The organism is Kitasatospora sp. NPDC056184, assembly GCF_042268405.1.
Lineage (GTDB): Bacteria > Actinomycetota > Actinomycetes > Streptomycetales > Streptomycetaceae > Kitasatospora.
In genome coordinates this window covers 112,418-157,567 of sequence record NZ_JBHJUI010000005.1, presented here as the reverse complement: position 1 = coordinate 157,567, position 45,150 = coordinate 112,418, and the positions used below count along the sequence as shown (strand labels likewise).

Here is a 45,150-nt window from a genome sequence, read left to right as displayed (position 1 = left end):
CAGCCGTACCCGAGCGCCCAGCCCCGCCCCGGGCAGCCGGACCCGACCATCCAGCCCGTCGACGGGGAGGTGCTCCGTGCGCGGTAGCCCGCTGCACCAGCAGCCCGCGACCGACCCGGCGGCGCTGCCCTGGGCGACGCCGCTGCCCGGCCCGGTCCACCCGGTGGCCCCCGGCCGGGTCGTCCCGGCCGACCAGCCGCCGGCGGCACCGCAGCCGAACGGCGCCCACGCCGCCCCGGCCCACGCGCAGCCGCAGCACCACGCGCAGCCGCAGCCCCAGGGGCCCAGCGTCGTCCCCTCCCAGCTGCCCTCGCTCGACCTGCGCGGCGCCGGCACCCGCCCGGCCGTCGACCCGCAGGTCGCGCGCGAGATCAAGCGCCAGGTCGCCGCCGAACTGCACCAGCAGATCACCCGGCTGACCGCCGGTTCCGGCACCGAGCCGGACCGCGCCACCCGCCGCCAGCGCGGCCGCGCGCTGATCGAGGAGGCCGTCGCCCGCTGGTCCGACGCCTACGCGCAGACCCACGGCATCCCGCCGACCCGCGACCAGGACCGCGCGCTCTCCGAGGCCGTCTTCGACCTGCTGTTCCGGGCCGGCCGCCTCCAGCCCTACCTCGACGACCCGGAGATCGAGAACATCCTGATCAACGGCTGCGACGACGTCTGGGTCTCCCGGGTCCACCAGCCGCTGCGCCAGGTCCCGCCGGTCGCCGACAGCGACGCCGAACTCGTCGAGCTGCTCCAGGACCTCGCCCGCCAGCACGGCGGCGGCGAGCGCACCCTGTCCACCGCCAGCCCGACCCTCGCCCTGCGCCTGGAGGGCGGCATGCGCCTCCAGGCGCTCACCGAGGTCACCCCCCGCCCGTACGTGGCGATCCGCCGGCACCGGGTGGCCTCGGCAACCCTGCCCGAGATGGTCCGGCTCGGCACCCTGGACACCACCCTCGCCGCGTTCCTGGCCTCGGCCATCCGGGCCCGGAAGAACGTGATGATCACCGGCACCCAGGGCGTCGGCAAGACCAGCCTGCTGCGCGCGATGGCCGCCGAGATCCCGCCGGACGAGCGGATCGGCACCCTGGAGTCGGAGTTCGAGCTCTGGCTGCACACCCTCGGCCACCTGCGCCAGGTCGTCCCGATGGAGGCCCGCGAGGGCAACGGCGAACGGGTGGACGGGCGTTCGGCGGGCGAACTGACCATCGGCGACCTCATCCCGGCCGCGCTGCGGATGACGCTCTCGCGGATCATCGTCGGCGAGGTCCGCTCCGGCGAGGTCGTCCCGATGCTGCGCGTCATGACCAACGGCGAGGGCGGCTCGATGTGCACCCTCCACGCGCGCGGCCCGCACATGGTCGTCGACCGCATCGCGGAACTCTGCCTGGAGTACGGCTCGCACATGACCGACGCGCTCGCCTACCGGCTCACCGCCAACGCGGTCGACCTCATCGTGCACGTGGCGATGGTCGACGAGACGGCCGTCGGCGGCCGCCGGCACCGCTTCGTCTCGCACGTCCTGGAGGTCGCCGGCCTCGGGGAGAGCGGCCGGCCCGCGCTGAACACCGTGTTCGGGCCGCGCCCCGACCTCGGCGAGCCGCGCGCCGTCCCGCACACCCCGCCGCAGTGCCTGGACGACCTGCGCCGGGCCGGCTTCGACGCCGCGCTGCTCGGCTCCCGGTACGGCAGTTGGGCCGCGCCGCTGCAGCTCCGGATCGGCGGTGGCGCCCGATGATGCCGCTCTTCGTGCTCTGCGGACTGGCCGTCGCGGCCGGCCTGGTCGCCCTGGTGGTCTGGGCGCGCGGCAGCGACCCGGCGGAGGAACCGGAGGCGCGGGAGCCCAGTCCGCTGGCCTCCCGGCTGCACGTGTTCTGGTACGGCGCGCCCGGCACCGCCTCGCACCGGGTCGCCCGGCTGCGCCGCGTGCAGCTGCCGCTCGCGATGATCGGGGCGCCGCTCGGCTGGCTGTTCACCGGCATCCCGCTGAGCGTGCTGCTGGTGCCGCTGGCGGTGTTCGGCCTGCCCTGGCTGTTCGACGCCACCCGCTCGGACACCGACCGGATCGAGCGGCTGGAGGCGCTCTCCGAGTGGACCCAGCGGATCGCCGACGTGCTGCTGCTGGGCGTCGGCCTCAACCAGGCCATCGTGACCAGCCGGCGCACCGCGCCCGCCGCGATCGAGGCCGAGGTCGGCGAGCTGGCCGCCCGGTTGCAGGCCCGCTGGCGGCCGGAGGAGGCGCTGCGCCTGTTCGCCGACAACATGGCCGACGCCACCGCGGACAAGGTGCTGGCCGCGCTGCTGCTGCGGGCCGGGGACAGCGGTCCGGGCCTGGCCCGGGCGCTGGCCGACATGGCCGAGTCGGTGCGCGAGGAGGTCCGCCAGCGGCGCACCATCGAGGCCGACCGGGCCAAGCACCGCACCACCATCCGCTGGCTGGTCGGCATCATCCTGTTCGTCGTGGTGGTGGGCTCGTTCAACACCGAGTACACCCGCCCGTACAGCAGCGTGCTCGGGCAGATCGTGCTCGGCGTGGTCTGCGGCCTGTTCGTCGGGGTGATCGCCTGGATGCGGGCGCTGGCCTCGTACCCGCCGGTGCCGCGGCTGCTGGAGGCGGACCGGCGCAGCCGGACCGGCCGGGGGCTGTGGCGCCGGCGCGGCGAGGGCGGTACGGCCGCCGCGCCGGGGGCGGACGGAGGGCCCGAGCCCGGCGCGGCGGCCGGGGCCGAGGGCGGCGTGCGACTGTTCGGGGAGGCGCGATGATCTCCCCCTGGTCCGTGCTGGCCGGTGCCGTGGCGGCCGGCGGCGTCGCCATGCTGATCGCCGAACTCCGGCCCGCGCCGCCCGACCTGGGCCAGGCACTGGACCGGCTGCACCGGACCCCGGAGGAGCGCCCGCTCGACCCGGACGAGCGGCCGCGCTGGTTCGACCGGCTCGGCGAGCGCTCCATCGGCCTGCGCGGGGTACGCGTCCCCGAGCGGGAACTCGCCCTGATCGGCCGTACCCCGGCCCGGTTCATGGTGCACAAGCTGCTGTTCGCCCTGCTCGGGCTGGTGCTGCCGCCGTACCTGATGGTGGCGGCCCTGCTGATGGACCTGAGCCTGCCGTTCGCGCTGCCGCTGGTGGCCGGGCCGCTGCTGGCCGCGCTGCTCTGGTTCGTCCCGGACGCGATCGTGCGCGGGGAGGCCAAGGAGGCGCGGGTCGAGTATCTGCACGGCATCGCCGCCTACCTGGAGCTGGTCGCGATGGAGCGGGCCGCCGACCTCGGCCCGGCCGAGGCGCTGCGCCGGGCCGCCGCGGTCGGGCGGGGCGCGGTGTTCCGCCGGATCCGCGACGCGCTGGACCGGGCCGCCACCGACCGGCTGCCGCCGTGGGCCGGGCTGGACGCGCTGGCCGTGGAGCTGGGCCTCACCCCGCTCCAGGACCTCGCCGACATCATGCGGATCTCCGGCACCGACGGGGCCGCCGTCTACGACACGCTGCGGGCCCGGGCCAAGGGCCTGCGCGGCGAGCTGATGGCCGAGGACCTGGCCCGGGCCAACGCCGACAGCGAGCGGATGGTCGCGCCGGGCTCCGCCCTGACGATGCTGATGACCGTCCTGATCATCTTCCCCGCGCTCTACAAGATGCTCAACTGAACCGCCCCCTCCGCGGAGGTCAGCGCCTCCGTCACCACACCTCACCCCTGGGAGAACCCGATGAACCACCAGCTCAAGTCACTGGTCGGACGATTGGCGGGCACGATGCTGCTGCCCTTCCAGTTCGCCCTGATGCTGTTCCACTTCCGGATGGGCCGCGCCAAGGCCGCCCGGGCGCGCGGCGACAAGGGCGCCATCAGCATCGAGCTCGCGCTGGCCGTCATCGCACTGGTGTTCATCGCGGGCCTGGTGACGGTCGCCCTGGTCAACCTGAAGGACAACGTCGTCAAGAAGGTCGAGGAGGACCCGAACTACCCGCACGGCGGTGCGGCCACCTGATGACCCGCCGTCGTCGCCTCCGCCGTTCCGACCGGGGGTCGATGAGCCTGAGCCTGGCCATCGTCTTCCCGGTCGTCCTGATCCTGGTGCTGGCCGTCGCCCAGACCGGGCTGTGGTGGTACCAGCGCCAACTCGCGCTCAGCGCTGCCCGCGAGGGTGTGGACGCGGGGCGGGCCCAGGGGAAGCGGAGCGACGAGGAGAAGAACGAGGCGGCGCGCCGGCAGGCGGACGACTTCCTCAACCGGCAGGGCAACCGGGAGCACCGGGTCCTCACGGACGGCAGCTCACCGGTGCTGATCCGGGTGACCGTCGAGGTGAAGGCGCCGGTGATCGTGCCGTTCATCACGCCTCCGACCGTCACCCAGTTCGCCGAGGCGCCGCGCGAGCGCTTCGTCGCGCCGGCGGAGGTGGGGCCGTGAACGCCCGGGTGCGGTGCCGGTCCGCGCGCCCGGCCGGGTGGGTGCGGCGGCTCGCCGTCCGCCTCCCCGGCCGGTCGGCGCGCGGACGCGACGGCGGCAGCGCCGCCATCGAGGCGGCGATCGTCGCGCCCGCCGTGGTCGCGCTGATCCTGGTCGCGGTCGCGGCGGGCCGGGTGCAGACCGCCGCCGGCACGGTGGAGGCGGCGGCCCGCTCCGCCGCCCGGACGGCGTCGATGGCGCGCAGCGTGGACGGGATGGACGGCGCGGCGAAGAAGGCCGCCGAGGACGCCATGCGGCAGCAGGGCGTGCACTGCCGGAGCAGCGAGGTGGAGGTCGTGCACGGTGAACTGGTCAGCCACGGGGTGACCCTGGCGACGGTCGAGGTGGCGGTGCGGTGCGAGGTCGGTCTGGGCGATCTGGTCGGCGGGCCGGACGTGCCGCTGACGAAGACGCTCACCGGGCGGTTCGTCTCGGTCGTCGACCGGTACCGGGGTCAGTGAGGCGTGGACGGGGCGAGGATGTGTCAGGTCGTGGGTCGGGTGGTGACGGGGTTGTGAGGACGAGCGGGCCGGACGGGGATTGGAGAGCCGTCGGGCGGGGGAGACGCATGCGGAGGGCGCCCGGGGGAGGGCGGACGGACCGGTGGGGAGGGAACGCCATGGCACGCGGACGCGCGGTGCGGCGGTTCCGCCGCGCCCGGCTCGGCGGGCCGCTCGGCGGACGCACCGACCGGGGCGCGGTGTCGATCTTCGTCGCCATCTGCGCGGGCGGCCTGGTGCTGGTCATCGCGCTGGTCGTCGACGCCGGCGGCAAGCTGCGGCTCGCGGAACGGGTCGACAGCTACGCGCAGGAGGCCGCCCGGGTGGGCGGTCAGCAGCTCGACGAGGCGGCCCTGTTGCAGGGCCAGGGGTACAAGGTGCAGCGGGCGTACGTCGAGGAGGCGGCCAACAGCTACCTCCGGCTGTACGGCCTGAGCACCGACAGGGTGGAGTTCCTGGACGACGGCGCCACCGTCGAGATCACGGTGCGGGCCGAGTACCACCCCGTCCTGCTGGGCGACCTCGGGAAGCGGAAGGTCACGGGCAAGGGGCGCGCCACCCTCGTCCACGGAGTCAAGGAAGCGGAGACCGACTGATGGCCGCGCCACGCGTCAAGGACCAGACCCGTGCCGGGCGTCCGGCCCGGGGTGTGCCCACCACCACCCCCGCGTCCGGCCGACGGCCGGCGCCGCGCCCGCCCCGTCGGGCGGGCGGCGGCGGACGCGGCCGGGGCGGCGGCGTGCTAGCCGCGCTCGCGGCCCTGATCACCCTGCTCGGCCTGCTCCTCGGCCTCCCGGCGCTGCTGCTGTACGGCACCGGGGCGGTGGCCGACATGGGCCCGCTCGCCCCCGACGGCCTCGGCGCGCTGCTGACCAGCCCCGACGACGGGCGGCTGTTCCTGTGGCTGCTGGTGGTGGTCGGCTGGGTCGGCTGGGCCTGCTTCGCGCTCTCCGTGCTGCTGGAGATCCCGGCGCAGCTGCGCGGCCGGGTGGCCCGGCGGGTCCCGGCCTTCGGCTGGAGCCAGCGGGCCGCGGCCGGCCTGGTCGGCGCGGTGATCGCGCTGCTGCCGGTGGCCGGCGGGGCCTTCGCCGCCACCGCCGAGCACCCGCAGGCGGCCACCGCCGCGACGGCCCAGGTCACGGCCGGTGTGCAGCACGCGCTGCCGGCCGCCGCGCAGGCCGCGCCGTCGCTCGCGCCCGCCGCCGAGCCGCAGGCCGGCTACACGGTGCGGGACAGCCGGCCCGCCGACAGCCTCTGGTCCATCGCCGAGCGCCAACTGGGCTCCGGCGAGCGCTGGGTGGAGATCGCCAAGCTCAACGACGGCCGGGTGATGGACGATTCGGGCACCCGCTTCGACGCGGACCGGCCGATCCACCCCGGCTGGAACCTGCTGATGCCGGCCGACGCCAAGCCCGACGCCGCGCCCGCCCCTGCTCCGGCCCCGGCCCCGGCTCCGGCCGGGACGCCGCAGGCCGGCACGCCCGGCGCGTCCGGCGCGTCCGGCGCGTCCGGCGGTGCGGCCCAGGGCGGCGGCACCGTCACCGTCAAGGAGGGCGACAGCCTCTCGGCCATCGCCGAGCGGTCGATGGGGGACGCCGAGGCCTGGCCGCAGCTGTTCGAGGCCAACAAGGGCGCCCAGGCGCCGGACGGCGAACGGCTCACCGACCCGGACGTCGTCGCGCCGGGCATGGTGCTCACCCTGCCCGGGGCGGCCGCGCCCGCCCCGGCCCCCGCCGCCGACCAGGCCCCCGCGCCGGCCGCCGAGCCCGCGCCCGCCCCGACCCCGCCGCCGCCCGCGCCGGGCACCCAGGCCCCCTCGGCGCCCGCTGCCGAGACGCCCGCGCCGGCCCAGGCGCCCGCCGCCGGACAGCCGTCCGCGCCCGCCGCGCAGGCCGACGCCCAGGCGCCCGCCGCCCACGCCGAGCAGGCCCCGGACGACGACTACACCGTGGCCCTCGCCGCCTCCACCGTCGGCGTCCTGCTCGCCGCGATCATGGTCGGCACCGTCGCCCGCAAGCGCGGCGGCCAGCTGCGCGCCCGCCGTCCCCGGCACCGCATCGCCCTGCCCGCCGCCCCGGCCGCCGCCTTCGAGGCCGAGCTGAAGGCCCGCCAGGACGACGCCGGCCTCGACCTGCTCGACCGCGCCCTGCGCAGCATGGCCCGCAACACCGTGCGCGGCGGCAAGCGGCTGCCCGCGATCGTCGCCGCCCGGATCACCCCCGGCCGCACGATCGAGCTCCACCTCTCCGGGGCCGCCGCCCCCATCGCGCCGTTCCGCGTCGCCCACGCGCCCAACATCTGGTGGTGCGCCGCCGACTCCGAGGGCCTGCTCTCGCCGGCCCAGGCCCGCAAGACCGCCGCCCCCTACCCGGCGCTGGTCACCCTCGGCTCCGCCGCCGACGGCTCGGTGGTCCTCGCCGACCTGGAGACCGTCCGGCTGCTGCACCTCTCCGGCCACCCGGACGACGCCCGCGACGTGCTGCGCACCCTCGCCCTCGAACTCGCCCACAGCCCGCTCGCCGACCGCCTCCACCTGCACCTGGTCGACCTCGCCGAGGAGGTGCCGATCAGCGGCCCCGCCGCCGAGCGGATCCACCGCCACACCACCCTGGAGGCCGCGCTCGCCGCCCTCGGCCCGCGCACCGCCAAGGCCCGCGCGACGCTGGTGGCCGCCGAGTCCGCCAGCCCCCGGGACGCCCGCAGCCGCGGCCTGGCCGACGAGTCCTGGGTGCCCGAGATCGTGCTCTGCGCCCACCAGCCCGGCGGGGAGGTCCCGGCCGAACTGGGCAGGCTGCTCGACGCCCGCCCGCGCACCTGCGTCGCCGTGGTCACCCGCGCCCCCGAGCGCGGCACCGGCCCGGTCGCCCGCTGGACCCTCCCGGCCACCGGCCAGGCCACCATCCCCGGTCTGCACCTCACCCTGGAACTCCAGCGGCTGACCACCGGCCAGTACGAGCAGGTGGCCGAGCTGCTGCGGAGCGCCGACGACACCACCCAGCACCCCGCCCCCGCCTGGACCCTGGACGGCGAGGAGCTGGAGCCGGCCGACCTGCCGGTGCCCGTCCCGGTGCTCGCGGGCGTCGGCGCGGCCGCCGGCCCGGGCCCGGACGGCCCGGCGGGCTTCTCGTTCGCCGCGCTGGACGCCGCCTTCGGCGGGCCGGACGACGCGGACGACGCGGACGCGGACGCCGACGGCGGCCCCGGGGCCGCCGGGCCGCGCCTGCTGGCCCGGGTGATCGGCACCGGCGCCAGCCCGTTCGCCGGCACCGACCCGGCCTCGCCGCTCCCGGGCGCCGCCGGACCGGCCGCGCTGCCCGCCCCGCGCCACCTCATCAACGGGCTCGGCCGCCAGGCCGGCGCCTCCGCCGTGCCGGCCGGCCCGGCCGCCGCGTTCCCGGTCGCGCCGGTGACGGGGGAGCCCGCGGCGGACGGGTCCGGGGGCTTCGACGGGGACGAGACGACGCAGAACCTCGGCCTGCCGGGTCCCGCCGCGCTGATCGAGCCCGTCGCGCCCGCCGCCCCCGTCGCGCCCACCGAGCCGGTCGAGCCCGTCCAGCCGGTGGCGCCCGTGGTCCCGGGGGCCACGGCGGCCCCGGCCGTCCCCGCTCCGGCGCCCGCCCTCGACGCGGCGCCCGTTCCGGTGGCCATCCCCGCGCCCGCCCCGGTCCCGGAGCCCGAGCGGGTCCCCGAACCGGTGCCGACGCACGACCCGGCCCCGGCCCCCACCGCCGCCCACCCGCGCGTCCCGGCCCGCCCCGAGCCCGGACCCGCCGCCACCGCACCCGTCGCTCGGACCACCTCCGGCCGCAGCGACAGCGACGACCTGCTCGCCATCCTCCGCTCCCCGGAGGCGCACGCCACCCGCAGCACCCCCCGGATCCGCCTGCTCGGCCCGGTCGACGTCGCGGGCACCGGCGGCAGCGCCGAACCCGGCACGGTCGACCGGCTCACCGAACTCGCCGCCTACCTGGCCCTGCGCCCCGGCGCCGACCACACCGCCCTCGACCACGACCTGCACCCGGGCGCGGCCCACCTCGACCCGCACCCCACCGCCGCCGACGCCCGCAGCCCGCTGACCGACAAGCTCGCCGACCTGGCCGCCTGGCTGGGCACCGCCCCGGACGGCCGGCCGTTCCTGCCCACCGACGCGGCCGACGGCTACACCTTCGCGCCCGCCGTCACCTGCGACTGGGACGAGTTCCGCAGCCTCTACCGGCGCGGCATGCGCAGCACCAGCGCCACCGCCGACGCGGCCCTCGCCCACGCCCTCGCCCTGGTCCGCGGCGCCCCGTTCGCCGAGGCCCCGCCCGCCGCCTACGGCTGGGCGGAGGGCGAACGGCAGGACATGATCGCCGCGATCGTCGACACCGCCCACGAACTCGCCGCCCGCCGCCTCCAGTACGGCGACCACCGCAGCGCCGAGGCCGCCGTCTTCCGCGGCCTCGCCGTCGCCCCGGACGTCGAACTGCTGCACCGCGACCTGTTCTACGCCTACGCCTCCGCCGGCGCCCGCGACCAACTCCTGCGCGCCGTCAACCGCCTGGACGCCCTCAGCCGCCGCACCGGCCGCGACCTGGACGCCGACACCGTCGCCCTCCTCCGCGACCTCCTCGCCGGCTCCTGACCCACCCCTCTGGCCCGGAGCGGGAAGTCGGCCCACCCGACTCCCCACTCCGGGCCGCTCCATCTCCGCCCCGCGGGGCCGGAGCAGGAAGTCGGCCTGATCGACTTCCCACTCCGCCGGCCCTCGCGGCGAATCCTCTTCGCAGGCTCCGGGCCTGCCCGCCGTGTGGCCTCGGGTGAAGCGGGAAGTCGGCCCGGTCGACGTCCCACTCCGCCGGTCCGGTGGTGAATCGTTTCTGTGGCTCTCCTGCCCGTTGCCGATGCCCGGTTGTCGTGCGATTCCGGGGTTCTCGGGTGGGCCGGGCTGGCGCAGGAAGTCGGCCGACTCGACTTCCTGCGCCAACCGGCCGGTCGGTGCCGCTTGCTCGCGGACTCCCGGCCCGCCCTTCCTGCGGCCCTGCGCCGCCGACCGGGCTGGAGTGGGAAGTCGGCTTGGCCGACTTTCTGCGCTCGCCAGTCCGGTGATGAATCGTTCCTGCTGGTTGCCGGGCTGGTCTGACGTCCTGGCTGTCGCGTGACTCCGGGCCTGTCGGGTGGGGAGGGTGGCGCAGGAGGTCGGTCCGGTCGACTTCCTGCGCCCATGGTTTGGTCGCGCACCTCTCGTGGGCGTCTGGTCTCGCCGGGGCGGCGGCGGTTGGTTGGCCCCCCGGTGGCGCGGCCCTTCGCCCGGCGGTCCGGCTGGGAGTGGAGGGGTGGCTGGATCGGCTCCGGCTGTCGCAGGCCTCGCCGCCGTCCGGCTTCCGCCGGGGCTGCGGTCCGGTGGTGTCGGTGGGGAGTGGGAAGTCGATTCGGTCGACTTTCTGCTCCTGTCGGCCCGGTGATGAATCGTTTCTGCTGAGCGGTGGCGTGTTCTGGCGCCTCGACCGTTGCCCGGTAGGTCTGTCCGCCGGGGTCGTGTTTCGGGGGCTCCGACTCGGTGCGGAGTGGGAAGTCGGGGTGGCCGACTTCCTGGGCGGGCGGCGCTTGGTGGGCTGTCCGGCGGAGCGGGCGAGGCGGGTTGCCCGGAGCGTGGGGCCGGGGGCGTGTCAACGTCGACCCGGCCTGGATCGGGTGTGGCGGGATCTCGTAGGGTGGCGCACACGGGTGTGGTGGCAGGCGCCACGCGGGGTAGAGGCAGCAGACGCCGCTGAGCGGCGGGGCGGGGCGGTGACCTGGAGATGGCGGAGACGAGGACGGTCCCCGGAGGTCCCGAGCCCGTATCGGACACGGGGACCCGGGACGCCGTACCGCCGCCGTCCGCGCGCAACGCCTACGAGGAGCACCCGCCCGGGCCGGCCGCCCTGTACGAGCCCCCCGCCCCCGCCCCCGGACCGGTGCCCGGACCGCCCGCGCCGTCCACCGGATGGACCGTCATCGGCATGCCCGCCATGGGCGGCGCCCCCGTCGGCCCGGCCGTCCCGCCGATGTTCACCGCCCCCGGCACCACCCCCGCGCACGGCCTGCCCGGCTTCGGCGGCCTGGGCGGCGGGCCGCGCGGCCGGATCCTGGTCGTCGAGGGCGGCTACGGCACCTCCGGCCGCCGCACCTGGGGCCGCGGCGGCCCGGCGCAGGCGCCGGTGTTGTCCGCGATGCTCGCCGCCGTCTCCCCGCAGGTGCTGCTCGCCGCCGACGCCGTCGACGCCGTCCACCTGCCCGGCGCCAGCGACCCGCACACCGTCCTCGCCCATCTGCGCGCCGCCGCCCGCCACCCCGGGCCGCTGCTCGTCCACCTCGGCGGACACCTGCTCGCCGACAAGCGCGGCGGCCAACTCCACCTCACCCTGCGGGACTCCAAGCCCGGCAGCATCCGCCAGGACGGCCTCGCCTGGCAGGCGATCGCCGGAGAGCTGCGGAACCGCCCGGCGGACTGGCAGACCCTGGTCATCGCCGACCTGAGCGCCGACCAGAACGCCTGGCCGCTGCTCCAGGGCGCCGCCCCGGCGCTCGGCGACGGCCTGCCGCTGTGGGCCGTCATCAGCCCCGACCCCGAGCAGATCGGCACGTTCACCCGCGCGCTGATCGAGGCCCTGCACGGCGGCCGCCCGGGCGCCGAGGCCGTCCTGGCCCCCGAGCAGCTGCGCCAGCAGGTGTACTCGGTGCTCCGCCCCGACGTGATCGTGCTCAGCACGCACGCGCCGGACCGCCCCGTGTTCCGCAACACCGCCCGGCGCGGCGAGGGCCCGTTCCCCGAGGCCGTCCCGTACGAGGGGCCGAGCCCGGCCGCCGTGCTGCCCCGCCCGGCCGCGCAGGAGGAGGCCGCCTGGACGGGGGAGCGGCCGTGGGGCGGTGCGCCGCGCGAGGCCGTCCCGCAGGACGCCGTGCAGGACGTCGTGCAGGACCTCGTGCCCCAGGACGCGGTGCCGCCGCTCCGACCGGCCGTCACCTTGGACAAGCCGGCCGCCGTCGTGGCCGCCCCGGTGTTCGAGCGGACGCTGCCGGAGGCGCCGGTGCCCGAGGGACCGGTGAACCTGATCAAGCCCGGCGTGCCGCCCACGCCGCCGCTCCCGCCGCAGCCGGTCGACCTGGTGAAGCCCGGTGCCTGGCAGCCCCCGGCCCCCGAGCCCGTGGTCGAGGCTGAGACCGAGGCAGAGCCGGTGCCGGTCGACGAGCCCGCTCCCGCGTCCGCCGACGAGCCCGAGGCCGAGGTCGCCGAGGTCCCCGAGGTCGAGGTCCCCGAGGTCGAGGTCGCCGAGGTCGAGGCCGCCGAGGTCGAGGCCGAGCCCGAGGCCGAGCCGGTGGCGACCGACGATCCCGCTCCCGAGCCCGCCCCCGCCCCCGCCCCCGAGGCGGACCTCTCCGAGCCCCGCGCCGACTACCGCGAGGTGATCGGCCGGATCGTCCGCAGCGCCGACGCGGGCGACCACGCGGCCGCCACCGACCTGGCCTTCGCCCTCGAACTGGAGGCGATCGCCGAGCACGGCCCGGCCTCCGCCCCGGTGCTGCAGGTCCGTCAGGTCCGCGCCCACGTCTCCCGCCTCGCCGGGCGGCCGGCCGAGGCGGCCGACATCTACCGCGAGGTCGCCCTCTCCCTGCTGAACAGCCACGGGGCCGAGCACCCGGAGACCCAGCACGCGGCGACCAACGCCGAGGCCTGCTGGCGGGCGATCGCGGACCGTACGGAGGCGCTCCGGATCGCCCCGGAGATCATCGAGCTGCGCGCCCACCTCCCGGGCCCCGACGGCCGCAAGCTCCGGGCCGCCGAACGCCACCTCGCCACCCTCGCCGCCGCCCGGCCCGACCCCGCCTGACCCGGGATGGACATCCTGTCGGCGATCTCGAACGCCGTGGCCCGGTGGCAGGAGAACCGCCGCCACGCCGAGCGCTCCCTGCGGACCGGCGAGCCCTGGCCGCTGACGGACGTGGCGGCGTTCGTGGCGGCGGTCGAGGCGTCGGGCCTCTTCGAGTCGGTGGAGGTGGTGCCGGTCGAGCCGCCGCGGCTCTTCGATCTCCGCTTGGAGGCTTCGGAGGACCATTTCTTCATCGTGATGGTGGTGGACGGCTACAGCGCCTGCCGGATCGTGTTCGACGACTACGTCTTCGACTGGGTGCCGACCTGCCTCGCGCTCGAATTCCTTCAGGCCGTGATCGCCGGTGAGGTCGAGGTGACCCTTTCGCCGTCGGGCGGTCAGGTGCTGGTGGGCGTCCCGCTGGCCGGAGAAGGGACCTGGCGGGAGTCCCGGGACTTCCGGGGCGGGTTCGAGCCGTGGGAGGCCCGGGCGATGGCCCGGGGCAGGGCGCCGGAGCACTGACGGACCGGGAAAACCGGGCGACCACGTACCGGAGGCCGCCTATGCTCGCCGCCGTGGACGATGAGCTGTCGAAGATCCTGGCGATGCCGCTGACCAACCGGAACGCCCTGAAGCTGGAGAGGCTGGCGGGCCGTCGCCTCAAGCGCGGGGACGCGGCGTTCGTGGCGGACCTCGGCATCGGGCTGGCGCGGAGCCATCGCTCGGCGGCGGAGTTCGACGGCCTCTTCGACCGGCTGGTGCGGCGGCTCGCGGTGACCCGCGGGCCCGGGAACGTCGGCCAGCTGCTGCGACTGCTCGCCGCGGGCGGGCCGGACGATCCCGCGTACGACCGCTACGTGGCGTCGGTGCTGGCGGCCTGCCGGCGACCCGAGGACCTGACCGTGGTGTTCGACGACGGCCCCGAGGGCGGGGCAGCCTCGGAGGAGCTGCGGGCCTGTCTGCTGCACGAACTGGTGCTCAGGGGCGTCCCGGTGGCGGACACCCCGGGCGTCGCCGGGTGGGCGACCTCGCCGCACTGGCGCGACCACCCCTTGGGCGGCCTGCCGCTGGCGCCGATGGCGGCGGAGCGGGAGCCGGACCTGCCGTACTACGGAATCGACGGTGGCAGCTACGGGTTGCCGTACTGGGACCCGGAGGACCGCCACGCGGCGCCCCGGCTGGACGTCCGGGTGCCGGCGGTGGTGGAGACGACGACCGCAGCCACCGCGGCGGCCGTTGCGGCGGCCGTGGCGAACTGGGCCGAGCACCCGGATGAGCCGGAGGGCCGCTTCGAGGCGCGGACCTTCGCCTTCGCGGAGCCCCTGGAGCCGGACGCGGTGCCCGGCGCCCTCGTGGCGCTGGGCCTGGACTGCCTGGCGGACCTGGGAGACCTGCCGGACCCGGGGGAGGAGACCGGGTTCGGAGTGGTCGCCGTCGAAGCGGCCGAGGTCTGGCAGGTGCTGTTCGCCGCGGCCTCCACGGGCGGTGCGTACGACTCCGGTTGCCACGGGGCGTACGGCCGGCTCCAGGCGTGGCGCTCGCTCGCCGCGCTCGCCGGGGCCCCGGCGGACGCGTCGGCCGGGGAGGCCGAGGAGTATGTCCGGGGTGGTGCCTGGTACCGGTTCGGTGCCGCCACCCCGTGGTTCCACCGGGTGGTGTGGGACCTGGGCGTGCTGGCCGTTGCCCCGGACCGCCGTCGGCTGGCCGTCCTGGCCGCGACGACGACCGACTGACGGAGTGGGAAGTCGGTCGGTCCGACTTCCCACTCCGTTGCGGAGCGCGGTGGTGCGCGCCCGGCGCGTGGAGGTGAGCGCGAGGTGCGGCTCGAACCCGTGCCCCGGCGTGTGCCGCTGGCGGTCGGCTCCGCGAGTGTGACCGGTGTGGGTGGAAGCTCCTCCGGTCCAAGGGAGTTGAGCGTCGGGACGGTCACCTGTGGTCCGGCGGGACGGCGGTCGGTGGCGGCTCTCGGAGACGGAGGGCGGCCCGGGGGCGGCGAGGAGAACGTCGGATCCTGAGGGAACGGGCCCTCTCCCGCACTACGCTGACGATGCATTCGGCGGGCACGGTGCGTGCGTGCGCGTGTGCGGACAGTGCGGCGTGGTGGAGAGCAGGGGAGGCCGAAATGGTCGAGGTTCGGGGCGGCGGCGAGAGCGGCGAGGTGCGCCCGCAGTTGGACGAGGACCTGTCGGAGGTGTCGGACTTCCTGCGGGCGATCGGGCGGCAGATCAAGCTGCTGCGCGAGCGGGCGGGGATGACGCAGAAGGAGTTCGCGAAGGAGGTCGGCTACACCGAGAGCCTGATCGGCGCGGTGGAGCAGGGGAAGCGGACGCCGCAGCGGGAGTTGCTGGTGGCGGCGGAGCGGGTGCTGGACGCGAGAGGGCTGCTGCTCGTCATCGCGGAGGACATCGAGCGGGCGAAGGCCAGGGCGCGGGTGCGACACCCCGAGTGGTTCCGGAACTACGCCAGCTTGGAGGCGTCGGCCCTCGAACACCACGACTGGAGCGCCTACCTGGCGCCGGGACTCCTCCAGACCGAGGACTACGCCCGGGCGGTGTTCCGTATGAGGCAGCCGCTGCTGGCGGAGGAGATGGTCGAGATCCGGGTGTCGGCCCGGATGGCGCGACAGGAGATCCTCACCCGGTGGCCCCATGCGGTCTTCAGCTGGGTGATCGACGAGGGTGTTCTGCACCGGAGGCTCGGCGGTCCGGAGGTGCACAGGGGGCAGCTCGAACGGTTCCTGGAGATCGGGGACACCCGTGGCATGACGCTTCAGATCATGCCGATGGACCGAGCCGAGAACGCCGGCATGGACGGTTCTTTCATCCTGATCACGCCCAAGGGGCGCCCGCAGACCGGCTATATGGAAGTCCAGATGAACGGTAGGCTCATCACGGATGCGGAGGAGGTCCGTCTCCTGAACGTGCGGTACGGCACCCTCAGGGCGCAGGCGCACTCTCCGCAGGATTCCCTGTCCTTGATCGAGAAGATGCTGGGAGAGCGATGAGCGGCGATCTGGTGTGGTTCAAGAGCAGCTACAGCGGTGGCGAGGGCGGCGCCTGCGTCGAGGTCGCCGAGGCCACCGAGTCGGTCCTGGTGCGTGATTCCAAGGACAAGTCCGGCCCTCAGCTCACCTTCTCGTCGGCAGCCTGGGAGTCCTTCGTCGAGTTCGCGCAGACGATCTGACGGCGCGGCCGTCCGCCCGTCGGCGGACGGCCGCTTTCTGTCCTACCGTCCGGCGAGGGCGTGGACAAAACGGTGGGCGTCGATGGTGCCGAGGCCGCTGGCGAGGTCGTAGCCCTTGGTGGCCTGGTAGCCGGTGACGTCGCCCCAGGAGTTGTCCCCGGTGGTCACGTCCACCAGGCCGCTCCACTTCTCGGGGAGCAGGTCGAGGCCGTAGAGCCGCCAGTTGAGCTGGCCGAGGCGGTGGCCGGCGAGCTGGTCGGCGAGGGCGACCACGCCGGAGAAGATCGGCGCCGCCTCGCTGGTGCCGCCGGTGAGGTGCCAGCCGGCGCGGGCCGGGTCGTAGGACTCGTAGGTCCAGGCGCCGCCGTCGACGGCCGCGCTCATGCTGATGTCGGGGGTGCCGCGGTGGTTGCCGGTGACCCGGGCGACGCCCGCCTGGTAGAGCGGCCGCTCGAACACGCCGGAGGCCCCGCCACCGCCCGCGCCGTACGCGTCGTGCCAGACCTTGTCGGGCGCGGTGCGCTTCCCGGCGTCGTCCAGGGTGAGCTGGGTGCCGCCGACGGAGGTGACCAGCGGGTCGGAGGAGGGCCAGGAGTTGACCCGGTAGGGGTAGAGGTCGGTGCCGTTCTGCTGGTAGTCGGTGGCGCCGGCGTCGCCCGAGGAGGCGAGCACGGTGACGTCGTGCGCGGCGGCCTCCTTGAAGGCGTAGCGCAGGTCGGTCAGCGAGCGGAAGTCGCCCTTGTCGAAGCCCGGGAAGGTGTTCTCGGTGGCGCCGAAGCTCTGCGAGATGACGTCGGCGCGGCCGGAGCGGATGAGGGCCTGTTCGGCGTCCATCATCTCGGGCAGGCCGGTGGTGCCCTCGGTCTCGGCGACGCCGGTCTCGACCAGGATGATGTGGGCGTCCGGCGCGATGGCGTGGGCGTACTCGACGTCGAGGGTGGCCTCGCCCGCCCAGCCGGTGTGGTCGGGGTTGGCGGGGTCGAACGGGGGGACGTCGCCCCACTTGACCACCTCGACCTGGGTGTTCGGCAGACCCCACTGCTGGTCGAAGACCTCCAGGTCGTGCTGGATGGTGGGGGAGCCGAAGGAGTCGACGATGACGATGGTGCGGCCCTTGCCGGTGACGCCCTCCTGGTAGAGGGGGTTCAGGTTGTAGGCCTCGCGGTACTGGATCGGCGAGTAGCAGTGGATGCCGAGTTCGCTGACGCACTGCGAGGTGGTGAGCGGCGCCGTGCGGCCGGCGGCGTTCACCCGGCCGGCCGAGGCGGGGCGGACGTGGACGCCGGCAGCGCTCGGCGCGGCGGTGGCGGTGGTGCCGGCGGTGCTGGAGCCGGTGGAGACCGTGCCGGCCGCGAGGGCGGTGGCCCCGACGGCGAGCAGGGCCAGGGCGCGGCGGAGGGTGCGAGGGCTGCCCATGGGACTCCTAGGGACGCTGGGCCCGGCCGGGATCGGACGGGTCGGTCCGGCCATCCCATCGAGTGCCGCATGATCATGCCATAGTCATTTCATGCTGTCGGCATGGTCGCCTCCGGCCACCGAAAAAGGTCAAGACCGTCCCAGGTGAAGGTAACCCACCACCAGGGACGGTCATCTGATGGACCGTCAGTAGGGCTCGGCGTGTCAGCGCGCCCCGCCGTTGACGTACAGCGTCTGGCCGCTGACGTACGAGGCGTCCTCGCTCGCCAGGAAGGCGACCACCGAGGCGATCTCCTCCGGCTGTCCGACCCGCCGCAGCGGGGTGCGGGCGGCCACCTCGGTCTGGTGGTCCTCGGCTGTGGCGCCGACCCGGGCGGCGGTCGCGGCGGTCATCGCGGTGGCGATGTAGCCGGGGGCCACCGCGTTCACGTTGATGTTGTACGGGCCGAGCTCGATGGCGAGGGTCGCCGTCAGGCCCTGGATCCCGGCCTTGGCGGCGGCGTAGTTCGCCTGGCCGCGGTTGCCGAGCGCCGAGCGCGAGCTGAGCGAGACGATCTTGCCCCACTTCTGCGCCACCATGTACTTCTGCGCCACGTGGCTGCAGTTGTAGGCGCTGGTCAGGTTGACCGTCAGCACCGCGTCCCAGTCGGCCTTGGGCATCTTGAAGAACAGGTTGTCCCGGGTGATCCCGGCGTTGTTGACCAGGATGTGCAGGCCGCCGAGGTCCTCGTTGATCCGTGCGAACACCTCCTCCACGGCGTCGTAGTCGGCCACGTCGCAGCCGTACGCCCGGGCCGTGCCGCCCTTGGCGGCGATCTCCCCGGCCGTTCCGGCGGCCCGTTCGGCCGAGAGGTCGACGACGGCCACCGCCGCGCCCTCCTCGGCCAGCCGGCGCGCGGTCGCCGCGCCGATCCCCTGCGCGCCGCCGGTGACGACGGCGACCTTGCCTGCGAAACGCGTCATGGTCCTGCTCCTCGGGAAGTGGAGGTCCGGCTGACAGCTGACAGAATCTGTCATCTGAAATCTGTTATCTGAAATCTGTCAGCTGTCATCTGATATCTGTCAGTTGTCAGTTGTCAGCCGTCAGGCGGACTCCACCAGCACCGCCGTGCCCTGGCCGACGCCCACGCACATGGTGGCCAGGCCCCGGCGCCCGCCGGTACGGCGCATCCGGTGCAGCAGGGTGGTGAGGATCCGGGCGCCGGAGCCGCCGAGCGGATGGCCGAGCGCGATCGCGCCGCCGGTCGGGTTGACCAGCTCCGGGTCGATCCCCAACTGGTCGACGGAGGCCAGTACTTGGGCGGCGAAGGCCTCGTTCAACTCGGCCTCCTCGACCTGCCCCGGCGACCAGCCGGCCCGGGCGAGCGCCTTGCGGGTGGCCGGCACCGGCCCGATGCCCATCACGTCCGGGTGCACGCCCGCCGAGGCGCCGGCCACGTACCGGCCGAGCGGTTCCAGGCCGAGCTCGCCCAGCGCCTCCTCGCTGACCAGGACCAGCCCGGCCGCGCCGTCGTTCATCGGCGAGGCGTTGCCCGCGGTCACCGTTCCGCCGGGGCGGAAGGCGGGCTTGAGCCGGGCCAGCTTCTCCAGGCTGGTGTCCTCGCGGATCGACTCGTCCTCGCCGACGGTCACCCCGTCGGCCCGCTCGACCGGGATCAGCTCGGCGTCGAAGCGGCCGTCCTTGCGGGCGGCGGCGGCCCGCTGGTGGCTGCGCAGCGCGAAGGCGTCCTGGCGCTCCCGGGTGATGCCGAACCGGGCGGCCACCTCCTCGGCGGTCTCGCCCATCGAGAGCACGCCGTGCAGCTCGGCCATCCGGGGGTGGGTGAGCCGCCAGCCGAGCCGGGTGTCGTAGGTCTCGATCCGGTGCGGCAGCGCCTCGTCGGGGCGGGGGAGGACGAAGGGGGCGCGGGTCATCGACTCGCAGCCGCCCGCGAGCACGACGTCCGCCTCGCCGGAGCCGATCGCCCGGGCGGCCATGGTGACCGCCTCCAGGCCGGAGGCGCAGAGCCGGTTGACGGTGGCGCCGGGGACGCTGTCGGGCAGTCCGGCGAGCAGGACGGCCATCCGGGCGGCGTTGCGGTTGTCCTCGCCGGCCTGGTTGGCAGCGCCCCAGTAGACGTCGTCGATCCGGGCCGGGTCGAGGGCGGGCAGGTTGGCGAGCAGGGCGCGCAGCACGGTGGCCGAGAGGTCGTCGGGGCGGACCGTGGCGAGCGCTCCGCGCAGCCGGCCGATGGGTGTGCGGCGGGCTGCGGCGAAGTAGACAGGACGCACGAGGTCGGGCTCCTAGTCGAGAGGGGGAACGGTGGGTCAGAAGGCGCTGACGCCGGTGAGCGCGCGCCCGATGAGCAGCTGGTGGATCTGGCTGGTGCCCTCGTAGAGGGTCATCACCCGCGCGTCGCGCAGGTACTTGCCGACGGGGTACTCGTCGATGAAGCCGTAGCCGCCGAACACCTGGAGGGCGTTGTTGGCGGCCCGCACCGCCGCCTCGCTCGCGAACAGCTTGGCGGTGGAGGACTCGGTGGCGAACGGCAGGCCGCGCTCGATGTGGTCGGCGACCTTCCAGGTGAGCAGCCGGGCGGCCTCGACGTCCACGGCGATCCCGGCCAGCAGCTGCTGGACCAGCTGGTGCGAGGCGATCGGCGCGCCGAACTGCTCGCGCTCGCCGGCGTACCGGACGGCGGCGTCCAGGCAGGCCCGGGCGATGCCGACGCAGCCGGCGGCGACCGACATCCGGCCCTTGGCGAGCGCGGCCATGGCGACGGTGAAGCCCTTGCCGACCGCACCGAGCCGGGCGCCGTCGGGGACGCGGACGCCGTCGAAGGCGAGTTCGGCGGTGGCCTGGCCGCGCAGGCCGAGCTTGCCGTGGATCTCGGTACGGGTGAAGCCGGGCAGGTCGGTGGGCACCAGGAAGGCGGTGATGCCCCGGTGTCCGGGCTCGCCGGTGCGGGCGAGGACCAGCGCGACGTCGGCCCAGGTGCCGTTGGTGATGAAGGTCTTGCCGCCGTCGAGCACCCAGTGCCCGCCGTCGCGCACGGCCCGGGTGGTGAGGTTGGCGGCGTCGGAGCCGGTGCCGGGCTCGGTGAGGGCGAAGCAGCCGAGCGCATCGCCGGAGGTGAGCCGGGGCAGCCAGTGCCGCTTCTGCTCCTCGGTGCCGAAGGCGTTGACGGACTTGGCGACCAGGCCGAGGGAGACCGAGACGATGCCGCGCACGGCGGAGTCGCCCCGGCCCAGCTCCTCCAGGACCAGGCAGTAGGCGAGGTGGTCGCCGCCGCTGCCGCCGTACTCCTCGGGGATGGTCAGGCCGAGGAAGCCGACCTCGCCGAGCCGGCGGACGATCGTGCGGTCGACCGACTCGGCGCGGTCCCAGGCGGTGGCGTGCGGGACGATCTCGCGGTCGGTGAAGGCGGCCGCGAGCGCGCGGACGGCGGCCTGTTCCTCGGAGAGTTCCAGGTCCATCGGGGCGCCCCCAGTTAAACTAGCGCTGCAAGTTTTACGAGGGGACTGTAGCTCCGACCGGCCGTGCTGGGAAGGGGCACCTGCCAGAATCGGTCCACACCCCCACCCGACCGGAGGAACCGCGCCGATGGCCCGCCCGCGCACCCCGCTGCTCAACCGCGAGCGCATCGTCACCGCCGCGCTGCGGCTGGTCGACGAGGAGGGGCTGGCCGCGCTCTCCACCCGCCGGCTGGCCGCCGAGCTCTCGGTGAGCGGGCCCTCCCTCTACAACCACTTCGCCACCAAGGACGAGCTGCTGGACGCGGTGGTGGACGGCGTGATGGGCGAGGTCGACCTGTCGATGTTCGCCGCCGGCGCGCCGTGGCCGCGGGCCCTGCGCGACTGGGCCCGCTCCTACCGGGCCGCGCTCGCCGCCCACCCCCACATCGTCCCGGTGCTCGCCCAGGGCCCCGGCCGCCGGCCGAACGCGCTGCGGCTGGCCGACGCCGTCTTCGGCCACCTGGTCGAGGCCGGCTGGCCGCGCGGGCAGGCGACCAGGATCGGCGCGCTGATGCGGTACTTCGTCACCGGCTCGGCGCTGGCCTCGTTCGCGGCCGGCTTCCCGGAGGACGCCGGGGTGTACGACGCGGCCGACTACCCGCACCTCGGCGAGGCGCACCGGCTGGCCGAGCACCGCGCGGCCGTCGACGAGGGCGCCTTCGAGACGGGTCTGGAGGCGCTCCTCGACGGGCTGGTGCTGCGCTTCGAACGGCTGGAGCACGAGCGCCCGGAGCGCCCGGAACGGCAGGGCCACCGGGATCACCGGGATCACCAGGGCTCCCGGGCCACGAACGCCGGGCGCAGCGCGGGGTCCACCGGGTCGTAGTACCGGTGGTAGACGGGGGTCAGCCCGCCGGAGACCGGTGGCACGATCCAGCTCCAGTCGGCGGGCGTCGGCCGGCCGGCCCGCTTCTCCCGCGCCACGTGCCGCAGGAACCGCTCGGACTCGGTGTGGTGGTCGGACATGGTCACCCCGGCCTCCTGGAAGGAGTGCAGCACCGCGACGTTCAGCTCCACCAGCGCGCGGTCCCGCCAGAGCGTGCGGTCGCTGGAGGTGTCCAGGCCGAGCCGTTCGGCGACGGTGGCCAGCATGTCGTAGCGGTCGGCGTCGGCGAGGTTGCGGGCGCCGATCTCGGTGCCCATGTACCAGCCGTTGAACGGCGCGGCGGGGTAGCGCACGCCGCCGATCTCCAGCGTCTGGTCACTGATCGCCGGCACCGCGTACCAGCGCAGGCCCAGCTCGGCGAACCACGGGTGCCCGGGGTGGGAGAGCGGGACCTCCAGCGTGGTGTCCTCGGGCAGCTCGTACCAGGCGGGCCGCTCGCCGGGCCGCTCCTGGACGAGCAGCGGCAGCACCTCGAACCGCTCCTCGCCGCCCTTCCAGCCGAGGTCCCGGGCCCGGGCGGCGAGCTGTCCGCCGGCCGGGTCGCCGATCCACCGGCCGTCCGGTCCGGGGTGGCCGGCGTAGCGGACGAGCTGCTGGTTGAGGATCCGGGCGGCCGGACGGCCGGGCCGGTCGGGGGCGAACACCGAGACCACCGGGCGGATCCGGCCGCCGTTGGTGGCGGTGCGCAGGTGGGCGAAGCACGCGGTGGCGAGGTCGTCGGCGGAGGACAGGTGGCGCAGGTCGCGCACCACCATGCTGCGCCAGTAGAGCCGGCCGATGCAGCGGGCGGCGTTGCGCCAGGCGAGCTTGGCGCCGTAGGCGAGTTCGTCGGGGGTGTGCTCGTAGGTTCCGGTGCGGTCGATCTCGTCGAGGACGGCGCGGATCCGCTCGTCCGGGGCGCCGGCGGCGGGTTGCTCGGTGTGGAACTGCCGGACGAAGTCGGCGGCCTGCCGGGGGTCGGTGAAGAGCCGGTCGGCGGCGGGCTCCGCCGGGGGTGCGGGCACTCCGGGGGGCTCGTCCGGCACCAGGTGGCCGTGGACGTGGGCGTGCGAGTGGGGGCAGGCGCCGCCGCGGGCGGTGGCGGCGGATCGGCGCGTGCCGCGGGTGCGTAGCCGGTCGAAGATCAAGGACATCCCTCCTGCCGGACAGGGATACCGGAGGTGTGCGCGGGATCGCAGGGAGTGAACGATTCGGCCCCCGCCCCCGGCGTCTTCGCGCTAGGGTGCGGGGGCCGGGGGCCGCCGGCGGGGGTGGTCAGCCCATGTCCTCCAGGCGGACGCCCTTGGTCTCCTTGAGGAAGCGCGCCACGAAGACGACGGACAGCGCCGCGAACACCGCGTACGCGAGGTAGGTGGCGGAGAGGTTCCAGCGGGAGAGCGCCGGGAACGAGACGGTGATCGCCCAGTTGGCGATCCACTGGGCGGAGGCGGCCAGCGAGAGCGCGGCGGCGCGGATCCGGTTGGGGAACATCTCGCCGAGCATCACCCAGACCACCACGCCCCAGGAGAGCGCGAAGAACAGCACGAAGGCGTTGGCGGAGACCAGCGCCACGGTGCCCTGGAGGTCGGGCAGGGTGACGTCGTCGCCGCTGCCGGTGGCGGAGGAGAACGCCCAGGCGCAGGCGCCCAGGGCGACGGCCATGCCGGCCGAGCCGATGAGCGCGAGCGGCTTGCGGCCGATCCGGTCGACCAGCAGGATCGCGATCACGGTGCCGAGGATGTTGATGACCGAGCCGATGAAGCCGATCAGCAACGAGTTGGACTGGTCGATGCCCACCGACTGCCAGAGGATCGACGAGTAGTAGAAGATCACGTTGATGCCGACCAGCTGCTGGAAGACCGACAGGCCGATGCCGGCCCAGACGATCGGCAGCAGGCCGAAGCGCCCGCCGAGCAGGTCGCGGAAGCGCGGGCGGTGGTCGGAGGCGATCAGGCCCCGGATCTCGGCGATCCGGGCGTCGGCGTCGACGTCCCGGCCCTCGACGTCGGCGAGGACGGCGCGGGCCTCGTCCAGGCGGCCGGCCGAGATGAGGAAGCGCGGCGACTCGGGGATGGTCGAGGCGAGCACGAAGTAGACGGCGGCCGGGACGACGCAGATGCCGAGCATCCACTGCCAGGCCTCCAGGCCGAGCAGGTGGCCGCGGGTCTCGCCGCCGGCGGCGTTCGCCAGCACCCAGTTCACCAGCTGGGAGATCGCGATGCCGAGCACGATGGCGGCCTGCTGGAAGGAGGCGAGCCGGCCGCGGTACCGGGCCGGCGCGACCTCGGCGATGTAGGTCGGGGCGATCACCGAGGCGATGCCGATGGCCGCTCCGCCGAGGACCCGCCACAGGGCGAGGTCCCAGGCGGAGAACGGCAGCATGGAGCCGATCGCGCTCACCGCGAAGAGCAGCGCGCCGGCCTTCATGACGGTGGTCCGGCCGTGGCGGTCGGCGAACCGGCCGGCCAGGGCGGCGCCCACCGCCGAGCCCAGCAGCGCGGAGGAGACGATCAGACCGGTCACGCCGTCGCCGACACCGAACTTCTCCTGGATGCCGGAGACCGCGCCGTTGATGACGGAGCTGTCGTAGCCGAACAGGAAGCCGCCGAGGGCCGCGGCGGCGGTGATGTAGACGACGAAGCCGAGCCGGCCGGACGGGGCCGGCCCGGTCTCCGCCTCCGCGGGCCCGGAGGGCTCCGCGGACTGCTGGGTGACGCTCACGATCTTGACTCCTGGTACTCAACGCTGAGTTCGGTAGCCGCGATCGTAACCCCTCAATGTTCAAGTGTTGTACATGGGATGGCGGTCATGTCCCACTGGACATTAGTAAGGTGAACGATCAAATGGCGCCCTCGTCCGACCCGGAGACCGGCTGGGCCAGCGAGAGCCCGAACCGGCCCTCGTCGTCCGTCCACCAGGCCGCCAGTCGCAGGCCGGCCGCCGACAGCTCCTCGGCGACCCGCTCCCGGCGGAACTTCGCCGACACCTCGGTGCGCAGCTCCTCGCCCTCGGCGAAGTGCACCGGCAGGTCCAGCGCCGGGATCTTGACGGTCTGCGAGGCCAGCGAGCGCAGCCGCATCTCGATCCACTCCTGCTCGGGGTCCCAGCGCGCGACGTGCGCGAACGCCTCCGGTTCGAAGTCGGCGCCCAGCTCGCGGTTCAGCACGTTGAGCACGTTCCGGTTGAACTCCGCGGTCACCCCGGCCGCGTCGTCGTAGGCGGCGACCAGCACCGCCGGGTCCTTCACCAGGTCGGTGCCGAGCAGCAGGAAGTCGCCCGGGTCGAGCGCGGCGCGCAGCCCGCGCAGGAAGGCGGCCCGCTCGGGCGGCAGCAGGTTGCCGAGGGTGCCGCCGAGGAAGGCGACCAGGCGCGGGCCGCCGGCCGGCGGCAGGCCGAGCCGGTCGGTGAAGTCGGCCAGCACGCCGTGCACCGCGAGGTCCGGGTACTCGGCGGTGAGCGCCCGGCCGGCCGCGGTCAGCGCGCTCTCGCTGACGTCCACCGGGACGTACGCCTCCAGCGTGCCGAGGCCGCGCAGCGCGTCCAGCAGCAGCCGGGTCTTCTCGGAGGAGCCGGAGCCCAGCTCCACCAGGGTGCGGGCCCGGGTGGCGGCGGCGATCCCGCCGGCCCGGGCGGTGAGGATCGCGCGCTCGGCCCGGGTCGGGTAGTACTCCGGCAGCCGGGTGATCTCCTCGAACAGCTCGCTGCCCCGCGCGTCGTAGAACCACTTGGGCGGCAGCGTCTTCGGCTCGGAGGTCAGCCCGGTGTGGACGTCGTGCCGCAGTGCGGTGCTGAAGTGGTCGGCGGGCAGCAGCCGGGTGAGATCAAATGTGCTCATGACAGGTTGATCCTCTGTTCAGGAAATGAAGAGATGTGAACCGCGAGTCGATGGCGGTCCCGCCGCGGAGGGCCGCGGCGGGACCGTCGCGGTCAGAGCGGTTTGACGGTCACCCCGTCCGGTCCGGCCAGCAGCAGCGACCGGTCCGGCACGGCGGTCCAGTCGGGATGGTCGTCGGAGGGCTCGGAGGCGACCAGCACGCCGAGCCCGGGCACCGTCCGGTGGTGCAGGGTGTCGCCCCAGGCGGTGGCGGCGATCTCCCGGCCGTCGGTGAGCAGCAGGTTGATCCGCCCGGTGGTGTGGGCGGAGGCCTCCGCGACGGTGTCGGCCAGCGCCTCGCCGAGGCCGGCGCCCGCGCGCAGCCGGTGCAGCGCGAGCGCCCACAGCAGCGCCGAGTCGGTGCGCGCGACCAGGCCGAGCAGCTCCTGCGGCGGCAGCAGCGCGGCGAGCGCGCCGGTCCGCTCCGGCCAGCCGGCCAGCGCCCCGTTGTGGCTGAACAGCCAGGGGCCGGCGGCGAACGGCGCGGCCGCCTCCTCGCCCGCCGCGCAGCCCTCGGTGGCCGAGCGGACCGCCGCCAGCAGCGCCCGGGTGCGCAGGACCCGGGCGAGGTCGGCGAACGAGGCGTCCGCCCAGACGGGCCCGGCCCGCCGGTAGCGGGCCGGCACCTCGTCGCCGTCCGCGTACCAGCCGAGGCCGAAGCCGTCGGCGTTGACGGTGCCGTACTGCTGCAGGCGCGGCGCCCAGGACTGCCGGTAGAGCCCGGACGGCGGCTCCACCAGGAGGGTCCGGGGCGCGACCGGCTCGCCGAGGTAGGCGAGGTGGCGGCACATCAGCGGGCCTCCGTGCCGCCGCGGGGCCGCCCGCCGTCGTCGGGGTCGACGTCGGCGGCGGTGCGGAACCCGGCGAAGATCTGCCGGCGCACCGGGTAGTCCCAGTTGCGGAAGGTGCCGCGGCAGGCGACCGGCGCCACCGCGAAGCAGCCGCCGCGCAGCACCTTGTACTCCGGGCCGAAGAACACCTCGGAGTACTCCCGGTAGGGCCAGGCCCGGAAGCCCGGGTAGGGCTGGAGGTCGCTGGCCGTCCACTCCCACACGTCGCCCATCAACTGCCGTGCCCCGTAGGCTGACCGGCCCTCCGGGTAGCTGCCGGCCGGGGCCGGGCGCAGGTGCCGCTGGCCCAGGTTGGCGTGCTCGGGGCCGGGCGCGCCGTCGCCCCACGGGTAGCGCCGGGAGCGGCCGGTGGCCGGGTCGTGCCGGGCGGCCTTCTCCCACTCGGCCTCGGTCGGCAGCCGGCGCCCGGCCCAGCGGGCGTAGGCGTCCGCCTCGTACCAGCTGACGTGCAGCACCGGCTCGTCCGACGGCACGGGCTCCAGCACGCCGAACCGGCGGCGCAGCCACCCGCCGTCGGCGCGCTGCCAGAACAGCGGTGCGCTCAGCCCGGCGCCCTGCCGGTGCGCCCAGCCCTCGGGCGTCCACCAGCGCGGCTCGTCGTAGCCGCCGTCCTCGATGAAGCGCAGGTAGGCGGCGTTGGTGACCGGGGTGGTGTCCAGCCGGTAGGCGGGCAGGTCGACGCGGTGGGCGGGGCGCTCGTTGTCCAGTGCCCACGGCTCGGTGTCGGTGCCCATGGTGAACGGGCCGGCCGGGATCAGCACCTCGGCGGGCAGCGCGGCGGCGTCCGCCGGGGCGGGCGGCGGCGGGGGAGCGGCCAGCGCGGGCTCGCCCCTGCGGAGCTGATGGGTGATCAGCATCGTCTCGTCGTGCTGCTGTTCGTGCTGGGCGATCATGCCGAAGGCGAAGCCGGCGGTCAGCAGCGGCGGGCCCTCCAGCGGGCTGGCGGCGAGCAGGTCGAGCACCCGGCCGCGGACCTCGCCCGCGTACGCCCGGGCCTCGGCCGGCGGCAGCAGCGGCAGGCTCGGCCGCTCGGCGCGCGGGTGCTGGAAGGCGTCGTACAGCGGGTCGATCTCCGGGTGCATCGGGTCCCGGCCGCCGACGTTGCGCAGCAGCCAGAGCTCCTCCTGGTTGCCGATGTGCGCGAGGTCCCAGACCAGCGGCGACATCAGCGGGGAGTGCTGGGCGGTGAGGTCGTGCTCGTCGACGCAGTCGGTGAGCGCGGCGGTGCGGGCGCGGGCGGCCAGCAGCTCGACGGCGATGGTCTCGCGCAGCACCTCCGGCGCGAGGGCGTCCAGTGCGAGGGCGTCCAGTGCGGGGGCGTCCGGCGGGGGAGTGCCCCCGTCCCGGCGGGCGGTCCCGGTCTCGCGGGCGTCGTCGATCATGGTGCGGCCTCCTCCGGGGGAGTGCGTCGGGTGCCGGCGCGCAGGGCGTCCAGCTGGTCGTCGGCCGGGCAGCGGCCGCGCGCGGGGTAGCGCTCGGCGAACGCGGCGACGGCGTCGCGCAGCCGCTCGGCGTCGGGCAGGCGGCCCAGGGCGGCGTCGGCGGCGGCGAAGCAGGCGAGGGCGGCGCGGCGCAGCCCGGGGTCGGCCGTGGCGAGGCCGGCGGCCCGGCGCCAGAGGTCGCTGCGCGGCGGCCGCGGGTCCTCCTCGCCCGGGGGCGGCTCCAGCGGCTCCAGGGCGGCGAGCGCGGTGTCCGCGGCGACCGGGTCGTCCAGCAGCGCGGTGACCAGGGCGGTCGGCACGATCCAGCCGTCGCCCGGCTGGGCGTCGATCATCCGCAGCTCCAGGTGGCCGCGCGGACGCACCGGTGGGAAGAGCGTGGTGCGGTGGTAGTCGAGGTCGGCCAGGGTGGGCGGGCGCTCGCCGGCGCCGCGCAGCCAGTCGCGGAAGGTCAGCCCGGTCGGCGCGCTCCACGGTGCGTCGTCGTGGCGGCGCACGCAGAGCACCTCGGCGTCCAGCACGTACCCGGCCCAGGACTCGCGCGGGTCGCCGTGGTCGGGCGCGGGCGCGAGGGTGCGGGTGGGGTCCATCCGGGACCAGACGGTCTGCCGGGTGGACCGGTACCCGGTGGGGCGCCCGTCCAGCAGCGGCGAGTTGGCGAAGGCGGCGACCAGCACCGGGCCGAGCCGGTGGGCGAGTTGCCAGCGGCGCTCGAAGGCGTGCGGGCCGTCCTCCGCCCCGGCGTCCAGGCAGACCTGGAGGGAGGCGGTGCCGGTCATCATGATCCGGCCCCAGGGGCCCGCCGCGTCGAAGTGGCGCTCCATCGCGAGGTAGCGCGGATGGTCCAGGACCATCGTGCGGGGGCGGTCCAGCGGATCGGTGCCGGTGCCGGTGAGGCGCAGGCCCTGGGCGGCGAAGGCGGCCCGCAGGGCTCCGAGATCGCGCCGGGTGTCGGCGACGCAGCCGGTGAGGCTGTCGGCGGGCGGGGAGCTGAGCTCGACCTGCCCGCCGGGTTCGAGGGTGAGGCGGGAGCCGGACGGGAGCGAGGTCCCGTCGGGGCCGCCGAGCGGAAGTGCGTCCAGTGCGGCGTGCAGCCGTTCCGGGGCGACCGGTCGGTCGGGACATCGGTCGTCGTGGACGAACCATTCGACCTCGACGCCCACCAGCCGGGGCGGTCCGATCTTGAAGCAGACGCCCGCCATGTGGCTGCGGGCGGCCGATTCGGTGAGCGGCGTCACCGAATCGGGGGACGGCTGGGGGCTCGTGCGGTCGGTCGGGTTGGGCGGGCGGAGCGGTATCACCGGACTCACCATCCTCGGGACACGGGTGCGGCCCGGACTACCCTGCCCAGTCTGCCCCGGACCATGCGGGGCCGCCGTACAAACATCCGGGGAAGGCGGATCGCCGCAGGAAGGGGCGGAGCGAACGGGTGAACAGCGGGTGAACCCGGGGTCGGTGGCGGCCGGACCGGGGCGCCGGGCGCGCGTGCGGGCGCGGGGCGCACGGGTCGGCCGCCCGGCGCGGGCGGGCGGCCGGGGCGTGTCCGGCCACGCGTGTCGGATCGGCCGGCGTCGCGCGCCCGGCGGGAACGGTCAGGCACGCCCCAGGTGTGCCGCCAGGCCGCGCCGGCCGCGCCGCATCAGCACCGCGTGGTTGGCCCGGAACAGCGGCCGGGCGGGCAGCGCGAGGCGGCGCAGCAGCGGCTTGGCCGGGCGGGTGTCCTCCTCGAACAGGGCCAGCGTGCCGCCCGCGCCGTCCGCCGTGACGGTCCAGCGGGACCAGCCGGTGAGGTCCCCGTGCATGGCCGCCTCCAGCACCCCGGCGGCCGGGTCCTGCCGGACGGCGGTGAGCCCGATGACCAGCCGGTAGGGGAGCAGCGCGCGCACCAGTACCTCGCCGCGGTCCGGTCCGGTCTCCCGGACGGCGCGGATCTCCGGCCACCAGCGCGGGTAGCCGGCGACGTCGGCGAGCGCCGCGTACACCGCCGCCGGCGGCGCCGCGAGGTGCCACACCCCGCGGAACCGGTAGTGGTTGGGGTCCACGGGGGCACTGTAGCGGCGCCCGTCGGGGCACCCGGTGCGGCACCGGGAGGAGGGGGGCGCTCCGCTTGCATGCGTTCGGCGTGCAGAGGAGGATCTTTTGTGCTTGTAGTCTCATCAGTCACAGCTGCCACATTGCTGGCAGTGTCCACCGGCACCGGAGCGAAGGAGACCCGAGAATGCGGCGACCGAACTGGGTACCGGAGGGCACGGACCTGGACAAACCGAACGCCGCGCGGGTCTACGACTACTACCTCGGGGGCTCGCACAACTTCGAGGTCGACCGGGAGATGGCCCGCAAGGCCATCGAACTCTGGCCCGAGCTGCCGCAGATCATGCGCTCCAACCGCGCCTTCCTGCGCCGCGCCGTCCAGTTCGCCGCCGAGCGCGGCATCGGCCGCTTCCTCGACATCGGCTCCGGCATCCCCACCTTCGGTACCGTCCACGAGATCGCCCGCGCGATCCGGCCCGAGGCGCAGGTCGTCTACGTGGACCGCGACCCGGTCGCCGTCGCCCACAGCCGCCTGCTGCTGGAGGACGACCCGGGCAGCTCCGTCGTCCAGGCCGACGTGCGGGACGTCGAGGACCTCATGTCCCGCCCCGAGGTGACCGCGCTGCTCGCCGCCGGCGAGCCGGTGGCCGTCCTGCTGGTCGCCGTCATGCACTTCGTCCAGGACGCCGAGGACCCGTGGAAGCTGATCGCGGTGATCCGCGACGCCCTCCCGCCCGGCAGCGCCCTCATCCTGTCCCACGCCTCCCTGGAGGGCCGCCCCGACCAGGCCGAGGACCACCAGCGGCTGTACCGGATGACGCCCACCCCGCTGACCATGCGCACCCACGAGCAGATCACCGCGATGTTCGAGGGCTTCGAGCTGGTCGAGCCCGGCGTCGTCTACCTGCCGCAGTGGCGCCCGGACCAGCCCGAGGCGGTCGGCGAGCACCCCGAGCGGATGACCGGGGTGGCGGGCGTGGGGCTCCGTCCGTGACGGAAGCACCGGAATCGGGCAGCGGCGCCGAACGGTTCCACGAGGACTGGGCGCGGCTGCTCTCCGGTGACCACGGCACGGCGGTCCACCCCGGCCTGCTCGGCCGGCTCGTCTCCCGGACCGCCGGGCTGCTCCACCGCGCCCAGCTGGACCACCCGTTCGAACCGCAGCTGGCCGCCGAGGCCGGCGCCGAACTGGTCGACGCCCACTTCACCGACCCGGTGGTGCTCGCCCGGGCGGTCGAACTGCTCCAGCGGTACCCCGCCGCGGACAGCCGGGGCCCCGCCCTGAGCGGCGCCTTCGCGGCCGGCTGGGCGGCCGCGCTGCGCGAGCGCACGCTGCGCGAGCAGGAGGCCATCCGCACCGCCGCCGACGTCGCCCGCAAGGAGGCCGAGCGGGCGCTGCGCGCCTCCGAGGCCCGGTTCCGCGCGCTGTTCGAGAGCGCCGCCATCGGCATCGGCATCGGCGACACCGACGGCAACATCCTGGCCGTCAACAAGGCCCTCCAGGAGCTCTTCGGCGCCGGCCCGGACGACATGATCGGCCGCCGGGTCGGCGACCTCGTCCACCCCGAGGACACCGACGGCGTCTGGGAGGCCTACGAGGAGCTGATCAGCGGCAAGCGCGACTACTTCCAGTTCGACAAGCCGTACTACCGCCAGGACGGCGAGATCGTCTGGACCCACCTGACGGTCTCGCTGATCCGCGACGACGACGGCCTGCCGCAGTACCAGGTCGCCATGCTGGAGGACGTCACCGACCGCTACCGGCTCCAGGAGCGGCTGCGCCACCAGGCCACCCACGACCCGCTGACCGGCCTGCCCAACCGGGCCGCGTTCTTCGAACGGCTGGAGAGGCTCTTCGAGGACCCGGACCCGGGCGCCCGGTTCGGTCTCTGCTACGTCGACCTCGACGGCTTCAAGGTGGTCAACGACAGCCTCGGCCACGACACCGGCGACCAGCTGCTGTGCGCCGTGGCCGCCCGGCTGAAGGCCGCGCTCGGCCCGCTCGGGCACCTGGTCGCCCGGCTCGGCGGCGACGAGTTCGTCGTCCTGCTGGAGAACAGCCGCGGCGAGCAGGAGGCCGTCGCCGCCGCCAAGACCGTGCTGAAGGCGCTCGCCGGGCCGATCCTGATCGGCGACCACAAGCTGGCCGTCGGCGCCAGCGTCGGCGTCCTGGAGCGGCGGGTCTCCACCACCACCCCCGGCGCCGCCGTGCGCGCCGCCGACCTCACGCTCTACCGCGCCAAGGAGGCCGGACGGGGCCGCTGGACGCTCTTCGACCCCAAGGAGAACGCCCGCGCCGTCTCCCGCTACGCCGTCTCGGTGCGGATGCCCGCCGCCCTCGATCGCGGCGAGTTCTTCATCGACTACCAGCCGCTCTACGCGCTCGCCGACGGCCGGCTCGCCGCCGTCGAGGCGCTGGTGCGCTGGCGCCACCCGCAGCTCGGCGTGCTCGGCCCGGACGAGTTCGTCACCACCGCCGAGGAGACCGGGCTGATCATGCCGCTCGGCCGCTGGGTGCTGGAGCAGGCCTGCGGCCAGGCCGCCGACTGGATCAAGCGGTTCGGCGACGCCGCGCCCCAGCTCAACGTCAACCTGGCGGTCCGGCAGGCCCGCAGCGCCGCCCTGGTCGGCGACCTCGGCCGGATCCTGGACACCACCGGTCTCGACCCGGCCCGGCTCCAGCTGGAGATCACCGAGTCCACCGTGGTCGGCCCGGAGGACGAGGCGCTGCGCACCCTGCACGGCCTGGTCGGCCTCGGGGTCTCGCTCGCCGTCGACGACTTCGGCACCGGCTGGTCGAACCTCGCCTACCTGCGCGACCTGCCGGTCTCCGGGCTGAAGATCGCCGGCTCCTTCGTCGGCGACCTGCACGACCCGGCCAAGGACGAGGAGACCGGCTGGCGGATCGTCAGCGGCCTGGTCTCGATGGCGCACGCCCTCGGGCTGACCGTCACCGCCGAGGGCGTGGAGACCGGCCGGGACGCCGAGCGGCTGCGCGTCCTCGGCTGCGACTGGGCGCAGGGCTGGCACTTCGGCCGCCCGGTGCGGCCGTCCGAGATCGCCCGCCGGATTGCCGAGGAGCCGCGGGGCCGCCCGGTCGCCGACTGGCCGGTCGTCGGCTGAGGGGGCGCCGGCTGAGCGGTCCTCGGCTGAACGGTCGTCCGCTGAGTGGCCGTCGGTCGCCGGTCGCCGCCTGAGCGCGGGCCGGCCCGCCCGCTCAGCCCACCAGCTGGGACAGCTCGATCGAGTGCCCGGTCCGCTCCGCCTTGGCCCGCAGGTAGCGGACGTTGCTCTCGGAGACGTGCACGCCGGTCGGCACCCGGCGCCGCACCGTGACGCCGAGGGCGGCCAACTGGGCGTCCTTGTCGGGGTTGTTGCTCAGCAGGTCGATCCCGTCGACGCCGAGCGCGCCGAGCATCTGGGCGGCGGCGGTGTAGTCGCGGCCGTCCTCGGGCAGGCCGAGCGCGGTGTTGGCGTCGTAGGTGTCGAGCCCGGAGTCCTGCAGGGCGTAGGCGTCCAGCTTGTTGTACAGCCCGATGCCGCGGCCCTCCTGGCGCAGGTACAGCAGGTACCCGCCGGCGGTGGCGATCCGCTCGACGGCCTCGCGCAGCTGCGGGCCGCAGTCGCACCGGGCGGAGCCGAACACGTCGCCGGTCAGGCACTCCGAGTGCAGCCGCACCAGCGGCGTGGCGCCCTCGGGCACCGTGCCGAGCGCCAGCGCGAGGTGCTCCGCCCCGTCCGCCAGGCCGTGGAAGGTGGACACCTCCGCCTCGGCCCGGTAGCCGTCCGGGAAGGCCAGCGGTATCCGCACCCGCGCCCGGACCCGCACGGCGCCGTCGGTCTGCGGGGAATCGTTCTGCTGCACCTGCGGCATGGACGGGCCTTTCGTGACGGACGGTTCCGGTGGTACTCGGCTGTCGACGGTACTAGGTAGTTCCAATTTGAACAACATAGGAGGCCGACGAAGGGTCGGTGCAGCTCACGAACGGGTTGCCGGGGGAGGTCCGGGGGGACAGGGGCGGACAAACAGGGGGTGGCAGTGAGAGACTGTGCCCGCGCGAGCGGTCCAGGAGTTGCCGCGCCGGTGTTCGTGCGCCGTGACGCCCTCAATGGCGAGGGGACCGCCGGTGCTCTCCCCCCGTGATGACGGGGGAGGCGCCCTGTCTGTCGATTCAGACCATGGAAGGTCCTCAGAGATGTCGGCTACCCCCGTGCCCGCTGCGTCCCACGACGCCGGGAACCCCGCCATTGAGTCGCTCTACGCCGAGGTGCTCCGCCGCAACCCCGGCGAGCCCGAGTTCCACCAGGCGGTGCACGAGGTCGTGGAGACCCTCGGCCCGGTCCTGGCGCGCCGCCCCGAGCTGGCGGACGCCCGGATCGTCGAGCGGATCGTCGAGCCCGAGCGCCAGCTGATCTTCCGCGTGCCGTGGACCGACGACCGGGGCCGGATCCATGTCAACCGCGGCTTCCGGGTGGAGTTCAACAGCGCGCTCGGCCCGTACAAGGGCGGCCTGCGCTTCCACCCCTCGGTGAACCTCGGGATCGTGAAGTTCCTGGGCTTCGAGCAGATCTTCAAGAACGCGCTGACCGGCCTGGCCATCGGCGGCGGCAAGGGCGGCTCCGACTTCGACCCCAAGGGCCGCTCGGACGCCGAGGTCATGCGCTTCTGCCAGTCCTTCATGACCGAGCTGTACCGCCACCTGGGCGAGCACACCGACGTCCCGGCCGGGGACATCGGCGTCGGCGGCCGGGAGATCGGCTACCTGTTCGGCCAGTACAAGCGGATCACCAACCGCTACGAGTCGGGCGTGCTGACCGGCAAGGGCATCGGCTGGGGCGGCTCGCAGGCCCGCACCGAGGCCACCGGCTACGGCTGCGTGCTGTTCACCCAGGAGATGCTGCGCGCCCGCGGCGAGGAGCTGGACGGCCTGCGGGTCTCCGTCTCCGGCTCGGGCAACGTCGCGCTGTACGCGATCGAGAAGGCCCAGCAGCTCGGCGCGACCGTGGTGACGGCCTCCGACTCCACCGGCTTCGTGGTGGACGAGAAGGGCATCGACCTCGACCTGCTGAAGGAGGTCAAGGAGGTCCGGCGCGGCCGGCTCACCGAGTACGCGGAGCTGCGCGGCAGCCACGTCCGCTACCAGGAGGGCACCGGCGTGTGGAGCGTCCCGGTGGACGTGGCGCTGCCCTGCGCGACCCAGAACGAGCTGGACGAGGCGGACGCGCTGGCGCTGGTCCGGGGCAACGTGCGCGCCGTCGCCGAGGGCGCCAACATGCCGACCACGCCGGAGGCGGTCCGGGTGTTCCTGGAGGCCGGAGTGGCCTTCGGCCCGGGCAAGGCGGCCAACGCGGGCGGCGTCGCCACCAGCGCGCTGGAGATGCAGCAGAACGCCTCGCGCGACGTGTGGTCCTTCGAGCGGACCGAGGAGCGGCTGGCCGCGATCATGCGGAACATCCACGCCGCCTGTTACACCACGGCCGAGAAGTACGGCCGCCCCGGGGACTACGTGCTGGGCGCCAACATCGCCGGCTTCGAGCTGGTGGCGGACGCCATGCTGGCGCAGGGTCTGATCTGACGCCCGGCCGCCGGGCCGCACCCCCGCAGCACTGCCACGCCGCCTCCCCGGCCGCACCCCCCGCGGGTGCCGGCCGGGGAGGCGGCGTGCTTCCCGGCGGCGGACCCCCGGCGGCGGACCCCCGGCGGCCCGGGCCACCCCGACCGGAGCGGGCACCGGATGTCGGGTCCGGGCGGGCGGCCGCCGCCTACGGTGAGGAGCATCAGAGGGAAGGACGGGGGCGGGAACCGATGCTGGACCGGCTGAACCAGGCCATGGAGTACATCGAGGAGCACCTCGACGGGACGGTCGACGCGGCCGAGCTCGCGCGGATCGCGACCACCTCGGAGTACCACTTCCGACGGCTGTTCTCGGCGCTCGCCGGGATGCCGCTCTCGGAGTACCTGCGCCGCCGCCGGCTCACGCTGGCCGGCGCGGAGGTGCTGGCCGGGGAGCGCACGCTGCTCGACGTCGCGGTCCGCCACGGCTACGGCTCGGGCGAGGCGTTCGCCCGGGCGTTCCGGGCGATGCACGGGGTCGGCCCCGGCGAGGCCCGGCGCTCGGGCGCGGTACTGGTCTCCCAGCCCCGGATGTCCTTCCGCCTCGTCGTCGAAGGGAGCAGCAGCATGGAGTACCGGGTCGTGGAACGGCCGGCCTTCCGGATCGTGGGCCGGCGGGCGAGGGTCCCCTTGGTCCACGAGGGGGTCAACCCGGCGATCGCCGCGTTCGTCAAGGGCCTGGGACAGGAGGAGGTCGACCGGATCGCGGCGCTGTCGGAGCAGGAGCCGGAGGGCCTCGTCGCGGTCACCGAGTTCTTCTCGGACAGCCGGGAGGAGGGCGTGCCGCTGGACTACTACCACGCGGTGGCGGCCGGGGCCGGCTCCGAGGTGCCGGCGGGCCTCGACGTGCGCGAGGTCCCGGCCGGCACCTGGGCGGTGTTCGCCAACACCGGGCCGTACCCGCGCGCGCTCCAGGAGATGTGGCGGGACGTCTTCACCCAGTGGTTCCCGTCCAACCCGTACGAGTTCCGGCCCGGCCCGGAGATACTGCGGGTCCGCGTCCGGCCGGGCGGCGAGGAGGCCGAGGCGGAGCTCTGGATCCCGGTGGTCCGCGCGCCGGCGCGCTGAGCCCCCTCGCGCTGAGCCCCCTCGTGCCCGGACGGCCCAGCAGGAGCCGCCTCCGGACGGCCCCCGCCCGCATGCTGGGGCGGGGGCCGTCGAGCGGAGAGTGGAGCGGGGATGGCCAAGGCGTTCGGGTTCGCCGACTACGGCGGACCGGAGAAGCAGGAGTTCCTGGACCGGCCGGCGCTGGAGCCCGGGCTGGGCCAGCTGGCGATCGCCGTCCGGGCCGCCGGGGTGAACCCGGTCGACTGGAAGGTCCGCCGGGGCTGGCTCGGCCAGGTGCGCGAGCTGCCCGCCGTGATGGGTTCCGAGGCGGCCGGCGTGGTCGAACGGGTCGGCCCCGGCGTCACCGGGTTCACCCCGGGCGACGAGGTCTTCGGGATCGCGGCGGCCGGCGCGTTCGCCGAGCAGACGCTGCTGGCCGCCGCGTCCAGCGCGGTGAAGCCGGCCAAGGTCGGCTTCGACCAGGCCGCCACCCTGCCGGTGGCGGCCGCGACCGCCGACGACGCGGTCCGCGACATCGGCGTGGGCGCCGGGCAGACGCTGCTGATCCTCGGCATCGCCGGCGGAGTCGGCAGCATGGCCGCCCAGATCGCCCGCAGCCGCGGCATCCGGGTCATCGGGACGGCGGGCGACGCCAACCGGGCGTACGTCGAGTCGCTGGGCGCGGTGCAGCTGCGCTACGGCGAGGGCGTCGCCGAGCGGATCCGGGCGGCCGCGCCGGACGGCGTGGACGGCATCCTCGACCTGGTCGGCGGCGACGACGCGCGCGCCGCCGCGGTGGCCCTGGACGACCGCTCCCGGCTGGTGTCCACCTCCGACCCGACCACCGCGGAGGAGCTCGGCGGCCGCTACATCACCCGGTCCACCAGCCCGGACACCCTCGCCGCGCTGGCCGAACTCGTGGCCGCGGGCGAGCTGGACCCGCACATCGCCGGCCGCTACCCGCTGTCCCGCGCCGACGAGGCGGTCGCGCTGGTCGAATCGGGGCACGCGCGCGGCAAGGTCGTCCTGGACATCGGCTGAGGGAGGGCCGCGATGAAGCAGCAGACCGTCACCACCGGCGGCCCGTGCTGGGTCGAGCACGGCAGCGCCGACCCGCCGGCGGCGCGGCGGTTCTACGGCGAACTGTTCGGCTGGCAGCCGGAGACCGACGAGCGCCCGGAGGCCGGCGGCTACACGTTCATGCGGCTGGACGGCCGGATCGCCGCCTCCGTGGCCCCGCTCCACGGCGAGGGCCGGCCGACCGCCTGGAGCGTCTCCTTCCTGGCCGAGGACGCCGACGCCGCCGCCCGCCGGGTCACCGGGGCGGGCGGGAGCCTGGTCGTCCCGCCGACGGACGCGCTGGACCACGGCCGGTTCGCGGTCGCGGCCGACCCGTCCGGCGCGGTGTTCGGCCTCTGGCAGCCGGGCCGGCTGCGCGGCGCCGAGGTCCTCAACGAGCCCGGCGCGCTCGGCTGGGTGGAACTGCTCACCCGGGAGCCGGACGCCGCCCGCGCCTTCTACCCGGCGGTGTTCGGCTGGACGGTGAGCCCGTCCGCGCAGTACACCCAGTGGGGCCTGGCGGACGGGGACTTCGGCGGCATGCTGACCATGGGCGAGAACTTCCCGCCGCAGGTGCCGCCGCACTGGCTGCCGTACTTCTCGGTCGCCGACGTGGACGGCTCGGCGTCCCGGGCCGGCAACCTCGGCGCGGGGGTGCTGATGGCGCCCGTCGACCTGCCCGGCGGCGGCCTGCGGATCGCGGTGCTGCGCGACCCGCTGGGCGCGGCGTTCGGCCTCTACTACCGCTCGGGGACCAGGGGCGCGGGCTGACGCCGGCGCACCGCGGCCGCCGCCGCGGCCGCCGTCACCAGCACGGCCGCCACCGGCACCGCGTCGCCCACCCGGGTGTACCAGGTGGCGGTGCCCGGCGCGGTCAGCGGCAGCCGGACCACCAGCGCGCCGGTGTCGTCCGTGCCCAGCCGGGCCAGCTCCCGCCCCTGCGCGTCGAAGGCGGCCGACACCCCGGTGAGCGAGGCCTGCACGGCCGGCCGGCCGGTCTCGGCGGCCCGGATCGCGGCCAGCGAGACGTGCTGCTCGGGCGCCCAGCTCCGCTGGAAGGTCGAGGTCGACGCCTGGTAGACCAGCACCCGGGCGCCGTTCCGGGCCGCCGTCCGCGCCATGTCGGGGAACGCCGACTCGAAGCAGACCAGCGCCCCGACCGGCAGCGGGCGCCCCGCCCGGTCCACGGCCGGCAGCAGGTGCTGGCCGCTGCCGGGCGCCCGGTTCTCGCCCGCCGCCCGGCTGACCCCGGCGACCCAGCCGAGCACCGGCCGCAGCGGGATGTACTCGCCGAACGGCACCAGCCGGATCTTCCGGTACCGGTCGGCCACGCCGTCCGGCGACACCAGCACCGCGTCCTTGGAGATCCGCCCGTCCGCCTTGCGCGCGTCCTCGCCCGCCAGCAGCTCGGCCCCGGTCGCGGCGGACAGCGCCCGCAGCCGTCCGAGCGCCGCCGGGTCGCGGTCGAGGTCGGCGGTGGTGCTGGACTCGCCCCAGACCACCAGGTCCACCGGGTGCTGCCCGACCAGCGCGGCGGTGGCGCGGGCGCTCGCCTCGAAGCGGGCCTGCGGATCGTCGACGATCCCCGGCTGGACCAGCGCGATCCGCACCTCCGCCGCCCCGGACGGTCCGTCCTGGGCGGCCGCCGGCGCCGGCCGCAGGGCGAACAGCAGCGGTCCGGCCGCCAGTGACGCCGCCGCGAGCAGCGCCGCCGCCGCCCGCGGGCGCGGGTCGACGGCGGTGAGCACCACCAGCACGGCGGTGTTGACCGCCACCACGGCGGCACTCACCAGCCAGATCCCGCCGGCCGAGGCCAGCGCCAGGACGGCCGGGTGCTGCCACTGGGTCGCGCCCAGCAGCGCCCACGGCCCGCCCAGCGCGGGCCAGGAGCGCGCGTACTCGGTGGTCAGCCAGACCGCGGCGACCACCGGCGGCGCGAGCAGTGCCCGGCGGACCGTCAGCGGCGGGCGCAGCAGCCGCCACACCGCGACGCCCACCCCGGCCTGCAGCGACCCGAACACCACCGCGATCAGCGGCAGCGCGGGCCCGACCGAGGACAGCAGCCAGGACATCCCGGTCAGGATGAACCCGGCGCCGAACCACCAGCCGCGCACCGCCGCCTCGCGCGCCCCCGGGGCCCGCTGCATCAGCAGCAGGCCGGGGACGAGCGCGACCCAGGCGAGCGCCGCGACCCCGGGCGCGGGGAAGGCGAGCACCGGGACGGCCCCGGCGGCGAGCGCCGCCAGCCGGGGCCGGTACCGGGCGGCGGCGGCCCGGCCGGGGCGGGCGGTGGGCGGGGCGGCCGCCGCGGCGGAGGGGCCGTCGGGGCCGGTGAGCAGGGGAGGGCGCGGCATGACCCGTATTGTCCGCTCGGCGCGCCCCCGTCACCAGCCCCGCGATCACTCGAACGGCCTACGGGGCGGGGCTGCTCACTCCCCGTCGCCCTCCAGGTCGCCCTCGGTCTCCAGGAACGCGGCCTGCAACTGCTCGATCAGCTCCGGGTCCGGCTGCTCCCACAGGCCCCGGCTCGCCGCCTCCAGCAGCCGCTCGCTGATGCCGTGCAGCGCCCACGGGTTGGCGCCCGCCAGGAACTCCCGGTTGACCGGGTCGAGCACGTACTCCTGGGTGAGCTTCTCGTACATCCAGTCCGCGACCACGCCGGTCGTGGCGTCGTAGCCGAAGAGGTAGTCGACGGTCGCGGCCATCTCGAACGCCCCCTTGTAGCCGTGCCGCCGCATCGCCTCGATCCAGCGCGGGTTGACCACCCGGGCGCGGAAGACCCGGGCCGCCTCCTCGGTCAGGGTGCGGGTGCGGACCGTCTCCGGGCGGGTCGAGTCGCCGATGTAGGCGGTCGGCGCCTTGCCGGTGAGCGCGCGCACGGTGGCCACCATGCCGCCGTGGTACTGGAAGTAGTCGTCCGAGTCGGCGATGTCGTGCTCGCGGGTGTCGGTGTTCTTCGCGGCGACGGTGATCCGCTTGTACGCGGTCTCCATCTCCTCGCGGGCCGGCCGCCCGTCCAGCCCGCGCCCGTACGCGTAGCCGCCCCAGACCGTGTACACCTCGGCGAGGTCGGCGTCGGTGCGCCAGTCGCGGCTGTCGATCAGCTGCAGCAGGCCCGCGCCGTAGGTGCCGGGGCGGGAGCCGAAGACGCGCACGGTGGCCTTGCGCTCGTCGCCGTGCACGGCGAGGTCGGCCTGGACGTGGGCGCGCACGTAGTTCTGCTCGGCCGGCTCCTCCTGGGCGGCGGCCAGGCGCACCGCGTCGTCCAGCAGGGCCACGACGTGCGGGAAGGCGTCCCGGAAGAAGCCGGAGATGCGCAGCGTGACGTCGATCCGCGGGCGGCCCAGCTCCTGCGGCGGCACGGCCTCCAGGCCGGTGACCCGGCGGGAGGCGTCGTCCCAGACCGGGCGGACGCCGAGCAGCGCGAACGCCTCGGCGATGTCGTCGCCGGCGGTGCGCATCGCGCTGGTGCCCCAGAGCGACAGGCCCACCGACGGCGGGTAGGCGCCGTCGTTGTCGGCCCGGTAGCGCTCGATCAGCGAGGCGGCGAGCGCCTGGCCGGTCTCCCAGGCGAGCTTGCTGGGCACCGCCTTGGGGTCGACGGAGTAGAAGTTGCGGCCGGTCGGCAGCACGTTGACCAGCCCGCGCAGCGGCGAGCCGGACGGGCCGGCCGGGACGAAGCCGCCGCGCAGCGCGTGCAGCACGGCGTCCAGCTCGCCGGTGGTCGCGGCCAGTCGCGGCACGACCTGGCCGGCGGCGAAGTCCAGCACCTCGCGGACGGCGTCCGGGAACCCGGCGGCGACCTTCTCCACCGCCTCCGGCGCCCAGTCGGCGGCCTCCATCGCCTCGACCAGCTCGCGGGCCTTCGCCTCGGCCGCGTCGGTGGCGCCGAGGGTGAGCGCGGCCTCGTCCAGGCCGAGCGCCTCGCGCAGGCCGGGCAGGGCGCTGACGCCGCCCCAGATCTGCCGGGCGCGCAGGATGGCGAGCACGATGTTGACCCGGTCGGTGCCGGTCGGCGCCTGGCCGAGGACGTGCAGGCCGTCGCGGATCTGGGCGTCCTTGACCTCGCAGAGCCAGCCGTCGACGTGCAGCAGGAAGTCGTCGAAGCCGTCGTCCTCGGGGCGCTCCTCCAGGCCGAGGTCGTGGTCGAGCCTGGCGGCCTGGATCAGCGTCCAGATCTGGGCGCGGATCGCCGGCAGCTTCGCCGGGTCCATCGCGGCGATGTTGGAGTGCTCGTCGAGCAGCTGCTCCAGGCGGGCGATGTCGCCGTAGGAGTCGGCGCGGGCCATCGGCGGCACCAGGTGGTCGACCAGGGTGGCGTGGGCGCGGCGCTTGGCCTGGGTGCCCTCGCCCGGGTCGTTGACCAGGAACGGGTAGACCAGCGGCAGGTCGCCGAGCACGGCGTCCGGGCCGCAATCGGCGGACAGCGCGGCGGTCTTGCCGGGCAGCCACTCCAGGTTGCCGTGCTTGCCGAGGTGGACCACGGCGTGCGCGCCGAAGCCGCCGTCGGCCTGCGCGGCGGCGATCCAGCGGTAGGCGGCCAGGTAGTGGTGGGACGGCGGGAGGTCCGGGTCGTGGTAGATCGCGACCGGGTTCTCGCCGAAGCCGCGCGGCGGCTGGATGAGCACCAGCAGGTTCCCGGAGCGGATCGCGGCGAGCACGATGTCGCCGTCCGGGTTCTGCGAGCGGTCGAGGTACAGCTCGCCGGGGGCCGGGCCCCAGTGCTCCTCGACCCGGGCGCGCAGGCCCTCGGGCAGGGTGGCGTACCAGCGGCGGTAGTCGGCGGCCGGGATGCGCACCGGGTTGCGGGACAGCTGCTCCTCGGTGAGCCAGTCCTGGTCGTAGCCGCCGGCCGCGATCAGGGCGTGGATCAGGGCGTCGCCCTCGTGGCCGTCGTCCGTGTCCGTGTCCAGACCGGGGAGGTCCGTTCCGAGGTCCATGCCCTCGGCGCGCAGCGCGGTCAGCAGCCGGATCGCGCTGGCCGGGGTGTCCAGGCCGACGGCGTTGCCGACCCGGGCGTGCTTGGTCGGGTACGCGGACAGCACCAGCGCGAGGCGGCGCTCGGCGGCCGGGACGTGCCGCAGCCGGGCGTGCGCGACGGCGACGCCGGCGACCCGGGCGGCGCGCTCCTCGTCGGCGGCGTAGACGGTCAGGCCGTCCTCGTCCAGCTCCTTGAAGGAGAACGGGACGGTGATCAGCCGGCCGTCGAACTCGGGCACGGCGATCTGGGTGGCGGTGTCCAGCGGGGACAGGCCGTCGTCGCTGGCCTCCCACTGGGCGCGCGACCAGGTCAGGCAGAGCGCCTGGAGGATCGGCCGGTCCAGCGCGGCCAGCGCGCCGGCGTCCCAGGCCTCCTCGTCGCCGCCGGCCTGGGCGTCGGCCGGGCGGGTGCCGCCGGCGGCGAGCACGGTGGTGACGAGGGCGTCGGCCTCGCCGAGGGCGGCCAGCAGCTCCGGCTCGGCGCCGCGCAGCGAGGCGCAGTAGTACGCGCGGGCCCGGGCGCCCTGGTCCTCGACGGCCCGGCAGAGGGTCTCCACGAACGCGGTGTTGCCGCTCATGTGGTGGGCGCGGTAGTACAGCACCGCGACGGTCGGGCCCTCGGACGTCCGGGCCTCGCGCTCCAGCGGGCCCCAGGCGGGGGCGGAGGCGGGCGGGGCGAAGCCGTGGCCGGTGAGCAGCACGGTGTCGGAGAGGAAGGCGCCGAGTTCGGCGAGGTTGGCCGCGCCGCCGTGCGCCAGGTAGGCGTGCGCCTCGGCCGCGATGCCGGCCGGGACGGTGGACAGCTCCATCAGCTGGGCGTCGGGGGCCTGTTCGCCGGTCAGCACGACCACCGGGCGGGGCCCGGCGAGCAGCGCGTCCAGGCCCTCCTGCCAGGCGCGGCGGCCGCCGAGCAGGCGGACCACGACCAGGTCGGTGCCCTCCAGCAGGGCGGGCAGCTCCTCGGGCGCCAGCCGGGCCGGGTTGCCGAGCCGGTAGCGGACCGGCCCCTCGGACGCGCGGGCGCTCAGCAGGTCGGTGTCGGATGTCGACAGCAGCAGGATCATGCGAAGGCCCTCCCGGCCTCGGAGCCGCCCCGAGCCGAAGGGCGCGCCGGCGTTGAAAGTGACGGGTGACAAGTGACTGACGAAGGAAGCAGCGCCGGAGCGAGAAGCGTCGACGGCGCGTTCGAGCACCCGGAGGCGAGCGGGCGAGGGCCTGCGGGCACGGACATCGGCATGGACATCGGCATGGGCTTAGGTACCGGCGACCGAGGGGTCGCGGGCATGCGACGGCGCATGGCTTTCAAGCCTTCCTCGGGGTCCGCGCCCCGGGCCGGTGGAGGACGGCAGGAGTTCCTGGCTCCCGCGGCTCCCCGGTGTCCCGGTGAACCGCGGTCACAGTGGCGGGACCGCACCGGGTTCGCACCGGTTTCCTCCCCTGCGCCGTCGCTGGCGTCGGACGGTCCGCGGGGACCGTCCGCCAGCATCGTACGGGGTGCGGCTGACCTGGGGGAGGGGAGGCCGCCGGGGTGCCGGGCGGGGCCGGAGGTGTGAGCGACGGTACGGCGGCGACCCATCGGATCATCTGTATGCTCGCCGCCATGCCTCCCGAACCCGACGCCGCCGCGCCGGGCGCCGCCGTGCCCGACCGGGCGCGTCCGGACGCCTGCCCCGGGGCCCTTCGTCTGCACACCGCCGACGACGGCGCCCTGGCCCGGATCCGGCTGCCCGGCGGACTTCTGACGAACCGTCAGGCCCTCGCGCTGGCCGACGCGGCGCAGGAGCTCGGCGACGGCCGGCTGGAGATCACCTCGCGCGGCAACGTCCAGCTGCGCGGCCTGGCTCCGGACTGCGGCGGCGAACTCGGCGGGCGGCTGCGGGCCGTCGGCCTGCTGCCCTCCGACACCCACGAGCGCGTCCGCAACATCGTCGCCTCGCCCGGCCCCGCCGTGGGCCTCGCCGATGTGCGCGCCTGGGCGCGCGGCCTCGACCTGGCCCTGTGCGCCAGCCCCTGGGCGACCGGCCTCTCCGGCAAGTTCCTGTTCGCCCTGGACGACGGCAGCGGCGACGTCGCCGCGCTGGACGCCGATGTGACATTGATCGCAGGCCCGGACGGCACCGCCCTGCTGCGGCTCGGCCGGGCCGCCACCGTGCGGCCGGTGCGCGCCGACCGGGCGGTCGGCGCGGCCCTGGACGCCGCCCGCGCGTTCCTGGAGGCGCAGCGCGCCGCCGGGACGCGGGCCTGGCACCTGCGCGAGGTTCCCGATCTGCTGCCGCCCGGCCCGCTGCCGATGCCGGTGCTGCCCGGCACCCGCCCGCCGCTGGGCGCCCTGCCCGGGGGCGGGCTGCACGTCGGCCTGCGGTTCGGCCTGGCCGCGGCCGGGCAGTGGCGGACCCTGGCCGACGCCGCCGAGGGCGAGCTGCGGCTCACCCCGTGGCGCGGCGCGGTGCTGCCCGGCGCCCCCGCCGGGCGGCTGGCCGGGCTCGCGGAGGCGGGCTTCCGGACCGCGGCCACGGCCTGGGACGGCGCGAGCGCCTGCACCGG

At 75.4% G+C, this 45,150-nt stretch carries 35 protein-coding genes and 1 riboswitch (1 of these 36 running past the window's edge); of the genes, 21 read left to right on the top strand and 14 right to left on the bottom strand.

The genetic code is table 11. The features are described 5' to 3' along the window. Nucleotides 1-76 precede the first annotated feature (76 nt). The 13 genes from ACFC0B_RS12640 to ACFC0B_RS12580 all read left to right on the top strand — a co-directional run bounded on the left by ACFC0B_RS12640 (nt 77) and on the right by ACFC0B_RS12580 (nt 15,935). On the top strand, nt 77-1,726 hold the full coding sequence (locus ACFC0B_RS12640) for a CpaF family protein (RefSeq protein ID WP_376085349.1): 1,650 nt from the start codon (nt 77-79) through the stop codon (nt 1,724-1,726). Continuing rightward, on the top strand, nt 1,723-2,751 hold the full coding sequence (locus ACFC0B_RS12635; RefSeq protein ID WP_376085347.1) for a type II secretion system F family protein: 1,029 nt from the start codon (nt 1,723-1,725) through the stop codon (nt 2,749-2,751). The genes ACFC0B_RS12640 and ACFC0B_RS12635 overlap by 4 nt, the downstream gene beginning before the upstream one ends. Then, nucleotides 2,748-3,626, top strand: a complete 879-nt coding sequence (locus ACFC0B_RS12630) for a hypothetical protein (RefSeq protein ID WP_376085345.1) — start codon at nt 2,748-2,750, stop codon at nt 3,624-3,626. The genes ACFC0B_RS12635 and ACFC0B_RS12630 overlap by 4 nt, the downstream gene beginning before the upstream one ends. A 60-nt stretch (nt 3,627-3,686) precedes the next feature. After that, a complete protein-coding gene (locus tag ACFC0B_RS12625; RefSeq protein WP_376085344.1) occupies nt 3,687-3,965 on the top strand; it encodes a hypothetical protein in 279 nt (92 codons plus the stop codon). Between the two features lie 41 nt (nt 3,966-4,006). Next, nucleotides 4,007-4,384 carry a TadE family protein gene (locus ACFC0B_RS12620; protein ID WP_376085342.1) on the top strand — a complete coding sequence of 126 codons (378 nt, stop codon included), beginning with the start codon at nt 4,007-4,009 and terminating at the stop codon, nt 4,382-4,384. Next, entirely contained in the window at nt 4,381-4,884 is a 504-nt protein-coding gene (locus ACFC0B_RS12615) for a TadE/TadG family type IV pilus assembly protein (RefSeq protein WP_376085340.1), read from the top strand. Before ACFC0B_RS12620 ends, ACFC0B_RS12615 begins: the two co-directional genes overlap by 4 nt. A gap of 158 nt (nt 4,885-5,042) precedes the next feature. Next, nucleotides 5,043-5,519 (top strand): pilus assembly protein TadG-related protein, encoded by a 477-nt coding sequence (locus ACFC0B_RS12610; RefSeq protein WP_376085338.1) that lies wholly within the window; start codon nt 5,043-5,045, stop codon nt 5,517-5,519. Continuing rightward, entirely contained in the window at nt 5,519-9,547 is a 4,029-nt protein-coding gene (locus ACFC0B_RS12605; RefSeq protein ID WP_376085337.1) for a LysM peptidoglycan-binding domain-containing protein, read from the top strand. The genes ACFC0B_RS12610 and ACFC0B_RS12605 overlap by 1 nt, the downstream gene beginning before the upstream one ends. A 1,156-nt stretch (nt 9,548-10,703) precedes the next feature. Beyond that, nucleotides 10,704-12,773: a hypothetical protein gene (locus ACFC0B_RS12600; protein WP_376085336.1), complete on the top strand. Its 2,070-nt coding sequence runs from the start codon at nt 10,704-10,706 to the stop codon at nt 12,771-12,773. 6 nt (nt 12,774-12,779) lie between these two features. Continuing rightward, the gene (locus ACFC0B_RS12595; RefSeq protein WP_376085334.1) at nt 12,780-13,274 is read left to right on the top strand and encodes a hypothetical protein; all 495 of its coding nucleotides are present in this window, start codon (nt 12,780-12,782) and stop codon (nt 13,272-13,274) included. A gap of 53 nt (nt 13,275-13,327) precedes the next feature. Continuing rightward, the gene (locus tag ACFC0B_RS12590; RefSeq protein ID WP_376085332.1) at nt 13,328-14,485 is read left to right on the top strand and encodes a DUF6183 family protein; all 1,158 of its coding nucleotides are present in this window, start codon (nt 13,328-13,330) and stop codon (nt 14,483-14,485) included. A gap of 389 nt (nt 14,486-14,874) precedes the next feature. Continuing rightward, nucleotides 14,875-15,756 carry a Scr1 family TA system antitoxin-like transcriptional regulator gene (locus ACFC0B_RS12585; RefSeq protein ID WP_376085330.1) on the top strand — a complete coding sequence of 294 codons (882 nt, stop codon included), beginning with the start codon at nt 14,875-14,877 and terminating at the stop codon, nt 15,754-15,756. Next, entirely contained in the window at nt 15,753-15,935 is a 183-nt protein-coding gene (locus tag ACFC0B_RS12580) for a DUF397 domain-containing protein (protein WP_376085328.1), read from the top strand. Before ACFC0B_RS12585 ends, ACFC0B_RS12580 begins: the two co-directional genes overlap by 4 nt. Before the next feature lie 42 nt (nt 15,936-15,977). Here the strand turns inward: ACFC0B_RS12580 and ACFC0B_RS12575 are convergent, their stop codons facing one another. From ACFC0B_RS12575 to ACFC0B_RS12560, 4 genes are all read right to left on the bottom strand, one after another. Continuing rightward, nucleotides 15,978-17,351, bottom strand: a complete 1,374-nt coding sequence (locus tag ACFC0B_RS12575) for a S8 family serine peptidase (RefSeq protein ID WP_376085326.1) — start codon at nt 17,349-17,351, stop codon at nt 15,978-15,980. 204 nt (nt 17,352-17,555) lie between these two features. Beyond that, nucleotides 17,556-18,314, bottom strand: a complete 759-nt coding sequence (gene fabG / locus ACFC0B_RS12570) for a 3-oxoacyl-ACP reductase FabG (protein WP_376085324.1) — start codon at nt 18,312-18,314, stop codon at nt 17,556-17,558. Between the two features lie 120 nt (nt 18,315-18,434). Beyond that, complete coding sequence (locus tag ACFC0B_RS12565) at nt 18,435-19,622, bottom strand: thiolase family protein (RefSeq protein WP_376085322.1); 1,188 nt, start codon at nt 19,620-19,622, stop codon at nt 18,435-18,437. 36 nt (nt 19,623-19,658) lie between these two features. Continuing rightward, nucleotides 19,659-20,807, bottom strand: a complete 1,149-nt coding sequence (locus ACFC0B_RS12560; RefSeq protein WP_376085320.1) for an acyl-CoA dehydrogenase family protein — start codon at nt 20,805-20,807, stop codon at nt 19,659-19,661. A 127-nt stretch (nt 20,808-20,934) separates the two neighbouring features. Here ACFC0B_RS12560 and ACFC0B_RS12555 point away from each other — a divergent pair, with 127 nt between their 5' ends. Beyond that, nucleotides 20,935-21,672, top strand: a complete 738-nt coding sequence (locus tag ACFC0B_RS12555) for a TetR/AcrR family transcriptional regulator (RefSeq protein WP_376085318.1) — start codon at nt 20,935-20,937, stop codon at nt 21,670-21,672. On the opposite strand, the gene ACFC0B_RS12550 is transcribed toward ACFC0B_RS12555, so the two are convergent. From ACFC0B_RS12550 to ACFC0B_RS12520, 7 genes are all read right to left on the bottom strand, one after another. Then, nucleotides 21,615-22,865 (bottom strand): nitric oxide synthase oxygenase, encoded by a 1,251-nt coding sequence (locus ACFC0B_RS12550; RefSeq protein ID WP_376085317.1) that lies wholly within the window; start codon nt 22,863-22,865, stop codon nt 21,615-21,617. The two genes, ACFC0B_RS12555 and ACFC0B_RS12550, sit on opposite strands and share 58 nt — an antisense overlap. Nucleotides 22,866-22,986: 121 nt before the next feature. Beyond that, on the bottom strand, nt 22,987-24,432 hold the full coding sequence (locus tag ACFC0B_RS12545) for a sugar porter family MFS transporter (protein WP_376085316.1): 1,446 nt from the start codon (nt 24,430-24,432) through the stop codon (nt 22,987-22,989). Nucleotides 24,433-24,550: 118 nt separating this feature from the next. Continuing rightward, complete coding sequence (egtD, locus tag ACFC0B_RS12540) at nt 24,551-25,546, bottom strand: L-histidine N(alpha)-methyltransferase (RefSeq protein ID WP_376085314.1); 996 nt, start codon at nt 25,544-25,546, stop codon at nt 24,551-24,553. Nucleotides 25,547-25,638: 92 nt separating this feature from the next. Continuing rightward, entirely contained in the window at nt 25,639-26,376 is a 738-nt protein-coding gene (gene egtC / locus ACFC0B_RS12535; RefSeq protein WP_376085313.1) for an ergothioneine biosynthesis protein EgtC, read from the bottom strand. After that, on the bottom strand, nt 26,376-27,818 hold the full coding sequence (gene egtB, locus ACFC0B_RS12530; RefSeq protein WP_376085311.1) for an ergothioneine biosynthesis protein EgtB: 1,443 nt from the start codon (nt 27,816-27,818) through the stop codon (nt 26,376-26,378). Before egtB ends, egtC begins: the two co-directional genes overlap by 1 nt. Continuing rightward, nucleotides 27,815-29,176: an ergothioneine biosynthesis glutamate--cysteine ligase EgtA gene (gene egtA, locus ACFC0B_RS12525; RefSeq protein WP_376085309.1), complete on the bottom strand. Its 1,362-nt coding sequence runs from the start codon at nt 29,174-29,176 to the stop codon at nt 27,815-27,817. The genes egtB and egtA overlap by 4 nt, the downstream gene beginning before the upstream one ends. A 291-nt stretch (nt 29,177-29,467) precedes the next feature. Further along, nucleotides 29,468-29,917 (bottom strand): SRPBCC family protein, encoded by a 450-nt coding sequence (locus ACFC0B_RS12520; RefSeq protein ID WP_376085307.1) that lies wholly within the window; start codon nt 29,915-29,917, stop codon nt 29,468-29,470. 176 nt (nt 29,918-30,093) lie between these two features. On the opposite strand from ACFC0B_RS12520, the gene ACFC0B_RS12515 reads away from it, so the two are divergent. Both ACFC0B_RS12515 and ACFC0B_RS12510 read left to right on the top strand, forming a co-directional pair. Continuing rightward, nucleotides 30,094-30,900, top strand: coding sequence for an SAM-dependent methyltransferase (locus ACFC0B_RS12515; protein ID WP_376085306.1), 807 nt, complete (start codon nt 30,094-30,096; stop codon nt 30,898-30,900). Then, nucleotides 30,897-33,029: a putative bifunctional diguanylate cyclase/phosphodiesterase gene (locus ACFC0B_RS12510; protein WP_376085304.1), complete on the top strand. Its 2,133-nt coding sequence runs from the start codon at nt 30,897-30,899 to the stop codon at nt 33,027-33,029. The genes ACFC0B_RS12515 and ACFC0B_RS12510 overlap by 4 nt, the downstream gene beginning before the upstream one ends. A gap of 94 nt (nt 33,030-33,123) precedes the next feature. Here ACFC0B_RS12510 and ribA read toward each other — a convergent pair whose 3' ends face one another. After that, nucleotides 33,124-33,780: a GTP cyclohydrolase II gene (gene ribA, locus ACFC0B_RS12505; RefSeq protein WP_376085302.1), complete on the bottom strand. Its 657-nt coding sequence runs from the start codon at nt 33,778-33,780 to the stop codon at nt 33,124-33,126. A 322-nt stretch (nt 33,781-34,102) separates the two neighbouring features. Between ribA and gdhA the strand changes: the two genes are divergently transcribed. The 4 genes from gdhA to ACFC0B_RS12485 all read left to right on the top strand — a co-directional run bounded on the left by gdhA (nt 34,103) and on the right by ACFC0B_RS12485 (nt 38,397). Beyond that, nucleotides 34,103-35,482, top strand: coding sequence for an NADP-specific glutamate dehydrogenase (gene gdhA / locus ACFC0B_RS12500; RefSeq protein ID WP_376085300.1), 1,380 nt, complete (start codon nt 34,103-34,105; stop codon nt 35,480-35,482). Between the two features lie 230 nt (nt 35,483-35,712). Next, nucleotides 35,713-36,588, top strand: a complete 876-nt coding sequence (locus ACFC0B_RS12495) for a GyrI-like domain-containing protein (RefSeq protein WP_376085298.1) — start codon at nt 35,713-35,715, stop codon at nt 36,586-36,588. Between the two features lie 111 nt (nt 36,589-36,699). Then, nucleotides 36,700-37,608 (top strand): NADP-dependent oxidoreductase, encoded by a 909-nt coding sequence (locus ACFC0B_RS12490; RefSeq protein ID WP_376085296.1) that lies wholly within the window; start codon nt 36,700-36,702, stop codon nt 37,606-37,608. A gap of 12 nt (nt 37,609-37,620) precedes the next feature. Continuing rightward, nucleotides 37,621-38,397, top strand: a complete 777-nt coding sequence (locus ACFC0B_RS12485; RefSeq protein WP_376085294.1) for a VOC family protein — start codon at nt 37,621-37,623, stop codon at nt 38,395-38,397. On the opposite strand, the gene lnt is transcribed toward ACFC0B_RS12485, so the two are convergent. Next, the gene (gene lnt, locus ACFC0B_RS12480; protein ID WP_376085293.1) at nt 38,367-39,980 is read right to left on the bottom strand and encodes an apolipoprotein N-acyltransferase; all 1,614 of its coding nucleotides are present in this window, start codon (nt 39,978-39,980) and stop codon (nt 38,367-38,369) included. The two genes, ACFC0B_RS12485 and lnt, sit on opposite strands and share 31 nt — an antisense overlap. 75 nt (nt 39,981-40,055) lie before the next feature. After that, entirely contained in the window at nt 40,056-43,670 is a 3,615-nt protein-coding gene (gene cobN / locus ACFC0B_RS12475) for a cobaltochelatase subunit CobN (RefSeq protein ID WP_376085291.1), read from the bottom strand. 285 nt (nt 43,671-43,955) lie between these two features. After that, nucleotides 43,956-44,041, bottom strand: a riboswitch (cobalamin riboswitch). 165 nt (nt 44,042-44,206) lie between these two features. On the opposite strand from cobN, the gene ACFC0B_RS12470 reads away from it, so the two are divergent. Then, nucleotides 44,207-45,150, top strand: partial view of a hypothetical protein gene (locus ACFC0B_RS12470; protein WP_376085289.1) — the 5' portion only. It continues 310 nt past the right edge of the window; only the first 944 of its 1,254 coding nucleotides appear in the window; its start codon is at nt 44,207-44,209; the stop codon falls past the right edge of the window.

What these genes read in the sequence shown, in the direction of transcription:
- ACFC0B_RS12635 (WP_376085347.1), top strand. Translation starts at nt 1,723, where the DNA reads ATGATGCCGCTCTTCGTGCTCTGCGGACTGGCCGTCGCGGCCGGCCTG.
- ACFC0B_RS12630 (WP_376085345.1), top strand. Translation starts at nt 2,748, where the DNA reads ATGATCTCCCCCTGGTCCGTGCTGGCCGGTGCCGTGGCGGCCGGCGGC.
- ACFC0B_RS12625 (WP_376085344.1), top strand. Translation starts at nt 3,687, where the DNA reads ATGAACCACCAGCTCAAGTCACTGGTCGGACGATTGGCGGGCACGATG.
- ACFC0B_RS12620 (WP_376085342.1), top strand. Translation starts at nt 4,007, where the DNA reads ATGAGCCTGAGCCTGGCCATCGTCTTCCCGGTCGTCCTGATCCTGGTG.
- ACFC0B_RS12610 (WP_376085338.1), top strand. Translation starts at nt 5,043, where the DNA reads ATGGCACGCGGACGCGCGGTGCGGCGGTTCCGCCGCGCCCGGCTCGGC.
- ACFC0B_RS12605 (WP_376085337.1), top strand. Translation starts at nt 5,519, where the DNA reads ATGGCCGCGCCACGCGTCAAGGACCAGACCCGTGCCGGGCGTCCGGCC.
- ACFC0B_RS12600 (WP_376085336.1), top strand. Translation starts at nt 10,704, where the DNA reads ATGGCGGAGACGAGGACGGTCCCCGGAGGTCCCGAGCCCGTATCGGAC.
- ACFC0B_RS12595 (WP_376085334.1), top strand. Translation starts at nt 12,780, where the DNA reads ATGGACATCCTGTCGGCGATCTCGAACGCCGTGGCCCGGTGGCAGGAG.
- ACFC0B_RS12585 (WP_376085330.1), top strand. Translation starts at nt 14,875, where the DNA reads ATGGTCGAGGTTCGGGGCGGCGGCGAGAGCGGCGAGGTGCGCCCGCAG.
- ACFC0B_RS12580 (WP_376085328.1), top strand. Translation starts at nt 15,753, where the DNA reads ATGAGCGGCGATCTGGTGTGGTTCAAGAGCAGCTACAGCGGTGGCGAG.
- ACFC0B_RS12575 (WP_376085326.1), bottom strand. Translation starts at nt 17,351, where the DNA reads ATGGGCAGCCCTCGCACCCTCCGCCGCGCCCTGGCCCTGCTCGCCGTC.
- fabG (WP_376085324.1), bottom strand. Translation starts at nt 18,314, where the DNA reads ATGACGCGTTTCGCAGGCAAGGTCGCCGTCGTCACCGGCGGCGCGCAG.
- ACFC0B_RS12560 (WP_376085320.1), bottom strand. Translation starts at nt 20,807, where the DNA reads ATGGACCTGGAACTCTCCGAGGAACAGGCCGCCGTCCGCGCGCTCGCG.
- ACFC0B_RS12555 (WP_376085318.1), top strand. Translation starts at nt 20,935, where the DNA reads ATGGCCCGCCCGCGCACCCCGCTGCTCAACCGCGAGCGCATCGTCACC.
- ACFC0B_RS12550 (WP_376085317.1), bottom strand. Translation starts at nt 22,865, where the DNA reads ATGTCCTTGATCTTCGACCGGCTACGCACCCGCGGCACGCGCCGATCC.
- egtD (WP_376085314.1), bottom strand. Translation starts at nt 25,546, where the DNA reads ATGAGCACATTTGATCTCACCCGGCTGCTGCCCGCCGACCACTTCAGC.
- egtC (WP_376085313.1), bottom strand. Translation starts at nt 26,376, where the DNA reads ATGTGCCGCCACCTCGCCTACCTCGGCGAGCCGGTCGCGCCCCGGACC.
- egtB (WP_376085311.1), bottom strand. Translation starts at nt 27,818, where the DNA reads ATGATCGACGACGCCCGCGAGACCGGGACCGCCCGCCGGGACGGGGGC.
- ACFC0B_RS12515 (WP_376085306.1), top strand. Translation starts at nt 30,094, where the DNA reads ATGCGGCGACCGAACTGGGTACCGGAGGGCACGGACCTGGACAAACCG.
- ribA (WP_376085302.1), bottom strand. Translation starts at nt 33,780, where the DNA reads ATGCCGCAGGTGCAGCAGAACGATTCCCCGCAGACCGACGGCGCCGTG.
- gdhA (WP_376085300.1), top strand. Translation starts at nt 34,103, where the DNA reads ATGTCGGCTACCCCCGTGCCCGCTGCGTCCCACGACGCCGGGAACCCC.
- ACFC0B_RS12495 (WP_376085298.1), top strand. Translation starts at nt 35,713, where the DNA reads ATGCTGGACCGGCTGAACCAGGCCATGGAGTACATCGAGGAGCACCTC.
- ACFC0B_RS12490 (WP_376085296.1), top strand. Translation starts at nt 36,700, where the DNA reads ATGGCCAAGGCGTTCGGGTTCGCCGACTACGGCGGACCGGAGAAGCAG.
- ACFC0B_RS12485 (WP_376085294.1), top strand. Translation starts at nt 37,621, where the DNA reads ATGAAGCAGCAGACCGTCACCACCGGCGGCCCGTGCTGGGTCGAGCAC.
- lnt (WP_376085293.1), bottom strand. Translation starts at nt 39,980, where the DNA reads ATGCCGCGCCCTCCCCTGCTCACCGGCCCCGACGGCCCCTCCGCCGCG.
- cobN (WP_376085291.1), bottom strand. Translation starts at nt 43,670, where the DNA reads ATGATCCTGCTGCTGTCGACATCCGACACCGACCTGCTGAGCGCCCGC.